50 protein-coding genes and 3 tRNA genes are annotated in these 57,671 nt (G+C 58.9%); 21 read left to right on the forward strand and 32 right to left on the reverse strand.

Annotated features, from left to right (window positions below):
• The 3 genes from AC2A6O_RS11400 to AC2A6O_RS11410 form a co-directional block, all read right to left on the reverse strand.
• A partial coding sequence (locus AC2A6O_RS11400; RefSeq protein ID WP_498927975.1) for a GTP-binding protein occupies positions 1 to 118 on the reverse strand: 118 nt, incomplete at its 3' end.
• A 170-nt stretch (positions 119 to 288) separates the two neighbouring features.
• Positions 289 to 362 (reverse strand) — tRNA-Gly (locus AC2A6O_RS11405).
• A 22-nt stretch (positions 363 to 384) separates the two neighbouring features.
• Positions 385 to 469: transfer RNA gene (locus AC2A6O_RS11410), tRNA-Tyr, on the reverse strand.
• 453 nt (positions 470 to 922) lie between these two features.
• Here AC2A6O_RS11410 and AC2A6O_RS11415 point away from each other — a divergent pair.
• The 4 genes from AC2A6O_RS11415 (at position 923) to AC2A6O_RS11430 (ending at position 3,276) form a co-directional block, all read left to right on the forward strand.
• Positions 923 to 1,390 (forward strand): MarR family winged helix-turn-helix transcriptional regulator, encoded by a 468-nt coding sequence (locus tag AC2A6O_RS11415; protein WP_498927107.1) that lies wholly within the window; start codon positions 923 to 925, stop codon positions 1,388 to 1,390.
• 22 nt (positions 1,391 to 1,412) lie between these two features.
• Positions 1,413 to 1,916 carry a PaaI family thioesterase gene (locus AC2A6O_RS11420; protein WP_498927109.1) on the forward strand — a complete coding sequence of 168 codons (504 nt, stop codon included), beginning with the start codon at positions 1,413 to 1,415 and terminating at the stop codon, positions 1,914 to 1,916.
• Between the two features lie 154 nt (positions 1,917 to 2,070).
• The gene (locus AC2A6O_RS11425; RefSeq protein WP_498927111.1) at positions 2,071 to 2,355 is read left to right on the forward strand and encodes a hypothetical protein; all 285 of its coding nucleotides are present in this window, start codon (positions 2,071 to 2,073) and stop codon (positions 2,353 to 2,355) included.
• Between the two features lie 105 nt (positions 2,356 to 2,460).
• Positions 2,461 to 3,276, forward strand: a complete 816-nt coding sequence (locus tag AC2A6O_RS11430; RefSeq protein ID WP_498927113.1) for a TrmH family RNA methyltransferase — start codon at positions 2,461 to 2,463, stop codon at positions 3,274 to 3,276.
• A gap of 278 nt (positions 3,277 to 3,554) precedes the next feature.
• Here the strand turns inward: AC2A6O_RS11430 and AC2A6O_RS11435 are convergent, their stop codons facing one another.
• Entirely contained in the window at positions 3,555 to 3,872 is a 318-nt protein-coding gene (locus AC2A6O_RS11435; RefSeq protein WP_498927115.1) for a hypothetical protein, read from the reverse strand.
• On the opposite strand from AC2A6O_RS11435, the gene AC2A6O_RS11440 reads away from it, so the two are divergent.
• Positions 3,846 to 3,921, forward strand: a tRNA-Thr gene (locus tag AC2A6O_RS11440). The two genes, AC2A6O_RS11435 and AC2A6O_RS11440, sit on opposite strands and share 27 nt — an antisense overlap.
• Positions 3,922 to 4,034: 113 nt before the next feature.
• On the opposite strand, the gene AC2A6O_RS11445 is transcribed toward AC2A6O_RS11440, so the two are convergent.
• From AC2A6O_RS11445 to AC2A6O_RS11475, 7 genes are all read right to left on the reverse strand, one after another.
• Positions 4,035 to 4,523 carry a hypothetical protein gene (locus tag AC2A6O_RS11445; protein ID WP_498927117.1) on the reverse strand — a complete coding sequence of 163 codons (489 nt, stop codon included), beginning with the start codon at positions 4,521 to 4,523 and terminating at the stop codon, positions 4,035 to 4,037.
• A 105-nt stretch (positions 4,524 to 4,628) separates the two neighbouring features.
• Entirely contained in the window at positions 4,629 to 4,898 is a 270-nt protein-coding gene (locus AC2A6O_RS11450) for a hypothetical protein (protein WP_498927119.1), read from the reverse strand.
• A 63-nt stretch (positions 4,899 to 4,961) separates the two neighbouring features.
• Positions 4,962 to 5,267 (reverse strand): cytochrome o ubiquinol oxidase subunit IV, encoded by a 306-nt coding sequence (cyoD, locus tag AC2A6O_RS11455; RefSeq protein ID WP_148586587.1) that lies wholly within the window; start codon positions 5,265 to 5,267, stop codon positions 4,962 to 4,964.
• Between the two features lie 9 nt (positions 5,268 to 5,276).
• Complete coding sequence (cyoC, locus tag AC2A6O_RS11460) at positions 5,277 to 5,870, reverse strand: cytochrome o ubiquinol oxidase subunit III (protein ID WP_498927121.1); 594 nt, start codon at positions 5,868 to 5,870, stop codon at positions 5,277 to 5,279.
• Between the two features lie 11 nt (positions 5,871 to 5,881).
• The gene (gene cyoB, locus AC2A6O_RS11465; RefSeq protein WP_498927123.1) at positions 5,882 to 7,921 is read right to left on the reverse strand and encodes a cytochrome o ubiquinol oxidase subunit I; all 2,040 of its coding nucleotides are present in this window, start codon (positions 7,919 to 7,921) and stop codon (positions 5,882 to 5,884) included.
• Positions 7,921 to 8,772: a ubiquinol oxidase subunit II gene (gene cyoA, locus AC2A6O_RS11470; protein ID WP_498927125.1), complete on the reverse strand. Its 852-nt coding sequence runs from the start codon at positions 8,770 to 8,772 to the stop codon at positions 7,921 to 7,923. The genes cyoB and cyoA overlap by 1 nt, the downstream gene beginning before the upstream one ends.
• Positions 8,773 to 9,009: 237 nt before the next feature.
• The gene (locus tag AC2A6O_RS11475) at positions 9,010 to 10,251 is read right to left on the reverse strand and encodes a Zn-dependent hydrolase (RefSeq protein ID WP_498927127.1); all 1,242 of its coding nucleotides are present in this window, start codon (positions 10,249 to 10,251) and stop codon (positions 9,010 to 9,012) included.
• 146 nt (positions 10,252 to 10,397) lie between these two features.
• On the opposite strand from AC2A6O_RS11475, the gene AC2A6O_RS11480 reads away from it, so the two are divergent.
• The 5 genes from AC2A6O_RS11480 to AC2A6O_RS11500 all read left to right on the forward strand — a co-directional run bounded on the left by AC2A6O_RS11480 (position 10,398) and on the right by AC2A6O_RS11500 (position 16,956).
• Positions 10,398 to 11,957: an ABC transporter substrate-binding protein gene (locus AC2A6O_RS11480; RefSeq protein ID WP_498927129.1), complete on the forward strand. Its 1,560-nt coding sequence runs from the start codon at positions 10,398 to 10,400 to the stop codon at positions 11,955 to 11,957.
• Between the two features lie 281 nt (positions 11,958 to 12,238).
• Entirely contained in the window at positions 12,239 to 13,183 is a 945-nt protein-coding gene (locus tag AC2A6O_RS11485; RefSeq protein ID WP_498927131.1) for an ABC transporter permease, read from the forward strand.
• Positions 13,183 to 15,120, forward strand: coding sequence for a dipeptide/oligopeptide/nickel ABC transporter permease/ATP-binding protein (locus AC2A6O_RS11490; protein ID WP_498927133.1), 1,938 nt, complete (start codon positions 13,183 to 13,185; stop codon positions 15,118 to 15,120). The genes AC2A6O_RS11485 and AC2A6O_RS11490 overlap by 1 nt, the downstream gene beginning before the upstream one ends.
• On the forward strand, positions 15,117 to 16,124 hold the full coding sequence (locus AC2A6O_RS11495; protein WP_498927135.1) for an ABC transporter ATP-binding protein: 1,008 nt from the start codon (positions 15,117 to 15,119) through the stop codon (positions 16,122 to 16,124). The genes AC2A6O_RS11490 and AC2A6O_RS11495 overlap by 4 nt, the downstream gene beginning before the upstream one ends.
• A gap of 37 nt (positions 16,125 to 16,161) precedes the next feature.
• Positions 16,162 to 16,956 carry a FadR/GntR family transcriptional regulator gene (locus AC2A6O_RS11500; RefSeq protein WP_498927137.1) on the forward strand — a complete coding sequence of 265 codons (795 nt, stop codon included), beginning with the start codon at positions 16,162 to 16,164 and terminating at the stop codon, positions 16,954 to 16,956.
• Here AC2A6O_RS11500 and AC2A6O_RS11505 read toward each other — a convergent pair.
• From AC2A6O_RS11505 to AC2A6O_RS11565, 13 genes are all read right to left on the reverse strand, one after another.
• Positions 16,953 to 18,221, reverse strand: coding sequence for an amidohydrolase family protein (locus tag AC2A6O_RS11505; RefSeq protein WP_498927139.1), 1,269 nt, complete (start codon positions 18,219 to 18,221; stop codon positions 16,953 to 16,955). The two genes, AC2A6O_RS11500 and AC2A6O_RS11505, sit on opposite strands and share 4 nt — an antisense overlap.
• A gap of 102 nt (positions 18,222 to 18,323) precedes the next feature.
• A complete protein-coding gene (cysG, locus tag AC2A6O_RS11510; protein WP_498927141.1) occupies positions 18,324 to 19,871 on the reverse strand; it encodes a siroheme synthase CysG in 1,548 nt (515 codons plus the stop codon).
• Positions 19,843 to 22,524, reverse strand: coding sequence for a nitrate reductase (locus AC2A6O_RS11515; RefSeq protein WP_498927143.1), 2,682 nt, complete (start codon positions 22,522 to 22,524; stop codon positions 19,843 to 19,845). The genes cysG and AC2A6O_RS11515 overlap by 29 nt, the downstream gene beginning before the upstream one ends.
• A gap of 22 nt (positions 22,525 to 22,546) precedes the next feature.
• The gene (cynS, locus tag AC2A6O_RS11520; protein WP_498927145.1) at positions 22,547 to 22,996 is read right to left on the reverse strand and encodes a cyanase; all 450 of its coding nucleotides are present in this window, start codon (positions 22,994 to 22,996) and stop codon (positions 22,547 to 22,549) included.
• Positions 22,997 to 23,005: 9 nt separating this feature from the next.
• Positions 23,006 to 24,739: a bifunctional protein-serine/threonine kinase/phosphatase gene (locus tag AC2A6O_RS11525; RefSeq protein WP_498927977.1), complete on the reverse strand. Its 1,734-nt coding sequence runs from the start codon at positions 24,737 to 24,739 to the stop codon at positions 23,006 to 23,008.
• A 63-nt stretch (positions 24,740 to 24,802) separates the two neighbouring features.
• Entirely contained in the window at positions 24,803 to 25,648 is an 846-nt protein-coding gene (locus AC2A6O_RS11530) for a formate/nitrite transporter family protein (protein ID WP_148586573.1), read from the reverse strand.
• Positions 25,649 to 25,679: 31 nt separating this feature from the next.
• Entirely contained in the window at positions 25,680 to 26,021 is a 342-nt protein-coding gene (gene nirD / locus AC2A6O_RS11535; protein ID WP_205514258.1) for a nitrite reductase small subunit NirD, read from the reverse strand.
• On the reverse strand, positions 26,018 to 28,471 hold the full coding sequence (gene nirB / locus AC2A6O_RS11540) for a nitrite reductase large subunit NirB (RefSeq protein WP_498927148.1): 2,454 nt from the start codon (positions 28,469 to 28,471) through the stop codon (positions 26,018 to 26,020). The genes nirD and nirB overlap by 4 nt, the downstream gene beginning before the upstream one ends.
• Positions 28,472 to 28,488: 17 nt before the next feature.
• Positions 28,489 to 30,249 (reverse strand): ABC transporter ATP-binding protein, encoded by a 1,761-nt coding sequence (locus tag AC2A6O_RS11545; protein ID WP_498927150.1) that lies wholly within the window; start codon positions 30,247 to 30,249, stop codon positions 28,489 to 28,491.
• 10 nt (positions 30,250 to 30,259) lie between these two features.
• Positions 30,260 to 31,342: an ABC transporter permease gene (locus AC2A6O_RS11550; protein ID WP_148586570.1), complete on the reverse strand. Its 1,083-nt coding sequence runs from the start codon at positions 31,340 to 31,342 to the stop codon at positions 30,260 to 30,262.
• Positions 31,343 to 31,438: 96 nt separating this feature from the next.
• The gene (locus AC2A6O_RS11555) at positions 31,439 to 32,839 is read right to left on the reverse strand and encodes a CmpA/NrtA family ABC transporter substrate-binding protein (RefSeq protein WP_148586569.1); all 1,401 of its coding nucleotides are present in this window, start codon (positions 32,837 to 32,839) and stop codon (positions 31,439 to 31,441) included.
• Positions 32,840 to 33,203: 364 nt separating this feature from the next.
• Positions 33,204 to 34,313 carry a CmpA/NrtA family ABC transporter substrate-binding protein gene (locus tag AC2A6O_RS11560; protein WP_498927152.1) on the reverse strand — a complete coding sequence of 370 codons (1,110 nt, stop codon included), beginning with the start codon at positions 34,311 to 34,313 and terminating at the stop codon, positions 33,204 to 33,206.
• A gap of 60 nt (positions 34,314 to 34,373) precedes the next feature.
• On the reverse strand, positions 34,374 to 34,961 hold the full coding sequence (locus AC2A6O_RS11565; protein WP_148586567.1) for an ANTAR domain-containing response regulator: 588 nt from the start codon (positions 34,959 to 34,961) through the stop codon (positions 34,374 to 34,376).
• A 457-nt stretch (positions 34,962 to 35,418) separates the two neighbouring features.
• Between AC2A6O_RS11565 and AC2A6O_RS11570 the strand changes: the two genes are divergently transcribed.
• From AC2A6O_RS11570 to AC2A6O_RS11615, 10 genes are all read left to right on the forward strand, one after another.
• A complete protein-coding gene (locus AC2A6O_RS11570) occupies positions 35,419 to 35,604 on the forward strand; it encodes a DUF4089 domain-containing protein (protein WP_205514256.1) in 186 nt (61 codons plus the stop codon).
• Complete coding sequence (locus AC2A6O_RS11575; protein ID WP_498927155.1) at positions 35,601 to 37,013, forward strand: AtzE family amidohydrolase; 1,413 nt, start codon at positions 35,601 to 35,603, stop codon at positions 37,011 to 37,013. The genes AC2A6O_RS11570 and AC2A6O_RS11575 overlap by 4 nt, the downstream gene beginning before the upstream one ends.
• Positions 37,014 to 37,019: 6 nt before the next feature.
• On the forward strand, positions 37,020 to 37,913 hold the full coding sequence (locus AC2A6O_RS11580; RefSeq protein WP_498927157.1) for a LysR family transcriptional regulator: 894 nt from the start codon (positions 37,020 to 37,022) through the stop codon (positions 37,911 to 37,913).
• A 190-nt stretch (positions 37,914 to 38,103) separates the two neighbouring features.
• Positions 38,104 to 39,231 (forward strand): TIGR03364 family FAD-dependent oxidoreductase, encoded by a 1,128-nt coding sequence (locus AC2A6O_RS11585; protein ID WP_498927159.1) that lies wholly within the window; start codon positions 38,104 to 38,106, stop codon positions 39,229 to 39,231.
• A gap of 9 nt (positions 39,232 to 39,240) precedes the next feature.
• On the forward strand, positions 39,241 to 40,023 hold the full coding sequence (phnX, locus tag AC2A6O_RS11590) for a phosphonoacetaldehyde hydrolase (RefSeq protein ID WP_498927161.1): 783 nt from the start codon (positions 39,241 to 39,243) through the stop codon (positions 40,021 to 40,023).
• On the forward strand, positions 40,020 to 41,516 hold the full coding sequence (locus AC2A6O_RS11595; protein WP_498927163.1) for a sulfatase-like hydrolase/transferase: 1,497 nt from the start codon (positions 40,020 to 40,022) through the stop codon (positions 41,514 to 41,516). Before phnX ends, AC2A6O_RS11595 begins: the two co-directional genes overlap by 4 nt.
• A gap of 90 nt (positions 41,517 to 41,606) precedes the next feature.
• A complete protein-coding gene (locus AC2A6O_RS11600) occupies positions 41,607 to 42,422 on the forward strand; it encodes a trypsin-like serine peptidase (protein ID WP_498927165.1) in 816 nt (271 codons plus the stop codon).
• A 167-nt stretch (positions 42,423 to 42,589) separates the two neighbouring features.
• Positions 42,590 to 43,399: an NAD kinase gene (locus tag AC2A6O_RS11605; protein ID WP_498927167.1), complete on the forward strand. Its 810-nt coding sequence runs from the start codon at positions 42,590 to 42,592 to the stop codon at positions 43,397 to 43,399.
• A 143-nt stretch (positions 43,400 to 43,542) separates the two neighbouring features.
• Positions 43,543 to 44,067, forward strand: coding sequence for an Hpt domain-containing protein (locus tag AC2A6O_RS11610; protein WP_148586559.1), 525 nt, complete (start codon positions 43,543 to 43,545; stop codon positions 44,065 to 44,067).
• Positions 44,068 to 44,175: 108 nt separating this feature from the next.
• Entirely contained in the window at positions 44,176 to 45,933 is a 1,758-nt protein-coding gene (locus AC2A6O_RS11615) for a caspase family protein (protein ID WP_498927169.1), read from the forward strand.
• A 256-nt stretch (positions 45,934 to 46,189) separates the two neighbouring features.
• Here the strand turns inward: AC2A6O_RS11615 and AC2A6O_RS11620 are convergent, their stop codons facing one another.
• The 4 genes from AC2A6O_RS11620 to AC2A6O_RS11635 form a co-directional block, all read right to left on the reverse strand.
• On the reverse strand, positions 46,190 to 47,257 hold the full coding sequence (locus AC2A6O_RS11620) for a DUF2336 domain-containing protein (RefSeq protein WP_209001284.1): 1,068 nt from the start codon (positions 47,255 to 47,257) through the stop codon (positions 46,190 to 46,192).
• A 179-nt stretch (positions 47,258 to 47,436) separates the two neighbouring features.
• On the reverse strand, positions 47,437 to 48,744 hold the full coding sequence (locus AC2A6O_RS11625) for a transglycosylase SLT domain-containing protein (protein ID WP_148586557.1): 1,308 nt from the start codon (positions 48,742 to 48,744) through the stop codon (positions 47,437 to 47,439).
• 335 nt (positions 48,745 to 49,079) lie between these two features.
• A complete protein-coding gene (locus tag AC2A6O_RS11630) occupies positions 49,080 to 49,682 on the reverse strand; it encodes a flavin reductase family protein (RefSeq protein ID WP_148586556.1) in 603 nt (200 codons plus the stop codon).
• 3 nt (positions 49,683 to 49,685) lie between these two features.
• Positions 49,686 to 50,207 carry a nitroreductase family protein gene (locus tag AC2A6O_RS11635; RefSeq protein WP_498927979.1) on the reverse strand — a complete coding sequence of 174 codons (522 nt, stop codon included), beginning with the start codon at positions 50,205 to 50,207 and terminating at the stop codon, positions 49,686 to 49,688.
• Positions 50,208 to 50,695: 488 nt separating this feature from the next.
• Between AC2A6O_RS11635 and AC2A6O_RS11640 the strand changes: the two genes are divergently transcribed.
• Positions 50,696 to 51,724 carry an RgsD C-terminal domain-containing protein gene (locus AC2A6O_RS11640; protein WP_148586554.1) on the forward strand — a complete coding sequence of 343 codons (1,029 nt, stop codon included), beginning with the start codon at positions 50,696 to 50,698 and terminating at the stop codon, positions 51,722 to 51,724.
• Positions 51,725 to 51,778: 54 nt separating this feature from the next.
• On the opposite strand, the gene AC2A6O_RS11645 is transcribed toward AC2A6O_RS11640, so the two are convergent.
• From AC2A6O_RS11645 to AC2A6O_RS11660, 4 genes are all read right to left on the reverse strand, one after another.
• Positions 51,779 to 52,627: a lysophospholipid acyltransferase family protein gene (locus AC2A6O_RS11645; protein ID WP_148586553.1), complete on the reverse strand. Its 849-nt coding sequence runs from the start codon at positions 52,625 to 52,627 to the stop codon at positions 51,779 to 51,781.
• Between the two features lie 143 nt (positions 52,628 to 52,770).
• Entirely contained in the window at positions 52,771 to 54,741 is a 1,971-nt protein-coding gene (gene thrS, locus AC2A6O_RS11650) for a threonine--tRNA ligase (protein WP_498927173.1), read from the reverse strand.
• A 137-nt stretch (positions 54,742 to 54,878) separates the two neighbouring features.
• Positions 54,879 to 56,345, reverse strand: coding sequence for a RimK family ATP-grasp domain-containing protein (locus AC2A6O_RS11655; RefSeq protein WP_148586551.1), 1,467 nt, complete (start codon positions 56,343 to 56,345; stop codon positions 54,879 to 54,881).
• A 4-nt stretch (positions 56,346 to 56,349) separates the two neighbouring features.
• Complete coding sequence (locus AC2A6O_RS11660) at positions 56,350 to 57,480, reverse strand: peptidase C39 family protein (protein ID WP_498927175.1); 1,131 nt, start codon at positions 57,478 to 57,480, stop codon at positions 56,350 to 56,352.
• Positions 57,481 to 57,671: the final 191 nt, after the last annotated feature.

Here is a 57,671-nt window from a genome sequence, read left to right on the forward strand (position 1 = left end):
CGGTTTCAGCCAGCGTCATGGTGATTGCTGCGGTCAGCGTCGTCTTGCCGTGGTCAACGTGGCCAATCGTGCCAATGTTAACGTGCGGCTTGTTGCGCTCAAATTTTTCCTTCGCCATCGGCGTCGCTCTCTGTCCAATACTCGGTTCGGTCGAATTAGGTCGAGGCGGGACGCTTTCCGGCGCCATGGACAGATCCGCGAGCGACGAATTGCTTCCCGTTGAACTTCTTGTCAGGATTTCCGGGCGAAAGAGCCTTCCGTTCCGGACACTCCGATCAGCACCCATGATGGAGCGGGTGAAGGGAATCGAACCCTCGTCGTCAGCTTGGAAGGCTGCTGCTCTACCATTGAGCTACACCCGCACAACGAGAGAACCAGGAACGATGGTGGAGGAGGTTGGATTCGAACCAACGTAGGCATAGCCAACGGATTTACAGTCCGTCCCCTTTAGCCACTCGGGCACTCCTCCATCTCGTCCTGCTTCACGCCGAAGCGATCAGGATGGCTTACCGAAGAGCCCGCCCGGAAGGGGCGAGCAATCCCGTGGCGCGTGTTATGCAGATAGGGCCCCGCCCTGTCAACGCCGATTTTACAAAGAAATGAACAAAATCAGCAGGACGCGCGAAACTGATGCTTCGAACGTGAGCGATTGCCAAGGCTGACAGCTTTCCCAGATTGCCGCAGCATGGCTGTGATGTCACGGTTCCCCTGCGTTTTGCCCAAATTCCGCGATAAGCGCTCGTCTGCCTGTGGACAACTTTCATCATCGGGCAAGATCCGTCCGAGCCCTCTTTCGCAATGCCCACTGCGCCCGGCAGCTCCCTGAAAACCTGTGCGACGCACGCCATAGCTTGAGCAGATTCTCAATTTGTTGTATCTACAACAAATGTCCTCTTCGCTCCAAGATATCGATTTTCAGCATATGGGTCGAACCTGCCTCGGTCACGCAGCCCGGCGCACCGCCAATCTTCTGACCCGTCATTATAACAGGCACCTGGCAGCGCTCGGTCTGGAACTCACACAGGCACAGCTTCTGGCGGCCATCGCGGACGGATCAGCAGCTTCGGCAGCTGAGATCGCACGCTTTCTCGGAATCGACCGGTCGACACTGGCACGCAACCTCAAACCACTCGAAGCCGCCGGCCTGATAGGCCGGCAGGAAACAGGCGGTAAGAAGGTGCTTCCGGTTCTGACACCGCTCGGCGAAGCAAAGGTGATCGAAATTCACAGCACCTGGCTCAAGGCTCAAAAAGAGCTCAGCGACCTGCTGGGCCCGGACGGGGCCGATGCCGTGCGTGCGCAGATGTCCACATTGCGTAAAGCGGTCCACATTCTCGAAAGTCAGGATAAGGCATCGCCTGACACCGTCCCCTCATCTAAACCCGGCTAAACCTCCTACTCAGGACACTCTCATGAGCGACACCTCCACGCTGACCGAAAACGGCAAGTCCCACACTCCTGGCGCTTTGCCCAAAGCGGCCTTCGCCACCATGTCCGGCTTGGACATCTTCGAACGCATGATGGCAGGTGACTTGCCCGCGCCGCCGATCATGAGTCACTCCAATATAAGAATGAAGGAATTTTCCGAAGGCCGGGCGGTCTTCACCGGCCTGCCCGCACGCGAGTTCCTGAACCCGCTCGGGACTGTACATGGTGGCTGGATATCGACACTGATCGACACGGCGCTGAGCTGCGCGGTCCATACCACTCTGCAACCGGGCGAATATTACACCACCACAACACTCAACGTGAACATGGTTCGCCCGCTGCTTGAGACGAGTGGCGAAGTGATCTGCGAAGGCAGGATCGTCCACCGCGGTTCCCGTCTGGCGACCTCCGAAGGCGATCTGCGCGATGCTGCAGGCAAGCTGATCGCCCACGGCACCGTCAGCTGCATGATCCTTAAGCCTTCATGAAGTTCCCACGTCAGAAATTTCAAAATAGTACTAAGAATGACAGCAACTGTGCACCGCTTCGCCAACCTTGATGTCAGGCTGTGACGATTTCTGATATCAAACCGACGAAATTAGTTCTTCAAAGGATTACATGCGAAAAAAATTAGGAACCTTGTTGGAAAACCTTGGCGCCTGGTTGAATGTTATCGCCGCGGTCAGCTTTGTTTTGTTTGGGTTTCTCTATTTATTATTAGGCGGTGATGCGCTGGATGGCACTATTGAGGACGACAGCTACTTTGTTTGCGGTCGACACGATTGCAACGAAGTTTGGCCAATATTTTACTATCTTTCATTGTCACTAGGCGTATCCCTGTTCTCAACAGGAATTACCGGAGCTTTATTCACATTGCTCGGCCAATGTCTTTCGAAGGATAAAGAACAGCACTCAAAAGACACCTAAACAACAGAAGACAACATTTCCAGAATGAAGACCGATTGGAAAGCGTGAAAGATTGCAACTGAGCTCCCTCTTCCCCTACTTAGAATTTGCCAGTAGAGCTGCGCCATGAGTGACGACAAGAAACCTTCGCGCCCAGGCGGCAAGCCGGGCTTTCGCGGCAACAAGAAATTCGGTGGCAAACCGGCACCACGCCGTCCGGGTCTGCCGCCGGAAGGCCCTGTGCTGCTTTATGGCCTGCATACGGTGGAAGCTGCCTTTGCCAACAAGGATCGCAAACGCCTGAAGCTGTTTGCAACGGACAACGCCATTCGCCGCCTCGAAGAGCGCGGTGTGAAGATCGATGTGCCCGTTGAATCCATGATGCCGCGCGCTCTGGACCGGATGGTGACGAAGGATGCGGTTCATCAGGGCATGATTCTGGAAGCCGATCCCCTGCCCGCCTATGGCGCGGAACATCTGAAGGGTGCCCGGCTGGTGCTGGCGCTTGACCAGGTGACCGACCCGCACAATGTCGGGGCAATCCTGCGTTCCGCCGTCGCGCTGGATGCCGATGCTGTGGTGACCACAGAACGCCATGCACCGGAGGAAGGCTCCGTTCTGGCGAAATCTGCTTCCGGGGCGCTCGACATGATCAAACATGTCCGGGTGAAAAACATGGCCCGCTTCGTCGCCGAGATGAAAGAAGAGGGATTTTCCTGCATTGCCCTCGACAGCGACGGCCCGGCAAGTCTTGAAGAAACGCCGTTCGGCGACAGAACCGTTCTGGTGCTCGGCTCGGAAGGCAAAGGCGTGCGACAGGGTGTGCGCGAAGCCTGCGGCCTGACGGCCCGCCTCGACATGCCAGGCGAGATTCGCTCGCTCAATGTTTCCAATGCTGCTGTTCTGTCGCTCTATGTAGCGCGGATGAAGATGGGGCTGTAAGTCCCCCTTCCCTTTCTAGATGTCTTTCGCTTGAGGTTACCCCGCACAGCGTTCGCATGGCACTTGGCTGTCTTGCTCGCAAGCCTTGCCTCGAACCGGATCAGGCGTGTCACCAGACCAAGGCGGTTCCATCCACGCTCGCATGGTGAATCAACACACCTCTCGAAAGCCCGCTGTCTCTGCCACCGGCAACGGCAATTTGCCTGTCTGTCCCTGGTCCGCTGGCAAAATTATATGTTCAGCTCCTAAAGTGCAGCACCAGCGCTTTCCCCGAAGATTCAGAAAAGACTCAAACCTTCACGATTCTCGACCAATGCCGCCCCGACGGAGGCGAAGCGTTTGTCTTTTGCATCTCGGCTTCTGGAAAAAGCAGAATGTTTTGTGGAATCGGGCCTTCGCGGTGCCATTGCAGCAGAAGGCAAATCACGGACAAGAACCACTCTATCCACAGCGGCTACCGGGTTTTCGAAATAATTTGAGGGGTTTAGGGGATTTTCTGGAATCAGAATCGAAAAATGCAGATCAGGGCATGGACAAGCGCGCCCAATCTGGTAGAAGCCTTTCCCGGCGCCGGTATAGCTCAGCTGGTAGAGCACGTGATTTGTAATCTCGGGGTCGCGGGTTCGAATCCTGCTGCCGGCACCATTTTTCCTCCCACGGCTCATTCTTGTCACATGGCTTTCTCTAGCCACAAGCTTGCCGTTTGCTTCAGGCAAACCACGCATGTTTTGCAGCGCGCAACTTCACTTGGCCTCAGATTATTTAAACTGAGGGCCTGTTTTGCGGTCTGCACCAGGCAACGTTTGATCCATTTTTAGATATGGCTCCAGCAAGGCGCGCATGTTCTCACTCGCTTCTGCGATGAACGTGACTGCATCAAACATCTCCTGCGCAACGTCTCTACCTCTTGGGTTTCCTTGGTCATAGAAATCGCTCGCCAGCTTCGACTGTATGGCCGCAGATTTCAGCTGCTTGATATACTCAGCGACCTCTTGTCCGAACAAAAAGTGTGCGGTGTCCTTCGCCTCCTGAAGCAAAATGATCACTTCGTAATTCTTGGCACGCCCTTCAGCCAAAAAAATCATGGCGGCCTTCTCGACGGTGGTTAGAACACCTAATCGCTTCTCGAAAAGATCCAACATCAGCTTCTGCCTAGCCGTCTCCCATTGCCGCCACGCTATGATTGCGACGGCAATGGCAATGCAAGGTGTTGCCACGATTGAAAGGATTTGAAGCAAGGCCATCACGGTCAATTCTCAGCACGGTATCAGCGTCAGAGCACCAACTTAACGGCCGCAGTGACTGCGTCTCAAGAAGCTATTCATCATCAATACAAGGCTGGACAGCGCACGTCATTCCACATCGCCGATGTATTTTGCCTGGTCGATAAGCTCCTGGCATTTGGCCTCATTGCCCGCCTGCCGTTCCTTGTTTGCTTCTTCGAGCAGTGCGCGCATCTTCTCGGCAACGGTGATGTCGATACCCTCGCGCTCGGAGTGGACAACTGCGTTTTCGACCTTGTCGATGTCGGCCTGGCAGTCAGCCGATGCGTTAGACGAGCCCGTCAGCAGGAGCCCGGCGGCAAGAAAGCTTCCAGCCAATAAGGAGCGATTGCCTGTCATGTCAGTCTCCTTCCAGTCTGATGGGGGCCGACAGCCCTAGGCTGGCGGCTACACCTTTGACATTCACTGCATCCGGTGATGGAGGTCCATCATGATCCAGAGGCTGCCGCCCACCATGATGAAGATGAGAACTGCAGCAAAGACCAGGAAAAACAGGTTTTCAACCGGGGTCGATTTCAAATCGATATGCAGGAAAAACACCAGATGCACGATCACCTGCAGCACCGCAGCAACGGCGATGACCGCGTAAACCGCAGGGCCGACAAGCAGTCCACCCCAGACAAGAGCGAAGGGAATGGCGGTCAACAGGACAGCAAGAACAAAACCGGTCAGATAAGTAGACTGGCTGCGATCAGCGGAATGGTTCATGAGTGCCCCCTATAGAACGCCCGGCAGATAGACCACCGAAAAGATTCCGATCCAGACGATGTCGAGAAAATGCCAGAAGAGCCCGAGCCGCGTAAGCCGGGAGCGCACCGGCGCCGTCAATCCCTTGGTCAGCACCTGAGCGATCATCACCACGATGCCGAGTGAGCCAAGGGCAACATGCAGGCCGTGGGTTCCGACCAGCGTAAAGAAGGCGGACAGAAAGCCGCTGACCTCCGGTCCGGCACCCTTGTCTATCATGCCCGAAAATTCGCTCAGCTCCATCCCCAGAAAGGCAAGACCGAGCAGCAAGGTGACGACAAGCCATTGGACCACACGGCCCTTCTGATCGTGCATCAGGGCAATGCTCGCCATCCCGAAGGTCAGGCTAGAGACGAGCAGCAAACCGGTTTCAACCGAAGTCCTGCCCAGATCGAAAAGCTCCTTCGAGGTCGGCCCCGCGGCGGAGTTCTTTGCAAGGACCGCATAGGAGGCAAACAGCAGTGCGAAGATGACTGCGTCGGTCATCAGATAGATCCAGAAACCGAACTCCCGCGAATGAAGGGCGTGCTTCTGTTCTTCTTCCAGAATGGTTGCAGCAGACATTGGCCTCTCCCCTAAACCGTTCCGGTCAACGGTGCGCCGGAGGCAACACCGCGTGGCACAAAATCGCGCATGTCATGCATGTCGGCCGGAGAAATCTCCGCCAGTCGCTCGCGCTCGATCCGCGCAACCTCTGCAGCGGGCAGTACGAAATCGCTGTTGTCATCCGAAGCGCGGATGGCGACACACACGAGAGAGAGCACGAAGCACAGGGCCACCAGCCACCAGATATGCCAGACGAACGCAAAGCCGAGACCGAAGGCCAGCGCGCCAAGCACCAGGCCGACCCAGGTGTTTTTCGGCATGACGATGTCTTCGTAATGCTGCGGTGTCTGATAGGCCTGCCCCAGGATCTTCATGTCGTGGAAGGCGTCGATGTCGGTCACCTCTGGCAGAACCGCGAAATTATAGGCTGCCGGCGGGGACGACGTGGCCCACTCCAGGGTACGTCCATTCCACGGGTCACCCGTAATATCCCGGGCGGACCCCCATGTCTTGGCCGACACATAAAGCTGGATGGCAATGCAGGCGATGCCGCAAAGGACAAACAAGGCCCCAATCCCCGCGACAATCAGATAAGGCTGCCAGCTCGGATCGGCATAATGCTCCATCCGCCGGCTCATGCCTTTGAATCCGAGCACATAGAGCGGCATGAACGCGAGATAGAAACCGATGATCCAGCACCAGAAGGACCTGATGCCCCACTTGGTATCGAGCTTGAAGCCCAGAGCTTTCGGGAACCAGTAGTTCAGCCCGGCAAAATAGCCGAACAAGGCCCCGGGGATCAGCATGTTGTGAAAATGCGCCACCAGGAAGGTGGAATTGTGCATCAGGTAATCGGCCGGCGGTATCGCCAGAAGAACCCCGGTCACACCGCCGATGACGAAGGTCACCATGAAGCCGATCGTGTAGACCATGGACGGGTGAAACTCGATCCGGCCCTTGTACATGGTGAACAGCCAGTCGAAGATCTTAACGCCTGTCGGCACCGCAATGATCATGGTCGCAATACCGAAGATCGCGTTGACGTCGGCCGACGACCCCATCGTGAAGAAGTGGTGCAGCCAGACCGTGAAGGACAGGAGTGCGATACAGGCGGTCGCATAGACCAGCGATGTGTAACCGAACAGCCGCTTGCGCGAGAATGTGGCCACCACTTCGGAAAAGATGCCGAAGGCCGGCAGGACAAGGATGTAAACCTCCGGATGGCCCCAGATCCACAGCAGGTTGGCAAACATCATCATGTTGCCGCCATCGCCGTTGGTGAAGAAATGGAACCCAAGCGTCCGGTCGAGCGTCAACTGCCCTGCGACCACCGTCAATGCCGGAAAGGCAAAGGCAATCAGGATGGAAGCGCACAGGCTCGTCCACGTGAACATCGGCATGCGCATGAAGGTCATGCCCGGACAGCGGTTCTTCACGATTGTGACGATGAAGTTGATGCCTGAAAGCGTACTGCCCACCCCACTGGTGATCAGTGCCCACAACCAGTAATCGACCCCGACACCCGGGCTGTACTCAACACCGGAATAAGGCGGATACCCGGTCCAGCCAGCTTGAGAGAACTTGCCGACCACAAGCGATATCAGCACCAGTCCCGCGCCGGCCGCCGTCATCCAAAGACTGACGGAATTAAGGAACGGAAAGGCCACATCCCGCGCGCCGATCTGTTGCGGCACGATGATGTTGATCAGCCCGGTCAGGAACGGCATGGCCACGAAAAAGATCATGATGGTGCCGTGGGAGGAAAAGATCTGCTCGAAATGTTCCGGCGGCAGATAGCCTTCGGTATTCAGCGAGAAAGCCTGTTGCGCCCGCATCATCAAGGCATCCACAAAGCCGCGCACCAGCATCACCAACGCCAGCACCACGTACATGATGCCGATTTTCTTGTGGTCGACGCTGGTCAGCCAGTCAGTCCAGAGCACTTTCCAGGCCCGTAGCCACGTGATCAGCAGGAAGACGGCAATCCCGCCCCCGACGGTGACTGCCGCCCCGCCCATGGCCACCCAGGAATAGAACGGCAGGGCCTCGATAGTCAGACGTCCAAGCATCAGGCAGCCCCCCGGCAGATAAGTTCGGCGGCCTTGCTTTCGTAAGGGCCGACAATCGGCGCGTATTTGCGCAGGATGATTGAAAAGAGATCCGTCTCGAAAGACGAATAGTATCGCACCGGATCGGCAACGCTCTTTTTGTGCAGGTCCACGTAGGCCTTGGCATCCAGGACATCTGCGGCGCCTGCCACCTTTTCTTTCCAGGTGGCGAAATCCGCTTCATTCATGGCATATGCCTTGAAATGCTGGTCGGAAAATCCGTCACCGGAATACATGGTATTGCGGCCGGTGAAAGTGCCCGGACCATCGGCAAGCAGGTTCATTTCGGATCTCATGCCCGCCATGGCGTAGATCTGGCCGCCGAGAGCGGGAATCATGAGCGAATTCATGACAGTGTCGGAGGTGATCTCGATGGTCAGCGGCCGGTCTGCGGGAAACGCGAGTTCATTGACGCTTGCCGTTCCGAGTTCCGGATAGAGGAACAGCCATTTCCAGTCGAGCGCCACCGCCTGCACCTTGAAGGCCGGCTTGTCGGACGTCAGAGGCTTGTACGGATCGAGCTCATGGGTTGCGTCCCAGACGATGGTCCCGATGACCACCACAATCGCAGCGGGAACCAGCCAGACAACGGCCTCGATGCCCCAGGAGCCATCCCAATCAGGTGCATAATCGGCTGTGTTCCGAGTGCGCTTGCGGTACCGCCAGGCAAACAGGAACGTCAGGAGGATAGCGGGTATCGCCACGATCATCATGATGCCGAATGCCGTGAAAAGCAGATCCCGCTCCGCCAGTGCAACAGGCCCCTTGGGGAAGAGCACCGGTGCATCGGACAGCGCACATCCTTGCAACATCGGAAGACTGCATATCAGTCCGGCCGTCGCGGCGAACCTGAAGGCAGCACGGACCTTTTGTCCGGCAATCCGAGCTCCCATGGCACCCCCTTAGCGAATGGACGGGATCGTCTGTTTCCACGACTTTCAGCGGCCTGCCACCGCGAACGATACGCTTTACATTTGAAAAGCCTAGCCGAGCCCGCGTGGCAATGAAAGGGCGAAAGTCGCAGATGCCGGCAGGCACCCGCGAACGGCTCAGCCGGACAGGTCGATCAAGGCCTGCAACATGAGGTTGGCCCCCTTCTCGATATCGGACCACTCGCTGTGCTCTTCCGGGGCATGACTGATGCCGGCCCGGCTGGGAACGAAAATAAGTCCGGAAGGGCAGAATGACTGCATTGTCTGGGCATCGTGCCCGGCCCCCGACGGCATGCGCCGCGCTGGCAGACCGTCCCGCTCGGCAAGGCTGACCAGCGTGCCTGCAAGATCCGCATCAAGAGCGACCGGTGACAACCAGCTGCGCTCGCTCTTGCGCAAGGTCAGACGATGCCGGTTGGCGACGATATCGGCACTTTCCAGGAACCGCGATTTCAGACCAACCATAATCTCTTCGGAAGTATCCCGCAGAATCACCGAAAAGACCGCACGGCCCGGTATGGTGTGCGGATGGTTCGGGGAAAGTTCGACATGGCCGATGGTAAACCGGGTCTGGTCGGTTCCATGCATGTGAATGAGATCCGGAATCGTTCCGGCAAGCTCTGAAAGACCGGCAAAGGCATCAGACCGCAAATGCATGGGCGTGGTGCCCGAATGATTGGCTATGCCGGTGAGCTCCAGCTCCATGTAGCAGACACCGGAAACTTCCTCGGCAATCCCGATCGGCAAACCCTCGTCTTCCAGGACGGGGCCCTGCTCGATGTGAAGTTCCAGAAAGGCCTTTATCGATCCGGCCGGCCGCGCGGCTTTCAGGATATCCATCGGCTCGAGGCCAAGACCGGTCATCGCATCGCGCAGCTGGATACCGTCGGCATCGACGGCCTGTTCGATCCACGCCGGCGTAATGGCGCCAGCAATGGCCTGAGAGCCCAGCATGCCGCCGAAACGCCCCTCCTCTTCGGACGTGGCCGCAACTTCAATCGCCGTTTGGGGCGTGATGCCGGCATACTTCATCGCACGCACGCATTCCAGTGCCACGCAGGCACCGAGTGAGCCGTCGAAGGCGCCCCCATTGACCACGGTGTCGAGATGCGAACCGGCCATGACACAGGGTCCGGTTTCAGGTCCATACCGCCCGAACAGATTGAGCGCTCCGTCTCGCCAGACCTGCAACCCGTCGGCCTTCATCTGGGTTTCGAACCACTCCCTGCACTCCAGGTCGACACCGGAGAAACCCGGCCGCGTATAACCACCTGTTTCGGGAACAAAGCCGAAGCGATTCACTCCGTTGAGAAGCGTTTTCAGGCGCTCTGGATCGATACGGATGTCATGCTGCGGCATTCTTGTTTTCCTCTATTTATCAGCACTTAAGCGCTTGTTTATTGTCGAAGGTACAACCCTCGACCGAAAATAAATATGAAATAATTATTGCAGCATTGCAATTTATCATGATTAATTATTCTTCAGAAACAACGAGGGGAATGGTCATGAAAAAATTCCTAGCCGCGGCATTTGCCTCGGCCTTCCTCGCCTTTGCACCCCAGGTGCAGGCGCAAACTCCACCGAATATTCTGGTCGTCGGTCAGATCGCGGAACCCAAGTCACTCGACCCGCATGCTGTCACGGCGGTCAACGACTTCCGCATCCTGATGAACCTCTATGACGGACTTGTCCGCTACAAGGACGGCACGCTGGAAGTCGAGCCTTCCCTGGCCGAAAGCTGGACAATTTCGGACGATGGCAAGAGCTACACTTTCAAGCTGCGTGAAGGCATCAAGTTTCACGACGGCTCGCCGTTTAACGCCGAAGCCGTGAAGTTCAACTTCGATCGCATGTTGAACGAGGACAGCCCCTATCACGACACGGGCCCCTTCCCGCTGGCGTTCTTCTTCTCCACGGTTGAACAAGTCGTTGTCGATGATGAGTACACCGTCACCTTCAACCTCAGCGCCCCTTATGCGCCGTTCCTGTCGAACCTTGCCTATCCGACGGGGTTGATCGTCTCGCCCGAAGCCGTCAAGCAATACGGCAAGGATTTCGGTCGTCACCCCTCCGGTACGGGCGCCTACAAGTTTGCAGAGTGGGAAGCCAACTCCAAGGTGGTTGCCGTGCGCAACGAGGACTATTGGGATGGTGCGCCTGAGCTGGAAGCCGTGATCTTCCGTCCCATCACCGACGCCAACACCCGCATCGCCGAAATGCTGTCCGGCGGACTGGATGTGATGGTTGAGGTGCCGCCCGACAGCCTTCAGCAGTTCAAGGACGATGCGACCTTCAAGGTGCTGGAACAGGCCGGTCCTCACGTCTGGTTCCTGATCCTGAACTCCCGCGAAGCACCGTTTGATGTCAAGGCTGCGCGTCAGGCCGCCAACTATGCCATCAACAAGAAGGCGCTGGTAGAAAACATCCTTCAAGGCACTGCAGACGTTGCCGCTGGCCCGACACCACCGGCGTTCGCCTGGGCCTACAACGAAAGCCTGGAGCCCTATCCGTATGATCCGGAAAAGGCCAAGGAACTTTTGAAGGAAGCAGAATACAACGGCGAAGAGATCACCTTCTACGTCACCGAAGGCGGTTCCGGCATGCTCGATCCGATTGCAATGGGCACGGCCATCCAGGCTGATCTTCAGGCCGTCGGCATGAAGGTGAAGATCGAAACCTACGAATGGAACACCTTCCTCGGCAAGGTGAACCCGGGCCTTCAGGGCAAGGCTGCCATGGCGGAAATGGCCTGGATGACAAACGATCCGGACACGCTGCCGTTCCTGGCCCTGCGCACCGACGCCATGCCGGAACAGGGTGGCTTCAACTCCGGCTATTATTCCAATGCCAAGGTGGATGAACTCCTGGAGAAAGCCCGTGAGGAAACCGATCAGGCTGAACGCGCCAAGCTCTACAAGGAAATGCAGGACATCGTCCACGACGACGCGCCCTGGGTCTTTGTCGCCAACTGGAAACAGAATGCCGTCACCAAGGCATCGGTCGAAGACTTCAAACTGCAGCCGTCCTTCTTCCTGATGCTTCAGAAGGTGAAGAAACCTCTGTAAGACGAAGCCTTTCCCGGCGGACCATGAAACGGTCTGCCGGGATTTTCGTATCCGGTCCGGCATGCAGCAAGTGTCGGAGAAAACGGAAAAATGCACCCGAGGCAACAACATTGCCTCATCCTGAGGAAGCGCAAAGCGCTGTCTCGAAGGATGGGCCGCTTGCTCCGGCGTGTGCCGCCCATCCTTCGAGACGCGCACAAATGCGCTCCTCAGGATGAGGTCGCGGTAGCGGTAGAGGCTTCAGGAAACGGCCGACCGCACTCAGAAAGAGGGAGAGACCATTGGCTGCCTATATCGCCAAACGTCTGCTGGCTGCCATCCCCGTCCTGTTCGGATTGACGATCATCGTCTTTCTGATCATGGCCATGATCCCCGGCGATCCGGCCACGGCCATTCTGGGCTCCTATGCGACGCCGGAAAACGTTGCCAAGCTCAACCGCGATCTGGGCCTCGACAAGACGTTGTTCGAACAATACGTCATCTGGATCGGCAATCTGTTTCATGGCGATCTCGGCCGGTCATACACGCTCAACCGCCCGGTGCTGGATGAAGTGATGGAGCGTTTTTCGGCAACGCTCATCCTTGCCGGCACATCACTGGTCCTGTGCTCGATCTTCGGCCTTCTCGCCGGCATCGTTTCCGCTGTCCGCCAATACGGCTGGGCAGACAAGATCATCACGCTGTTGGTACTTATCGGCATTTCCACGCCCTCCTTCTGGCTCGGCCTGCTGCTGATCCTGGTGTTTGCCGTCAAGCTGCGCCTGTTCCCCGCGTCCGGCATGTACGCCATCTATGGTGGCGGTGACCTTGCGGACCTGATCCATCACCTCACCCTGCCCGCGCTGACACTTTCAGTCGTCGCAACCGGCGTCATCGCCCGTCTGACACGAACCGCCATGCTGGAAGTTCTCAGACAGGACTATATCCGCACGGCCCGCGCCAAAGGCCTGTCGGAACGCAAGGTCATCTACAAGCACGCCTTCAAGTCCGCTCTGGTCGGCGTGGTGCCGGTCATCGGCATCCAGGCGGGCTTTGTCATCGGCGGCGCGGTCTATATCGAAACCGTGTTCCAGTGGCCCGGCATCGGCTCCATGCTGGTGACCGCGATTTCCACCCGTGACCTGTTGCTGGTTCAGGGCGGCGTTCTGGTAGTGGCCGCGGCCTATGTGTTTTTCAATCTGCTCGCGGACGTGGTGCAGACCATTCTGGATCCGAGGTTGCGCTGATGACTGACACGACCATGAGCGCTCCTTCGAAAACGAAGTCCAAATCCTCGCGCCCGGGGACACTCGCGCTCCTCCTCAACAACACGCTGGCAACCAGCGGTCTTGTCGTCCTGGTGCTGATCTGCCTCATCGCGCTGGCTGCACCGATCCTGCCGCTGGCGGACCCGGATGTCACAGCCCCGGCTGACCGCCTTTTGCCGATCTTTGCCGAAGGTCACCTGCTTGGCACCGATCATCTGGGACGGGATATTCTCTCACGGCTTATCTGGGGCACGCGCGTGTCCCTCGCCGTCGGATTGTCGGCAACAATCATCGCTGCCTTCTTCGGCTCGCTCCTGGGGCTCGTTGCCGGGTACGCGGGCGGCCGAACCGATACGCTGATCATGCGCGGCATCGATATGGTGATGGCATTTCCCTATATCCTGCTGGCACTGGCCATCGTCGCGGTCCTTGGCCCGGGCCTGCTCAACGCGCTTTACGCCATTGCTCTCGTCAACATTCCGTTCTTCGCCCGGAACATCCGTGGCATCACGCTAGGTCTGTCCCGGCGGGAGTTCGTTGATGCGGCAAGGCTGTCCGGCAAATCGCCGGTGCAGATCCTGTTTCTGGAAATTCTGCCCAACGTGCTGCCGGTCATCGTCATCACCATGTCGACAACAGTGGGCTGGATGATCCTGGAAACCGCCGGTCTCTCCTTCCTCGGCCTCGGTGCTCAGCCGCCCCAGGCCGACCTCGGCTCCATGCTGGGCGAAGGCCGCAAGATCCTTTTCACAGCCCCACATGTGTCGATCATCCCCGGCCTCATGATTTTCGCACTGGTCATGAGCATCAACCTCTTCGGCGATGGCGTGCGCGATATTCTCGACCCGCGCCTGCGCGCCGGGTCGCTGACACGGCCGGTCTCGCGCACGGCCGTTCACAGGAAGACCGACGATATTCCCGCCCCTTCCCAAAAGGGCGGCGTACTCGATGTCCGGCAAATGCGCACAGAATTCGAGATCGGCAGTTCCGTCTACAAGGCAGTCGGCGGGGTCGATCTGAACCTGAAAGAGGGCGAATGCCTGGGGATCGTCGGTGAATCCGGTTCCGGAAAATCGGTCACCGCCATGTCGATCATGGGTCTCGTGCCGACCCCTCCCGGCCGGATTGCCGGAGGGGCTGCCTATCTCGACGGAGAGGATCTCTTTGCCGCAAGTAACCGGCGCATCCGGGATTTGCGAGGCGGATCGGTCGCCTATGTCTTCCAGGACCCTTTGTCGACGCTTCACCCGCTTTTCACCGTTGGCGACCAGCTGACTGAAGCCATCACGACACATCAGCCGATGTCCGGTTCAAAGGCGCGCGAGAAGGCAATCGAATTGCTGTCGCTCGTCCGCATTCCAAACGCAAAGGAACGGCTGTCCGCCTACCCGCATGAACTCTCCGGCGGCATGCGGCAGCGGGTCTGTATCGCCATGGCGCTGGCCAATGACGCCAAGGTGCTGATTGCCGACGAACCGACCACTGCGCTTGATGTAACAGTACAGTCGCAGATCCTGACTCTGATGAACGGTCTGCGCCGGGAGCGCAACGCCGCGATCCTGTTCATCACGCACGATTTCGGTGTCGTCTCGGCTCTGTGTGACCGGGTCGCCGTCATGTACGCGGGACGGATCGTCGAAACGGGAACGACGGAAGAAGTACTGGCCAATCCGCGCCATCCTTACACCGCCAAACTGATCGAGTGCGTACCGGTTCTGGGCGAACCCGAGCGGCGTCTGGATGCAATCGAAGGCCGTCCGCCCGTCGTCAACAATCTGCCGGAAGGCTGTGCCTTTGCAGCCCGGTGTCCGCACGCACAGGCTGCCTGCCGCGCTGGAGAAATTGACCTTGAAATGTCATCGGACACTCGAGGTGTCCGGTGTCTCTTTCCGTTGAACTCCGGAGCGGCCGCATGAACCAGATCAGCCAGAAGCCGATGGACAGCGAAGCTCTTTTGACCATCCGGGATGTCGAACGCATATTCGGCGGTGGCCGGAAGCTCTTTGGTGGACAGCTGCCAGCCGTCCATGCGGTCCAGGGCCTCAGCCTCGACGTGAAGAAAGGCGAAACCCTTGGGGTTGTCGGCGAATCCGGCTGCGGCAAGTCCACCCTTGCTCGTCTGGTCGTCGGTCTCGACCTGCCAACCTCCGGCTCGATCACTTTCAACGGCGAGGATCTGGCCGCGCTGGCACGGAAGGACCGCAATGCGCTGGCCCGCAAGGTTCAATATGTCTTTCAGGACCCGGTTGCCTCGCTCAACCCGCGCAAGACAATCCGCACCATCCTGGAAGCACCGCTCAAGCACCTGACCGACCTGAAGGCAGACCGCCGCGAAGCGCGTCTTGCCGAACTGCTGCAGGCGGTCAATCTTGCACCGGAGTTCCTGGAGCGCTATCCGCATGAATTCTCCGGCGGCCAGGCACAACGGATCGGCATCGCCCGTGCGCTTGCGGCGGGACCGGAACTGATCGTGCTCGACGAGCCGGTGTCCGCCCTGGATGTGTCCGTGCAGGCCCAGGTTTTGAACCTTTTGGACAAGTTGAAGGACGACTTCGGCCTCACCTACATCTTCATCAGCCACGATCTCTCGGTGGTGGAAAGCGTCAGCGACCGGGTGGCAGTGATGTACTTCGGCCGGATGGCCGAGCTTGGCCCTGCCAAAGAGATCTTTCGCCATCCGCTCCACCCCTATACGGATCTCCTGATGCGCTCCGCACCTGCACCAGGGCGGCACGATCTGATGTCCGAGGATGCCTCGGCCGAACTGCCGGATCCCTACAATCCGCCCAAAGGCTGCGCCTTTGCCGCCCGCTGCGGCCATCGAACCGAGACTTGCATTGCCGGCAAACCGTCACCGGATGAGGCCAAGGCCGGGAACAACCACATTGCAGCTTGCTATCACCCCCTCGGGAAGGCATAGGCATCCCGAAAAACAAGGCATGGTAGACTGACCAGCTATGAGAATTCCCGAAGGAGCGACAGATCCGAAGACACGGAAACGCCTGCGGCGACCCGATATGGTTGCCCAGCAGATCCGTGAACAGATCGTCGAGGCTGGAATGCGGCCCGGTGACCGGGTCCCTGCCGACTGGCTCCTGCCGGAAACGGTAAAGGTGTCCCGGGGGTCTTTGCGCGAAGCGCTGAAGGTTCTGGAATTCCAGGGCCTTATCTCAACCCGCAGCGGACCGGGTGGCGGTGTCTTCGTCGCCTCCGTTGAACCGGGCGAAGCCATTCGCATGCTGGACAACCTGTTCCTGTTCGACCAGCCGTCGATTGCCGATATCTACACGCTCAGAAAGCACCTCGAACCGGAGCTTGCGGCCTCGGTTGCCGGAACGCTGACCGACGAAGCCTTCCAGGCGTTGCAGGGCTGCATCCGGCTTTACGAGGACGAGCCCAAAACCGCTGAAGAAGAATACAACCAGCGGCTGGCGGAACTCGATTTTCACGAAGAGCTGGCACGCCACTGCAGAAACCCGATTCTAGCTTTCACCTGTTCGTTCCTGCTCAGTCTCCTGCGCGACATGACGGTCTGCCGCTCAATCTACAAGGAACCAAATCCCGCCCTTCGCGAAACCGGCCTGCACTATCAGGTCAAGTTGCTGCGGGCGATGAAATCGGGCGACGGCGAGCTCTGCCGGATGATCATGCGCGGCCATATGATCGAAGCGGAAAAATACATGCAGGAGCGTGCTGAATTGCGCACGCGCGGCAGCAGTACGGCGAAAGCCGCCACGACCAACGGCAGCTAGGGATCCCGAACCGCTTCCAGTTGCTCCGAACTGTCCAGCGACCCGGAGGCCTGCAGCAACTTCGCCGGCGCTTGTTCGAACGTGAACTTGCCGTTCTTCATGCCCCAGACCGGACGAATGATCTCCGAAACGACCTGATTGCCACTCAAGGCCGGCAAAGCGACAAAGGTGGCCTCTGCCCCCACCTCTATCCTGCGCGCCTTGTTGATCAGCCGCCGCGGTGCGGCGGTCACCATGTCGAAACAGGTTTCCAGATCTTCCGCTGACCCGAGTTGGTGGACATTGGCGTATAGATTGGCCATGCGCGGCAACGAGCAATCGCCATAAGGCGTAAACGGATTGAGCACGTTGTTTGTTGCGACAGTGCAGCAGACCCCATGTTCGTGAAAAATATGCGCCGGTGCGACCCCGCGCGGCACCAGGCTTTCAGCGTCACGTCCCATCAGAAACAGATCCGTCGACGGCAGCACGGTAAGCGCGATTTCGGCTTTCTTCAGAATGTGAACCGCTTCCAGAAGATCCTTCCGGCAAAGGGCCGACAACTTGGTGACGTGGCCGATGGCAACCCTGCCCCGCCAGCCGAAGGCCTCTGTCTGACGCGCGATTTCATCGAGATGGCGCCAGGAGGGGTCGAGATCGAAATCCAGATGAAAATCGAGATCGACATCGTGCCGCCGGGCCATTTCAAACAGGCAGGCGATCTGACCGTTGGGATCGCTGTCCGTATAGGGACAACCTCCCAGCAAGTCAGCGCCCTCGGCAAGCGCCTGCTCCAGCAGCTCGGCAGTGCCCGGATTGTTGAGAAGCCCTTCTTGCGGAAACACGCAAATCTGCAGGTCCAGCGCCCAGGCGAAATCCTGCTTCAGCCGCTGAATGGCATGAAACCCCTTCAGGCCGATCCCCGGATCTATCTCCACATGTGTGCGGATGGCATTGGTGCCCTGGACAATGGCCTTTTCCAGAACCTTCCGGCCCCGATCGTAGACATCATCTTCCGAAAACCCCTTTTTTGCCTCGGCAACAGAGGAAATCGCTCCTTCCAGCGTGCCGGTCTCGTTCCGGCACCGGTCGAGAATGCAGGCCTTGTCGAGGTGAAGATGGCTTTCGACAAAACCGGGCACCAGCAGAACGCTTTTGCCATCCACCTCTTCCGAGGCCTGCGGAAGGGCCACGCCGATCGCCGAAATCGTTCCGCTCTCTATCGCAACATCGACAGCCGTTTTGCCGCCGTCGATGAGTACATTCCGGATCACAAGCCCGCTCAAACCTTCGCCTCCGTGGGAGAGCCCTGCGCAGTTCCGGCACCGAGACAGGTCGCCGTCACTCGCAGGCCGGAGGACTGCTCCGCTGCCAGTCGCTTGAACAAATCAAATGGCAGCAGTTTTGCCAAGTCTCAGAGTGCCCGGATTTTCAGCACGTATTGTTTCCAACGCCGCCGCAAAGTGCTGGTGGAGTTCAGATCCTTCCATCTGCCCAGTCTGACGGTTCGCCGCCTGGAAAACCTCCCCAACTCCAATCAGCATCGGCCCCTCCAGCCCCAACGACGTGACACCGCTTTCAAGTTCGCTGAGAGACCCTGACCAGCGTTGTTCATCGTTGCGGGATATCCCCGAAACGGCAACGACGGGTGTGGTGGCCGAAAGACCTTCGGCAACCAGCCGATCCCTGATCCTACCGGCCGTTCTGGCCCCCATATAGAAGACGGTGGTTGTTGAGGTATCGGTCAGCCCGTGCCAGTCAACCGTTTCCGGCAACTCGCCGTGGCGGGAATGGCCGGTGACGAACCGAACCGACTGGGCGTGATCACGATGCGTCAGCGAAATGCCCAGGCGTGCCGCCATCGCGGAAGCTGCCGTGATCCCAGGTACGACGGTTGCGGGAATGCCTTCCGCCGCAAGCCTGTCGAGTTCCTCGCCGCCCCGGCCGAAGATCATCGGGTCTCCGCACTTGAGCCGCACCACATGTTTGCCCTGTTGGGCGAGCGACACCATCATGTCGTTGATGTCTTCCTGGCGGCAGCTTTCCCGCCCGCCCCGCTTGCCGACAAGCATCCGTTTGGCTTCGCGGCGGGCCAACTCCAGAACCGCATCATCCACCAGATCGTCAAAGAGAATGACATCGGCCGATTGCAGCGCCCGCACCGCCTTCAGTGTCAGATATTCGGCATCGCCCGGCCCGGCACCGACCAGGGTGACTTTGCCAGCCGCAGATGATCTTGCGTCATCCAGAAGCGCTTCTGCGAGATCTTCTTCCTCGACAGGTGCGCACTTCCCGGAAAAGGCAAGATCGGAGATCCGCTCCCAGAAGCGGCGCCGCTGCGCCCCTGCCTCCAGCAGCGACAGCGTCTTCTCGCGCAGCCTGCTTGCCAGTTGCGCCCATCCTTGCAGACTTTCCGGCAGCAGGGTTTCAATACGCCGGCGGATCGCCTGCCCAAGGATCGGCGCAACGCCATTGGTCGAGATGCCAATGACGACGGGCGACCGGTTGACGATGGAGCCGAATTGAAAGTCGCAAAAGGCCGGTTTGTCGATGACGTTTACCGGAAGCCCCTTTCCGCGAGCCGCACAGGCAAATGCCTGCGCCTCCCCTTCGCTGACAGCATCTGCGACGGCCAGAACAGCGCCTTCAAAACTGTCGACCGACCAGCACCTCGCATGATGGACAAACCGGCCCTTGGTCGTTTCGCAGGCAATAACCCCTTCGAACGCGGTTTCCAGGTCCTCGGCATAAACGTGAACTTCAGCACCGGCAGCCGCCAGCAACTCCGCTTTCCAGGCGGCCGCATCGGAACCGCCCGCAAGCACCACTTTTCGGCCCTCCAGCGGGAAGAACAATGGCAGACTTGCAAGAGCTCCAACGCGCGCCGGGCGCCTACGGCTCTTGACCTCAGCTGGCTTTCGCAATGTTGGCGTCATCGAGGCTTTCCTTTGCAATATCATCCAGTAGCGTCTGGATTTCGGAGCGGCACGAGCCGCAATTCGTGCCGGCTTTCAGCGTTTCCCCAATCGCGTTGACACTTTCCGCGCCGCAGCGCGCGGCTTCGGCGATCTGATTGCAGCCGACCTGGAAACAGGAACAGACGAGCGCGCCCGGGTCGGGCCTGTCCGCAGGCACACGTCCGGCAAGAACGCTGGCACGATCTCTCGGCGCCAGGGCGTCTTCGCTCAGCAGACTGCACGCCCACTGGCGGGAAACTTCTACCGGAGATGCGGAGAAATAGAAGACTGTCTGCAGGTGGTCCTCTTTCCATTGAGCTTGCCGGAACCAGCCACCGGCAACGTCGGAAATCTCGACAGTTTCGCAGTCTGCCAGACCAAGCGACGTTGCAAGTTCGGCAAAATCGGCTTCGTTGCGCCCCGCGCATTCCAGTCTGTACCCTCCCGGTACAGGCGCCAGAGCCCAGTAGTCTGACGCAATTTTTGCCGGCCGTTGGCGCAAGACGGCAAAACCAAACCAGGCCATCGGAGCCTTTGTGACCGCCACCGGAGTGAATTTCGACCCCGGCTGACCCGAGTGCGGATCGGTAACCGGGGCAACCACTGCGTCGACCCTTGCATTGGACGCAAGCTGATCAGTCCAGTGCATCGGCACGAACACTTGCCCCTCACCGCCCCTGTCCGTAATCAGCGCCCTCACCAGCACCGATCCGTGAGGGCTTTGCACTTTGACGAGATCTGCCGGCGCGATCTTGAGGCGTTCGGCATCCAGCGGGTGAATTTCGGCAAAAGGCTCTGCGAAATGGGCGGTCAGGCGCGGCGTTTTGCCGGTCCGTGTCATCGTATGCCACTGGTCGCGGATCCGGCCCGTGTTCAGCACGAAAGGATACCGCCGTTCGGTCTGACGAGGTGCCTTGAAAACCACAGGGACAAACTGTCCCTGACCGGTTTCCGTATAGAAACCACCCTCGGCGAAGAACCTCGTTTCGGCAGCTTGCGTGTCAGCACGCTGCGGCCACTGGAAAGGCTCCAGAGCATCGAACCCGGCATCCGCCACATCCTCATAGGCGCCGATATCGAAATCCCGGCTGCCCTCGTTGCGATATCCGGAGAGCCCTGCATGTTCACGAAAAATTGCTGCGGGGCCCGGATATGAAAATGCCTCGGCGTAGCCCATGCGCGATCCGACTTCGCTCAACTGCCACCAGTCGGGACGGACGTCTCCTGGAAGATCCAGAAAGGCACGCTGTCTTGAGATCCGGCGCTCGGAATTGGTGACCGTGCCATCCTTTTCGCCCCAGGCAGCAGCCGGCAGCAGGACGTTCGCATAAGGCACCGTGTCAGCCGCCCGCGTCACCTCTGAAACGACCACGAAGGGACATGCTTTCAGCGCTTCCGCCACGCCGTCGGCGTCCGGCAGACTGTCCACCGGACTGGTCGCCATGATCCAGAGAGCCTTGATCCTGCCATCGCGTACGGCATTGAAAAGCTCGACCGTCTTCAACCCGGGCTTGTCAGCGATTGCCGGGCTTTTCCAGAAGTCCTGAACGATCCGCCGGTGCTCGGCGTTTTCCAGAACCATGTGGCTTGCCAGCATGTTGGCCAGCCCGCCAACTTCCCGCCCGCCCATGGCATTCGGCTGTCCCGTGACCGAGAACGGACCCATGCCCGGTTTCCCGATCCGGCCGGTCGCCAGATGCGTGTTGACGATGGCATTGACCTTGTCTGTGCCGACAACCGATTGATTGACCCCCTGACTGTAGACGGTGACCGTCTTTTCCGTGCGGGCAACCATCTCGTAAAACAGCGCGATGTCCTGGCGCTTCAGCCCGGTCGTCTCGGCAATCTGGCCGATTTCACACGGTCCCGCGGCCCTAACTGCGGCCGCAAAACCTTCCGTGAACCGTTTGACGTAACCATCATTAACGAGATCCGCCTCCGCCAGAAAGGACAGCAAGCCATTGAACAGGGCAACGTCCGTATCGGGCTTCAATTGCAAATGAAGATCCGCGATGGCGCAGGTCGCTGTCTTGCGGGGATCGATAACGACGACACGCATGGCAGGGTTCGCTGCCTTGGCCGCTTCAAGGCGCTGAAACAGCACCGGATGGCACCACGCCAGATTGGAACCGACCAGAACGACAAGATCCGCCAATTCCAGGTCTTCATAGGTGCCCGGAACCGTGTCCGCTCCGAACGCCCTGCGGTGACCGGCAACGGAAGACGCCATGCAAAGGCGGGAGTTTGTGTCGATGTTCGCCGAGCCGATGAAGCCTTTCATCAGCTTGTTTGCAACGTAATAGTCCTCCGTCAGGATCTGCCCGGACACATAGAACGCAACGCTTTCTGGACCATGAGCAAGAACAGCTTCCTGAAAGGTGCGCGCGACAAGATCGAGCGCGTCATTCCAGGTGGCGCGCTTGCCGGAAATTTCCGGATAGAGCAGCCTGTCTTCAAGCGACAGCGTTTCGCCGAGCGCGGAGCCCTTGGAACACAGCCGGCCGTAGTTCGATGGGTGGTCGGGGTCACCTGCAACGCTCACAGTCTCATCCGGGTGCCGGGTGGCGAGGACGCCGCAGCCGACACCGCAATAGGGACAGGTGGTCCGGGTCGTTTTGTTGTTGTTGGTCATTCCATCTTTCCCGGTTCCTGAATTACCAGGCGTTGTACCCAAGGTATTTTCCGGACATCTCGATTTTCACCCGGTCTCCCTTGGGGTTTTCCACGCGGGTGACCGACATGTCGAAATCGATGGCGGACATGATGCCGTCGCCGAATTTCTCGTGGATCAGCGCCTTGATTGTCGGTCCGTAGACACCGACAATTTCATAAAGACGGTAGATGCAGGGGTCCGTCGGCACTGTCTGCGACCAGATCTTGGTCGGGCTTTCCTGCAGAACCAGAGACGCTTCCTGCGGCAGACCCAGCGTTGACGTGATGGCCTCAGCCTTGTCTTCCGGCATGGCGTTCATGCCCATGGCCGCCGAATGGGTCCAGACCGGCGACATACCGATAGCCTCGGCAATGCCTTCCCAGGTGAGGCCGGCCTGCCGCTTGGCGGACAGGATCATGCTGGTAACGTCTTCACGGGTGAGAGCAGACATTTGGATCTCCTATGGATTGCCGAAAAGTTGGAAGAAGAGGATGGCGCAAAGCACCGCGAGAGCAGCAGAGACGATCTGCCAGAAACGGACTGGATCGCGTTCCGCCAGAGGCACAAAACGGTCGGACGTGAAGGCCGGGTTCGGGCGACGCAGATCTTCAAGAAATGCGCTCAGGGCGTCGTAACGTTTGCCAGGAACCGGATGAACGGCTCGGCAAAGCGCACCGTCGACCCAGTCCGGAACCCGCTCTGTCACAGCCGACGCACTGCGGTAGCGAAGGGCTGCCTGAGCGCGCTCACTCGTTGCTCTGGCAACGGCGGCGCCATAAGGCAGACGGCCGGTCAGCATTTCATAGGCGATGACGCCGAGCGAAAACTGGTCGCTGTATTCTGTGCCGAGATAACCGAGGAACACTTCCGGGGCGGTGTATTGGTGGGTGCCGAGGATCTCGCCCTTGTCGAGAGATGGCGCCGCTTCCATGACACCGGCAATGCGTACAGATCCGAAATCGATGATCTTTACCGTGCCCGAGGCGTCGATCATGATGTTTTCCGGACGCAGGTCCTGATGAACCATCTCCTTGCGGTGAAAGGCCATCAGTCCTCTGGCGACCTGCTCAAGGATGCCACGTACTGTTTCAAGGCTCGGGTGCGGGTTGTCCGTCATCCACTGACGTAGCGTTTGTCCGTTGACGAATTCCGTCGCCAAAAACAGCGTCTGCCGAGCCTGCGGATAGGAGGCAGCCTTCAGCACATGCGGAGAGGCCATCCGGCGGGCAACCCATTCCTCAAGAGCGAAGCGGCGCAGATAATCTTCCTCGCCGCGCAAATCGAGCGAGGGAAACTTGAGGGCGACCGGTTCGCCCGTCTCCTCGTTTTCCGCCAGATAGATATGGCTGCGGCTGGTAGCATGCAGGCCCCGCAGCAGCCTGAACCCTTCATGCTCGCCAGGCACTTTCGGCAGTGGCGCCGGGGGCAAGGTGCCCTCTCCGCTCAGCAGATCTTCAGCGCCCGGGTCCGCGATACCAGTCACCCGGACGATCTGAACAGTCAGATTGTCGTCGCTGCCCGCTTTCAGCGCCTGATCGGCGAGCTCCCTGGCTGTCGTTTCAAGATCCTCACCCGCCAGGAGGGCTTCGGCCATATCCTTTGTGCGCAAGGAACCGTGGACACCATCGGTCGTCAGAAGAAATACATCGCCCGAGTGAATATCGAACGCGGCATAATCGAGATCGATGGTTTGTCCGAGACCAAGAGCCCGACCGAGATAGCTTTCCGTTTCGCTGATACGAACCGTGTGGTCTTCGGTCAGTTGCTCCAGGCTCTGGCCGGAAAGACGCCAGATGCGGCTGTCACCGACATGAAAGAGATGCGCCTTGCGACCTTTCAGGATCAAGGCGGAAAAGGTGCAGACGTGGCCCCGGTCCGGTTCGGCAGCCTGTTTTGTCTGGCTGAAAAGCCACGAATTGGCGGCTGAAATCACCCGGCTCGCCGACGTCTTCACCGACCAGGCTTCCGAGGTGCAATAATAGTCCGTGAGGAAGGATTTGACGGCTGTCTCCGCAGCGATGTGCGCAACCGGACTGGAGGAAATGCCGTCCGCGACTGCAAGCGCAATGCCCTTGTGCACCAGCACCGGGCCCTCCGGCACCACGGCGCCGTGAAAGTCCTGGTTCAGGGCTTTCCGTCCGGCGCAAGAATACTGGCCGGTCTCGACGCTCAGGGCGCTATGTCGGACTTGCATCAGCACGGGAAAAGGGTCCTCCGGAAGAAGCGCTCCGCCGCCAGCGGCGGCGGAGCCTCACACTTATTCGGCAGGCGTTGCGACCGGCGCTTTTTCGTAGCCGGCCTTACGCGAAGGCGAGGTCTTGTAGTGGGTGGCGTAGATCATGCCGCCAACGAAGGTGAGCCCGCCGACCAGGTTGCCGAACACGACCGGAATTTCGTTGTAGGCAAGATAATCGAACCAGGTGAAGTTGCCGCCAAGCATGATGCCGGACGGGAACAGGAACATGTTCACGATGGAATGCTCGAAGCCGAGATAGAAGAACACGAGGATCGGCATCCACATGGCCATGATCTTGCCGGAGACCGAGCTGGACATCATCGCGGCCACGACACCGGTCGACACCATCCAGTTGCACATCACGGCGCGAATGAAGACGGTCAGAAGGCCAGCCCAGCCTGCAGCGGCATAGCCAAGGGTTCGCGCTTCACCGATCTTGCCGATTTTCTGGCCGACAGCGTTCGGCTCCTGGCTGAAGGCCATGGTGAAAATGATCGCCATGAAAACCGCGGTCGTCAGGGCACCGGCAAAGTTACCGGTGAAAACCAGACCCCAGTTGCGGAAGACACCGCCCCAGGTGCAGCCCGGACGTTTTGCGATTACGGCCAGTGGTGCCAGCGTGAACACACCGGTCAGCAGATCGAAGCCCAGCAGGTAGAGCATGCAGAAGCCGACCGGAAACAGCACCGAAGCCGCCAGGAAGTTGCCGGTATTGACGGCAATGGTCACGGAGAAGGCCGCTGCAAGTGCCAGAATGGCACCTGCCATATAGGCACGGATAAGCGTGTCCTTTGTGGACATGAAAATTTTCGATTCGCCCGCATCGATCATTTTCGAGGCAAATTCCTGTGGCGTTACGTATGACATCTGAATTCCTTTCGCGAGAGAGCTCAGCCGGTCAGACGGCTTCGTGTGAGTAGGAAAGATCAATGAGGATTTGGCCGTCTTCCAGACGGACGGGAAAAGCCGCCGTATGGCCTTCGTCGGCCCCTTGCGCAGCTCCGGTCTCCAGGGAAATGACCCAATTGTGCAACGGGCAGGTCACACAGCCGTCATGCACGATCCCCTGACTGAGAGGCCCGTTCTTGTGCGGGCACTTGTCTTCCAGGGCGAAGACATCGTCCTTTGCGGTGCGGAAGACGGCGATGGTCATATCGCCGTTCTTCACGCACCGTGCTCCCTCCCTAGGAACATCTTCGAGGGTACCGATATGAACCCATTTACGAATATCGGCGGTCATTCGGCAGCCTCCTTTGTCAGAACAGCCATCGGCTTGAACTCATGTTTGTCCTTGCCGGAGACACGCTCCGACCACGGATCGACCTGTGCGAATTTCTGGGAGAAGACGAAACGGTCGAAATACGCTTTGCGCATCGCCGCATCGTCCATGATCTGGCGCCGGATCTCGTCCAGCCCGATGCGCTTGGCCCACTTGTAGATCCGCTCCAGGTAATGGCCCTGTTCGCGGTACATCTGTGCAAGCGCGGCAACATGCTCGATTGCCTCATCCTCGGTCTTCACCATGCCGAGAACTTCCGTACCCTTGATGTCGAGACCGGCAGCCCCCGCGAAATGGATCTCGTAACCGCTATCAACGCAGATGATGCCGATGTCTTTGCACGTCGCTTCCGCGCAGTTCCGCGGGCAGCCGGAGACCGCCATCTTCAGCTTCGCGGGCGTCCAGGAGCCCCACATGAATTTTTCCAGCTTGATGCCGAGACCGGTGGAATCCTGCGTACCGAAGCGGCACCAATCCGTACCGACGCAGGTCTTCACAGTCCTGAGGCCCTTGGCATAGGCCTGCCCGGAAACGAACCCGGCCTTGCCAAGGTCTGCCCAGACCGCAGGAAGGTCTTCCTTCTTGATGCCCAGCATGTCGATGCGCTGGCCACCGGTGCATTTCACCGCCGGAATGTTGAACTTGTCGACGACATCGGCAATTGCCCTCAGTTCCTTTGAAGACGTCATGCCGCCCCACATGCGCGGAACGACTGAATAGGTGCCGTCTTTCTGGATGTTGGCGTGGACACGTTCGTTGATGAAACGGGACTGGTAGTCGTCCGCATATTCATCCGGCCAGTCGGAGACCAAATAGTAGTTGAGCGCTGGCCGGCACTTGGCGCAGCCGCCGGACGTGGTCCATTCCAGTTCCTGCATCACGGCCGGAATGGATTTCAATTCCTTGGACTTGATCAGACGGCGAACCTCGTCGTGGCCGAGGTGGGTGCAGCCACACATCGGTGTGACAGCTGCCGGATTATAGGCGTCGCCCAGGGTCACCTGCATCAACTGCTCAACCAGCCCCGTACAGGTGCCGCAGGAGTTGGATGCCTTCGTGTGCGCCCGCACACCGTCCAGGCTCGTCAGGCCCTTTTCCTTGATCGTGGCAACGATCTTTCCCTTGCAAACGCCGTTGCAGCCGCAGATTTCCGCATCATCCGGCAAGGCTGCAACGGCCGCCGTAGGGTCCAGTGGGGTCCCTCCCTGGTAGGCCTGACCAAAGATAAGCGTCTCGCGCATTTCGGAGACGTCGGTCCCTTTCTTCAAAAGGTCGAAGAACCACGGACCGTCGGAGGTTTCGCCGTACAGCACGGCACCGACAATCTTGTTGTCTTTCAGGACAATCCGCTTGTAGACACCGGCCGACGCATCCCGCAGGACGATCTCTTCCCGGTCGTCACCTTCGGAAAAATCACCTGCAGAATAGAGGTCGACACCGGTTACCTTCAGCTTCGTCGCGGTAACGGACCCCTTATACTCGGAAGAACCGCCAAGCAGGTTGTCGGCAATCACCCCCGCCATTTCGTATAGCGGCGCAACAAGGCCGTAGCACATGCCCTGGTGTTCGACGCATTCGCCGAGCGAGAAGATGTCAGCATCGCTTGTGCGCATGTCGTCGCCGACCAGAACACCGCGATTGACGTCCAGCCCGACTGCCCTGGCAAGGTCAGCCGACGGGCGAATGCCAACGGCCATGACAATGATCGAAGCCTCGATCTCGGTTCCATCGTCAAGGCGGATGCCCCTCACCTTGCCGGCATCATCGCCCATAATTTCATGGCTGTTTGCCTTGGTGCGTACATCAATGCCGCGGCGCCTGAATTCCTCCTCGAGCAGAAACCCGGCAGCCGGGTCAAGCTGGCGTTCCATGAGGGTCGGCATCAGGTGCAGAACCGTAACATCCATGCCCTGCATCTTGAGGCCGGCGGCCGCTTCCAGGCCAAGTAACCCACCACCAATGACGACAGCACGGCCGCCGCGCTTGGCGGCATTCAGCATCTTTTCCACGTCATCCAGATCGCGATAGGTCAGAACACCGTCGAGATCCTTCCCCGGAAGCGGGATGATGAAGGGAGACGATCCCGTGGCGATCACCAGCTTGTCGTATGTGACGGTGATGCCCGTGTCCGATGTGACGGTCTTGGCTTGCCGGTCGATCTCGGAAACACGAGCCCCCTTGTGCAGGGTCACACCATGTTCCCCGTACCATTCGTCGCCGTGGGTGATGATATCTTCATAGGTCTTTTCACCCGACAGCACCGGCGACAGCATCAACCGGTTGTAGTTGACCCGCGGCTCCGCATTGAAAATGGTGACCTCAAAGGCGTCCCGGTCTTTTTCAAACAGGTTTTCGAGCATCCGCCCGGGCGCCATGCCGTTACCGACAATGACAAGTTTCTGTTTTGTCATGGCTTTTCTCCAGACTTTCATTCGGCTGCTTCGGCCGCCGCAGATTGACGGGCCATCCGTTTGGCCCGTTTTTCCTGAATGGATTTCAATTGGTCTTCACTGGGATCCGCACCGCCCTCATAGGCTTCCAGGAAGTCCAGAAGCTCCTCGCGGTAGGCGTAGTAATCCGCATGGGCGAGCAGCTCCTTGCGCGAGCGTGGTCGCGGCAGATCCACTTCCATGATGTTGCCGATACGGGCGTTCGGCCCGTTTGACATCATCACCACACGGTCGGCCAGCAGGATGGCCTCATCGACATCGTGCGTGACGCAGACGGCCGTCACCTGGGTGCGTTTCCAGACGTCCATCAGCACGTCCTGCAGCTCCCAGCGGGTCAGGCTGTCGAGCATGCCGAACGGCTCATCCAGAAGCAGAAGCTTTGGTGACAGGGCAAAGGCCCGTGCGATACCAACACGCTGCTTCATGCCGTTGGAAAGCTCGGACGCAGCCTTGTGCATTGCGTCCGACAGGCCGACCTTGGCGAGGTAATATTCGATCACGTCGCGCTTTTCGGACTTGGACGCATCCGGATAGACCTTGTCGACACCCAGTTCGACATTCTCGTAGGCCGTCAGCCAGGGCATCAGGCTTGGCGCCTGGAAGACGACTGCCCGGTCTGGACCGGCCTGGGTGACATGGGTGCCATCAAGAACGATGGCGCCTTCGGTGATCTTGTTGAGCCCGGCCACCATCGACAGGACCGTCGACTTGCCGCACCCCGAGTGGCCGATCAGGGTGATGAACTCGCCCTTCTTCATCTTCAGGTCGAAGCCGTCGACAACCGTCAGCGGCCCCTTTGGGGTCGGATAGACCTTCTTCAACTGCGAGAAGTCGAGATACCGGTCCTGAACCGCGGATTCCGATGCCCGTTCATAGGCCGCCGGAAGCTTGTCCGCAGGCTTGGGCCGCTGGGTGATCGGAACGATGTTCGGCAGGACGATTTCCCGCTCCAGATCCGCCCCGCGCTCAGACCCTGCTTCCATCAGGTATGCGGTGACCTCGGCCCGCAGGCGAATGAAGTCGTCGTCGTGATTGAGTTCGCCTCTGTCTCGCGGCCGCTGAAACGACACCTTGAACTCCGGACCAAGCGTTGCCGGTGTGCCGGGCTTCAACGGAATGATCCGGTCCGCCAGAAGGATCGCTTCATCGACGTCATTGGTGATGAGAACGATGGTCTTCTTTTCCTCGTCGCAGATCGCGGCGAATTCGTCCTGAAGTTTTGCGCGCGTCAGGGCATCTAGCGCCGACAGCGGCTCGTCCAGCAGCAGCAGCTCGGGCTGCATGGCAAGGGCCCGCGCCACGGCCACCCGTTGGCGCATGCCGCCGGAAAGCTCCGACGGCTTGCGGTCCCTGGCATGCCCCAGGCCGACCATCTCGATGTATTTGTCGCAGATCGCCTTGCGCTCGGCCGAGCTCTTCTTCCTGAAAACGCTGTCGACGGCCAGTGCCACATTGCCGAACACCGTTAGCCAGGGCATCAGCGAATAGGACTGGAACACCACGCCGCGATCCGGATGCGGGCCGTCGATTTCCTTGTTCTTGAAGATGATGCCGCCCTTGTCCGGCTCGATCAGACCCGCCAGCAGAGAGATCAGCGTGGTCTTGCCCGTGCCGGAAAAGCCGACAATGGCAATGAACTCACCTTCTTCCACCTTCAGGTTGATGTCATCCAGCACCTGGGTGCGGTCAGCGCCTTCGCCGTAGCTTTTGGAGACGCCGGAGATTTCCAGAAAGGACATATCCGTCTCCTTAGCGATTGGCCGAGAATGTGAAGGCGCGCTGCAAAGCGAACATCAGCCGGTCCAGCATGAAGCCGATGATGCCGATGGTCAGAACCGCGACCATGATCTTGGCGAGTGACTGGGAGGAGCCATTCTGGAATTCGTCCCAGACGAATTTTCCAAGACCCGGGTTCTGGGCCAGCATTTCCGCGGCAATCAGAACCATCCAGCCCACGCCCAGCGACAGGCGCAACCCGGTGAAGATCAGCGGCAGAGACGACGGCAGAACCAGCTTGGTAACGGTCTTCCAGGTCGGCAGTTGCAGAACACGGCCAACATTCATCAGGTCCTTGTCGACCGAGGCGACACCCAGCGCGGTGTTGATCAGTGTCGGCCACATGGAGCAAAGGGTCACGGTGACGGCGGAAATCAGGAGGGATTTCGACAGCCAGTCGACCGGGTTGGCATATGTCGCCGACACGATCATCGTGACGATCGGCAACCAGGCCAGCGGCGACACCGGCTTGAAGATCTGGATCAGCGGGTTGATCGCCCCGTTGAAGGAGCGCGACAGGCCCGACGCAATGCCGAGCGGTACGGAGATCAGCGTTGCGATCAGGAAGCCGAGGCCGACAGTCTTCAGCGACGTGCCGATCTGGTCGAGGTAGGTTGGCTTGCCGGTGTAGTCACGAAACTTGATCTTGTCGGTCTTGCCTTCGGCTTCGTATTTGGCGTTACGCTTATCCTGGCGCTCGTAGAAAGCGGCCGCCTTTTCACGCTCGCGCACATGATCGTCCCAGAGGTTGACCGCCTGGGACCAGACCGCTGCAGGTCCGGGAACGGCGCCAAGCGACGTCTGCACCTGCGGCGCCAACGCCCCCCAGAGGACGAGAAAGGCAATGATGCCCAGCAGCGGGATCACGAGGACACGTTTGAGCTCTCCCAACTGTTCCTTGGGGTTGTCGCCCGCGGCAATCTTCAGGAGAGGCACGGTCCAGGACAGGCCCAGTGCATCCAGCCAGCCGGCGGCCTTGTTGATCCGTGTGAAGAGTTTTTCCCGTCGCGCGGCGCGGGCAAGATCCTGACTGCCTGCGGTATCGGCATTGGCCATGATGGCGATCCTTGTTCGAAGTCTGTCGGTTCGTTCCGAATGAGAAAGAGGGAGCGGCGGGGCTGCTCGACCGCCGCTCCAGTTGGGGGGGAGTTATCAGCCGCCAACAACCTGATTGCCGTCGACCACCTGCTTGCCCTTCAGGCCAATCGGAAGGCTGTCGATGTAGGCGTTCGGCTGTTTGCCGTCGTAGGGAATGCCGTCGATGATGTCCGCCGCGGGGGTCGGAGCACGGTAACCGTCCGTTTCCCAGGGGAAGTCTTCCTTGGCCACATACCCTTCCTCGACCAGCATTTCCGCGGCTTTCAGATAGATGTCCGGGCGATAGACAGACCGCGCAACTTCGTCGTACCAGCTGTCAGGCTTGTACTCGGCAATCTGGCCCCAGCGGCGCATCTGGGTCAGGTACCAGACGGCATCGGAATAGAAGGGATAGGTGGCGTAGTAGCGGTAGAAGACATTGAAGTCAGGAACGTCGCGCTTGTCGCCCTTCTCATATTCGAAGGTGCCGGTCATGGAGTTGGCGATCACTTCCGCGTCCGCACCGACATATTCCGAACGAGACAGGATCTCGACGGCTTCCATGCGGTTTGCATTGTCGTTCTCGTCAAGCCACTTGGCCGCGCGGATCAGCGCCTTGGTGAGAGCAAGCGTTGTGTTCGGATATTCTTCAGTAAATTCCTGCGTCAGACCGAACACCTTTTCCGGATTGTTCTTCCAGATCTCGTAATCGGTGATGACCGGGACGCCGATGCCCTTGAAGACAGCCTGCTGGTTCCAGGGCTCGCCGACGCAATAGCCATAGATGGTGCCTGCTTCCAGCGTTGACGGCATCTGCGGAGGCGGCGTCACGGACAAGAGCGCATCGGCCTGAATCTGGCCGGAAATATCGGACTTGGAATAAAAGCCCGGATTGATATCGCCCGACGCCAGCCAGTAGCGCAGCTCGTAGTTATGGGTGGAAACCGGGAAGACCATGCCCATGTTGAACGGCTTGCCCTCGGACTTGAACTGGTCGACAACCGGCTTCAGTGCCGAAGCCTTGATCGGGTGAACCGGCTTGCCGTCTTCCTGCATTTCCAGGTGCGGCTTCATCATCTCGAAGATTTCGTTGGAAACGGTGATGCCGTTGCCGTTCAGATCCATGGAGAACGGCGTCACGATATGTGCCTTGGTGCCGAAGCCGATGGTGGCAGCCAGCGGCTGGCCAGCCAGCATGTGTGCACCGTCAAGTTCGCCGGTGATCACCCTGTCGAGCAGAACCTTCCAGTTAGCCTGCGGCTCCAGCGTGACAAAGAGGCCTTCGTCCTCGAAGTAGCCAAGCTCATAGGCAACGGCGAGCGGCGCCATGTCTGTCAGTTTGATGAAGCCGAACGTGAGCTCATCCTTTTCGACATCCAGCATCTCGGCATAAGCACTGGAAGCGGACACCAGAGCCGTCGCAGCCATCAGGGCACCAAGTGCGGTCCGGCGGGTGATAGTAAGGGTCTTCTTCATTGTCGCGTCCTGTCCCTCGTTCGTCCTGCGCCATCTTCAGCCGGGCACAGGAGCAAAAAAAAGCCGCCGACCGAACCGCACGAGGGGAGGAGGTCCCATGCGATTCAGATCGGCGGCTTTGCCTGTGCACCCGGCAGTGGGTGCGATATTTGGTGGGCCAACGTCGGCCCTACCCCCTTAAAAGCACGATCTGTGCCAGTTTCAGAAAAATATCTTCTTCCTTTATTTTCAAGGACTTATGATATCAGGAAAATTTGACCACCTGCACAAGGTGCATATTTGGTCAGCGAAGCATGCAGGCAACTGAGTGTTTTTTGTGCATCGCAACCTCACCTGGATTGCTCCAGCCCGTCTGCTTCGACGTTCAGGAACGAGCGTCGTCAAACATCTCTATGGTCGCGTCCGTCGCCACCCCGGTCAGACCCAGCGCTTCCAGATAGACGGTCGGCGAAAACACCTTTTCAACTTCCTTTTCCGCCTGCTCCGACGGCTCCACCTGCCCCCAACGCACCATCTGCTCGTAGAACCATTTGCCATAAACCGGCATAGGCGCTGCCTTGACGCCGCCGGAGAAGGTGAGAAAGTCCGGAACATCCTTGACTGACTGCGGATCCAGCCTGATCCGGCCAGACAGAGCCGCAAGGCAGATTTCAGTGGGACAGGCCAGAAGATCGGGCCTGGCCAGCACCTCTGCCAGCTCCACATTGTTCTTTGGATCCGCGCACCAGTCAGCTGCTGCCGAAAAGGCCCGCATCAGCGCGGCCAGCGTTTCCGGATTGGCTTCGGCCCATTTGCGTGTGACACCAAGTACTTTTTCCGGACTGTCCGGCCAGATCGCCTGTTTGTAAGTGGCAATTCGCCCCGTGCCCGCCACGACAGCCGCCGTGTTCCAGGGCTCACCGACGCAATAGCCGTCAAGCTGGCCTTCAGCCAAGGCGTCCGCCATGACCTGTGGCGCAAGCACCGTGATCTCCGCATCCCGGTCCGGATCGATCCCGGCGGCGGCAAGCCAATAGCGCAATTCATAGGCATGACCTGAAAACGGGTGCACGACACCAAAATGAAGCGGCGGCGCACCAGCCTTCTGCTTTCCGGCGATCACGCGCGCAAGCGCAGCGCCCGTGGATGCAGGATCGCCTTCGGGATCGGCGCCCGCAGCCGCCATATCGGCCCAAAGGACGTTGGACACGGTAATCGCGTTGCCCCCGAGCCCCAGAAGCATGGGGGCAAGCATGGGCACGGCAAGACTGGTCAGGTTGAGGCTGGAGGCAATCGGCATCGGCGCGAGCATATGGGCAACATCGAAATGGCCAACGGAAATCCGGTCGCGGATGTTGGCCCAGGATGTCTCCCGGATCAGCTTGAGTGCAATGCCTTCCTGTTCTGCAAAGCCGAACTCGGCAGCTGCCACGATGACGGCACTATCCAGAAGCGGAATAAATCCTGCGATGACAGGCTTGAGGTTCGTATTCATGATCCTGCAGTCCTCTGGTTGGCCGTTTCTCCCCGTCCGGTCGCTGTTGTTGTCATCGCGTCAGTCTCCCAGCAATCCGCTGGCGATCACAAGGCTCTGTGCCACATCGATGATTTTACGACTCTGGTTCATCGCCGTTCGGCGCAGAAGGTCATAGGCCTCCTGTTCGCTGAGCCCCTTGGATTTCATGAGAATGCCTTTGGCACGGTCGATGGTCTTCCGGTCAGCAAGTTCAGAGCGCACTTCCTCCAGCTCCTCTGTCAGCCTGGAAAACGCGCGGAACCGGCTGATCGCCATGTCCAGGATCGATTTGACCCGTTCCCGCTTCAGTCCGTCGACGATGTAAGCCGATACGCCTGCATCGACGGCCGCCTCGATGGAATTACTGTCCGACTTGTCCACGAACATCGCAATCGGTCGCCGCACCGCCCGCGATACCTGGAACATGTGCTCAAGCTGATCTCGATTCGGGTTCTCCAGATCGATCACAATCACATCCGGATTGATGTCTGAAATCTGGCGAACCAGTCCTTCCATCTGGTGCACGACTATGACTTTGTCGTGCCCGGCATCGCGCAATCCCTGCTCGATGATCGAGGCACGGATCTTGTTGTCATCAATAACCAGAATGGAAAGCCCGCCGCTCATGGCGCCATTATGCGCAGGGCTAGTTTTTATGCAACACAAATGCCGCACTGCAACAACAGCAAAATATGCTTTCAAACCGATCCACGTCCTTGTGAAACAAGCCCAAGGGTTTGGACACATAAATGAAGACGAAATGCATGAGACATAGCGAAACCGCGTCAGGGGGTGTGCGCGGAGCGGGCTTTCTGCCCGGGCAAGCAGGCTGACGACACGCGACGAAGACTTTTTCAGGTCCCCCGAATTGGTCCTTCTCAGGATTGCAGAAGCTTGAAAATGAGCCACATTTCCCACCGTTCCGCGCCTTTACGAAGACCAATCCGCCTAAAACCATTTCATCTTCATTTAAGAGTCCACACCCCGGGGAAGCTCAAATGACAAAAGGCAAAATCTTCTCTGGACAGCGCCCTGCAGCCTTTGAAAGATGCGTTCAGCAAAAATTGGGATGGAGGACAGCGGGATGGCGGACACGTTTGAGCCCAAGGCACATGTAGCCCACATGGAAAAGATGCTGGGTCTGGCGATCGAGGAAGACTGGCGTCCTGTCGTGGAAATGCATATTGCCGCAATCGAAAAAGCTGCCGAAGCGGTACTGGATTTCCCGCTGGAGGATCATGCCGAAGCCGCACCGGTCTTTGTCCCATGAGCCATGAAACCAAGGAATTGAACAGCCTCACCGCGGCTCAGACAGCCGCTGCCGTCAACAGTGGCGACATGAAGGCTCTGGAAGCTGCCTACGCGTCGCTCGAGGCGATAGAAAGCCTCAACCCAAGGGTCAATGCCTTTACCGACGTTCTGGGCGAACGTGCCCTTCTTGAAGCGCGCGCCGTCGATGACGCAGTCGCGGAGGGCCGCAGCCTGCCGCTGGCTGGCGTGCCCTATGCAGTCAAGAACCTGTACGATGTCGAAGGCCTGACCACGCGCGCCGGTGCGAAGATCAACCGCGAAAACCCGCCCGCCACCACCGACGCAACACTGGTGCGCAAACTGAAGGAGGCTGGAGCGATCCTGGTCGGCGCAACGCACATGGGCGAATATGCCTATGATTTCACCGGCGAAAACGCGCACGACGGCATCTGCCGCAACCCTCACGATACAGGCTACATGACTGGTGGCTCGTCCTCCGGTTCTGCGGCGGCAACCGCCGCCGGCATGGTGCCGCTTGCCATGGGATCCGACACCAACGGCTCCATTCGCGTACCGGCCTCGTTCTGCGGCCTGTTCGGCCTGAAGCCGACTTACGGACGCCTTAGCCGCGCGGGAACCTATCCTTTTGTTGGCAGCCTGGACCATCTCGGTCCGCTGACCCGCTCAGCCGAGGACCTGGCCCTGATCTTTGACGTCCTTCAGGGCCATGACCCGGCTGATCCGGCCCAGACGGACCATCCGGAAATTGAAACCCATGCCCGGCTTGCAGAGGACATCGGGCCGCTGCGCATTGCGGTCGCCGGCGGATACTTTCGCGAGAAAGCCCTTCCCGATGCCCTTAATGCCGTTGATCTTGTTGCGCGGGCGCTTGGCGCAAGCCTCGAGATCGACATTCCGGAAGCCGCCCGCGCTCGGGCTGCCGCCTATGTCATCACGGCTGCCGAAGGCTCCACCTTGCATCTCAACCGCATCCTGGAACGGCCCCGGGATTTCGACCCGGAAACGCGTGACCGCTTTCTGGCGGGCACGATGGTGCCGGCCATCTGGGTCCAGCAGGCCCAGCGCTTCCGCAGCTGGTTCCGCGACCTCTTCCGCAAGATCTTCGAAAACGTGGACGTCCTTCTGGCACCCGCAACACCCTTCCCTGCCCTTGCCTCCGGCACCAAGACCTTCACCATCGGTGGTGAAACAATGCCGGCCCGGCCCAACATCGGTCTGTTCACCCAGCCAATCTCCTTTATCGGCCTTCCCGCAGTAACGGTTCCCATCTGGCTGGAAGGTGCAAAATTACCCATCGGCGTTCAGGTCATCGCCCCTGCCTGGCGCGAGGACCTCGCGCTTCGTGTTGCTCACCACCTGGAACAGACGGGGGTCTGCCGCGCACCTGTCGCCAAGATCACGGCCTGAAGCCTGGTGAAGAAGGAACCGGCGCGCACCGTAGGTAACCTGAGTCTGGCGCAGCTGCGTGCGTTGGAAGCTGTGGTGCGCACCGGGAGCTTCACGGAAGCGGCGAAGGAACTCGGCGTTTCACAGCCGTCTATCTCCAATCACATTCAGGGTCTGGAAAGCCGCTTCAAGACAAAGTTGCTGGTAAAAAGCGGCTATTCCGTCTCCGCAACCCCGGCTCTTGCAGCTCTCTTGCCACGTATCAGGGCCTTGCTGGCATTGGCCGGCGATCTGGAAACAGAGCTCTCTCTCCACCGTGCCCTTGCCGCCGGTGAACTCAGGATCGGCTATTCCACATATCAGCTCGCCATCCCGATCATCTCGTCCTTCATGGCAAACCACCCGACAATCGCGATCGAAGCCCGCGCCCTCGCAAGCCAGGACATCGTTGACCTGATCGAAACAGGCTCTCTCGATATCGGCTTCATCACCGGCCGCGAAATTCCGGCAGGCCTCAAAGGGGAATTGATCCTGAAGACGCGCGTTGTTCTGGCAGTTCCTCCAGAGCACCCGTTGACGAAGCGGGAGAATGCTTCCTGGAAAGATGTCGCCGAGCTTCCCCTCCTTCAACGCGAAGGAAGTTCCGGAACCCGCAGACTTTTCGAAGCCGCGGCCACGCTTGCCGGGATAAGGCCAATGACCACACTTGCTCTCGGCTCCTGGGGATCAATAGCAACACTGGTCAGATCCGGCTCGGGTATCGGCGTCGCGCTGGATGCGGAAATCAGTGAGCGAGACGGCTGTGTCGGTGTACCCATTGAAGATGCGAACCTCGACGCGAACCATTTTGCGGTCTGGCAAAAGAACATGGACAAGGTGGCAGCCATAGAGGCCTTTCGCGACGGTTTGCCCACTTCATGACAAGTTGAAGTCACCCATCAATTTATAACTAAAAGCTATATAATCACGCCTTCGATAGATCTCTAACAGCTCCCGTGGTTACTTGCCCCGACACTTTCAAAACCTGGCGCCGGAGTCGTTTCCATCGCCCGCGATGAAAGCGTGGCGCGGACTTTCAAACGTCTCCAACACAATTCCAGAGACCTTCTGCATGAAACAGAGATCCTATGACCTTGCGATCGTTGGCGCCGGAATCGTCGGACTCGCACACGCACTCGCAGCGGTCAGGCGCGGCAAGAAAGTGGTTGTCATTGATCGTGACAAACAGGCCAACGGCGCATCCATCCGCAATTTCGGCTTCGTGACCGTGACAGGCCAACAGGCGGGCGATTGCTGGCAGAAAGCGGCCCGCAGTCGTCAAGTGTGGGCGGAAGTTGCAGAAGCTGCTCGCATTCCGCTGTTGCATGAAGGCCTGACGATGACCGCAAGGCTTCCGGAATCCGAAGCCGTCATCGACGCGTTTCTGAAGACCGAAATGGGAGCGGACTGCCAGCGCCTGACTGCGACCGAAGCTGCGCTCAAGGTTCCACGGTTGCGACAGGACAAGATCACCTGCGCCCTCTATTCCCCTCTGGAAGTGAGGGTGGAATCCAAGGATGCCCTGCCCCGGATTGCCAACTGGTTGGAAGAGGCACATGCGGTCGACTTTCTTTGGCAGACAAGCGTCAATTCCGTCGAAACGCCTAAACTGGAAACCTCCCGCGGAACCGTGCACGCGGAGGCCGTGATAGTCTGCCCCGGCGACGATGGCACGACGCTCTTTTCGGACCGGATTGCCGCCTATGAAGTCACGCGCTGCAAACTCCAGATGTTGCGCGTTGCTCCGCACAAACGCATCAACCTTGGCACCGCCGTCATGTCCGACCTCGGCCTTGCCCGGTACCTTGGCTATGCTGAACTCCCCGAGGCAACTCACTTGAAAACCAGGCTGGACCGGGAGATGGCCGACCATCGAGAGAACGGGATTCATCTGATTGTCGTCCAGTCCGAAGACGGCAGCCTCGTCGTCGGTGACAGCCATCACTACAGCGCCACGCCTGACCCGTTCACCGATAAGATCGTGAACGATTTAATCCTGCATGAGATGGAAACTGTCCTGGATCTCGGACCCTATGACATTTCGGAAACCTGGATCGGCACCTATGCCTCCGCCTCCGACCGTTGGCGCTTTACCGATGCGCCGGACAGCGCCACCCGCATTGTCGTCGTGACGGCCGGTTGCGGCGCTTCAACCGCCTTCGCCATTGGCGAGGAAACAATTGCCGATCTCTATTCGTAAGGAACCAAGATGAGCAAATTCAAAGCCGTGGTCTTCGACTGGGCCGGCACCATGATCGATTTCGGCTCCTTTGCCCCCATGGGTGTCTTCGTAAAAGCGTTCGAGACATTCGGCATCAAGGCAACCATAGACCAGGCACGCGGCCCCATGGGTAAACCCAAATGGGACCATATCCGCTCCATGATGGACGATCCGGACATCAGCGCGCAATGGACCGCCAAATACGGCCATGCGCCAACGGATGCCGATGTCGACAAGGTCTACAAGATCTTCGTGCCGATGAATGAGGACGTCGTTGCCGATTTCGCCGATCTTGTGCCGGGAGCTGCCGATGTGGTCAGGTCGCTTCGCGCCAAGGGCATGAAAATCGGTTCGACCACAGGCTACACACGCTCGATCATGGAACGCGTGCTGCCGAAAGCTGCCCAACAGGGCTATGAACCGGACAACCTCGTTTGTGCCGACGACCTGCCGGAAGGCCGCCCCGGCCCTCTCGGCATGTATAAATGCTTTGTCGATCTGGTCGCCTATCCGCCAAGCGCGGTGATCAAGGTGGATGACACCGAACCCGGCATCGCCGAAGGCGTCGCAGCAGGCTGCCTGACTGTCGGACTTGCCTTGTCCGGCAATTATGCCGGCAAGACACCGGAAGACCTTGCTGCCCTTTCAGAAGATGAGGTTGACGCACTGCGCCAGCATGCCACGGTACAGCTCAGGAAAGCCGGTGCGGATTATGTGATCGATACGGTCGCAGATCTGCCCGCTCTGATCGAGAAACTGGAAGCTGCATGACGCGTCCGAACATCCTGTTGATCACCGCGGACCAATGGCGGGGCGATTGCCTTGGAACCGTTGGTCATCCGGTTGTGCAGACGCCGAACCTGGATGCCTTCGCCGCAACCGCAACCGTCTTCGAGCAGCACTACGCGGCAACGGCCCCCTGCTCGCCTGCGCGGGCATCTCTCTACACTGGGCTTTATCAGATGAACCACCGGGTCGTCTGGAATGGCGCGCCGCTGGATGACCGGTTCGACAATATCGCCCGCGCGGCCCGCCGGGCCGGGTATTCGCCGACACTGTTTGGCTACACCGACACCGCGCCGGATCCGCGCCAGCATCATCCGAACGATCCTGTCCTGTCGACCTACGAAGGCATTCTGCCCGGCTTCCAGGTTCATCAGCCTCTTGCCGAGGATGAAAAGCAATGGCTTTCCTGGATGGCGGCACGCGGCCACGATCCAGCCGGTTTCCCCACCATCCATCATGTGGAACCAGAGGACGGGGAAAAGGTCAGCCTCCGGCCGGCCAGATACTCCAGGGATGAAACCCAGACCGCTTTCCTGACGAATGCTTTCCTCACGTGGCTCGGTGAACAGGAGGAAGACAGGCCGTGGATGGCGCATGTCTCTTACCTGCGCCCGCATCCGCCTATCGCGGTTCCTGCCCCCTATCACACCCTGCATGATCCGGAGGACGGTCCCGGCTTTTCAGGTGCTCCGACCGCAGCCGAAGAAGCCGCATTTCACCCCCTGGTGGCGGCCTTGCAGGATTATCAGCAGCTCGCCTCCCATCTGCCCGGCAGCAAAGATGTCGTACACGATTTGACACCGCGCGATCTGAAACGGCTTCGTGCGCTTTATTACGGCATGATTACCGAAGTGGATGCTCAGCTTGGCCGGATCTTTCAGGCGCTGGAAGCCCTCGACAACACGCTGATCATCTTCACGTCCGATCATGCGGAAATGATGGGCGACCACTGGATGCTTGGCAAAGGCGGATTTTACCGCGAGAGCTATCACATCCCCCTGATGATCCGCCTACCGGGAAAGACCAGCGCGACCCGGGTCACTGCTTTCACATCCTCCACCGACATCTTTCCCACCCTGCTGGATCTGCTGGACGTTGCCCCTGAACACGCCACCGACGGCGCAAGCTTGATGCCATATCTTTCCGGCCAAACGCCTCTCTCCTGGCGCGATGCCGCCTTGTGGGAATTCGACTACCGGCAGCTTCTGAAGAAATGGCCCGGCAAGTTCCCGGCATCTGCCCATGAGGGTTCACCCGCAGCGCTGTGCCGCCTTGGCCGGGACTGGCAATTCGTGCATTTTTCCGGATTGCCGAATATTCTGATGAAGGCGGCCTCCACGCAGGGTGCTCCGGTCAACGAGGCCGCGCAATATCCGGAACAGGTTATTGCCAACCTCAATGCGCTGCTGGGAGCCAGAATGTGCCACAACGACGAAACGTTGGCCCGCTCCCCGGTCTGGGACTACTACCGGGAATAGCCCGGCCTTTCGCCAGTCCGCTTAGGTCCGCATTAAGCTCCGAGCGCCAAGATGAGCCCTTGAGGAGGGGGTTGGAGCATGCAAGCGGCGATGCAAAACAATCGACCTTTTAGATTTGCGGGACGGATAGCACTGCGCGCTATCGCCCTCACCGCACTCGCCCTGCTTTGTTTCAAGCCTGCATCCGCGACGGCAGCCGAACTAAAGGTCATCGACTCGGCGGAGGCTCCCTGGACATCCATCGGCCGTGTCAACTTCGCCGGGTTCAAGTCGACAACCATGTGCACCGGTACGCTGATCGCGCCCGATCTCGTGCTCACCGCCGCCCATTGCCTTTACAACAAATCGACAGGCAGACCGTTGCCGGTTGACGACCTCCTGTTCATCGCCGGTGTTCGCCGGGACGAATACTCTGCCCGCCTGGTTCCTGCTTGCGTGCTCATCGCACAGGGCTACGAACCAGCTCAAAAACCCAAGCTGCAGGACATTCACAAGGACGTCGCCGTCATCGTACTGAAAGAACCAAGCACCTTGCAGCCCGTTTCGGTTCTCGCTCCGGAAGAAGCGGCGATCCTGACCAGGGAGACAAGATTTCAATCCGCCGGCTATCGCCGGAGCCGCCGTTTCCTGCCCACTGTTGTGCCTGCCTGTCGCGTGCTGGGCACCACGGAGGAAAGTTGGGTGACGGATTGCGCTTCGGAAGCAGGCGCGTCTGGCGGGCCCCTTCTGGTCGAAACCCCGAACGGGCTCCGGGTGGCTGGTATCATGTCTGCCAGGATCGATGATCTCCGCTCAGCCATCGTGCCTTTCTACGGATGGCAGGACCTTCTGGCCAATCCGCATTGTCCAGCACAAAGCCCACCTGAAGCCCCGCCCCTCAGACCATCTGTAGATGCGCACGACTGATGCCCGCCCGCCGTGCGAACACTATCCGGACGGAAAAAACAAATTTTCTCTGCACCTCAGCCGGTCGCCCGGTTATGGTGCTACTTCCGTAAGTTCGGTCGGATGCCTTTTCGCAATGCCAGCAGGTTCCGGCCGGCAGACTGTCAGACGCAAAGACTCCCCGGCTCATGTACCAATCCGTGCCTCCTTCCAGTGCCGAACACTTCCGTCCGGTTTCCACCGAGAAGCTTGCCTTTGTAGCCAGCGACACGGAGGAAGCGCTCAAGGCACGCGAAGACCTGTCCGCCCGATACGGCAATGTTCCGGTGGCCGAGGCTGATGTCATTGTGGCGCTTGGTGGCGATGGCCTGATGCTGCAAACGCTTCACAGGCATATGGGCAGCGGCAAGCCGATCTACGGCATGAACCGCGGCTCCGTCGGCTTCCTGATGAACGAATACAAGGAATTCGACCTGAAGGACCGGCTTGCCCTGGCTGACATCACGACCATCCGTCCGTTGGAAATGACGGCGACAACCGCAAACGACATTCATCATGCGCTGGCCATCAATGAGGTTTCATTGCTGCGCCAGACATCGCAGGCCGCCCGGCTGCGCGTATCCGTCGACGGCCGCGTCCGGCTGGAAGAGCTTGTTTGCGACGGCATCATTGTCGCCACTCCCGCCGGAAGCACCGCCTACAATCTTTCTGCACACGGGCCCATCCTGCCGATTACCGCCCAGCTGCTCGCGCTCACCCCGATCAGCGCTTTCCGGCCACGGCGCTGGCGCGGCGCGATCCTGCCCAACGGCGCAAAGGTCGACATCGAGATTCTCGATCCCTTCAAGCGCCCTGTCAGCGCATCGGCGGACCACACAGAAATCCGCAATGTCACCCATGTCGCCGTGCGTGAGGCGCCGGAGGCGGAAGGCGTGATCATGTTTGATTCCGATCACGGCTGGGACGAGCGCATCCTCACAGAAATGTTCCGCTATTAGGGTCAGGGCATCCTTACGGAAACATACTGTTAAGCATGATTGCCGATACTGCGGGGCGCAGGCTCTGGCAAACGGTGCTCAAGACATGCTCTTGGGCGCACTCGATGCCAGACCAAGCCAGGATATAGAGGACATTTGCCGTCATGGCCGACACTGCCAAGGACCAGGAATATGAAATCTTGTCCCCGCCATCGGACTTGCGCAGCAAGGTTCGGGAATTGACGCCCCGCGAGGCGAAGAAGTTCGACCCGGTCAAGGCTGCTGAAGCGGCGCTGGCACGCTTGTCATCCCACTTCGGAACATGGATGGACAACGAAAGCGCCACCCTGCTCCGCGCCTGGGAAGCCGTTCGGACCGAAGGATTGAACGACGAAACCTTGGCTAGCCTGTTTCAGGCCGCGCATAACATCAAGGGCCAGGCCCTGACACTCGGCTTTCCGCTGGTCGGTCAGGCAGCTGCCAGTTTCTGCCACCTGATCGAAACCGTGCCCTCCCCCGACAAGCTGCCCCTGTCTCTTGTCGAACGCTACGTTGAGGCCATTCGTGCCATGGTGGCCGAAGGCGCAAAGGACGAAGCCAACAAGACCGGTGTCGAACTGCTGAAAACCCTGCAAGGGGTAACGGAAGAATATCTTGCACAGTTCCCGCCGCAACCGGACGAAACCTGACGTCTCGCAAGACCGGTTCTCAAACGGCGTTCCTGCAGCAACGTCAAACAGTTGATTGACACAGAATTCAGCCAGACATAGCATTCCGGTTATTCTTGGAGATTGGCCGTGAAACATTTTTTCTGTGTCTTTTTTCTTTTATTGCTGTCTTTGAATTCCGCACAAGCCGAACGAAGAGTAGCCCTCGTGATTGGCAACTCGGGTTACGCCAACGTCGCGGAGTTGAAGAACCCCTATAACGATGCACAGGGCATGTCGGAAAAGCTCAAGGATCTTGGGTTCGATGTGGTGACAGGCCTTGACCTCAGCCTCAGGGACATGCGCCAGACCGTGCGCACCTTCATCAAGAAGCTCGACAAGGCTGATCTTGCCCTGTTCTTCTATGCAGGTCATGGCATTCAGGTAAATGGCGAGAACTATCTTGTCCCAGTCGACGCCCAGCTCGATACCCATCTCGACCTGGATTTCGAAACGCTGCCAGCAAACCTCGTGTTGAATGCCATGGAGCAGAGCACGAAGGTGAACCTGGTCTTTCTGGATGCGTGCCGGAACAATCCCTTCACAGAGAACCTTGCCCGGTCCATGGGAACGCGATCAAGCGCTGTTGGCAGAGGCCTTGCGAAGATCGGATCCGGGGTCGGCTCCCTCATTTCCTTTGCCACGCAGCCGGGAAATGTCGCGCTTGACGGCGACGGTAAAAACAGCCCGTTCACGTCTGCCCTGATCAAGCACCTTGGCACGCCCGGGCAGGACGTCACCCGCGACCTTGTGATGGTGCGTCGGGACGTCCTGGAAGCCACCAAGGGACAGCAGGTCCCCTGGGACAATTCCTCGCTGACAGGTGAAGTCATCCTGAAAGCCGTGGAAGTTGTCGAACCGCCGGAAGAAAAGAAACCGACGATCAACCCGCAGATTGAGCTGACCTATTGGGACAGCATCAAGTCCGGTCAGAATGCCGCTTATTTCGAGACCTATCTGTCTCGCTACCCGGAAGGTCAGTTCGCTGATATCGCGCGGATCCGGATCGACGAAATCAATGCGAAAGCGGAGCGTGACAAGGCCCAGCAGGCCAAGCCGGATACAACGGCCGAGATCACCTACTGGCAGACGATCCAGAACTCGAACAGGCCGGAGATGTTTGAAAGCTACATCACCCGGTATCCCAAGGGGATCTATGCCGACCTTGCCCGGCTGAAAATCGAGTCGATCAAACGCCAGGCCGAAGCCGAAGAGCGCCGAAAGGCCCAAGCCAAGGCACAGGCAGAAGCCCAGACCATCGCTTCGGCGGCGAACACCTCACCTGAAAGAACGGCAACCAAGCCGGCTGACGAAATCACCGTTGCCGCGCTGACACCTGACGAAACACCGGCAAGCGTCTCGCCAGCGCCAGTAACACCGCTCTCGCCTGAGGAACTGGCAACGGCTCTGCAGACCGAGCTCAATCGGGTCGGCTGTTCCGTTGGCCGTGTTGACGGAGACTGGGGTAACAAAAGCCGTCGGGCGCTGAGGACCTACGGGCGGGAAGCGGGCATTGATCTCGCCTCACTCGACCCGAGCCCCGCCATTCTGGATCAACTCAAGAAATCAACCGGACGCGTTTGCCCGCTGACCTGTGGACGGAACCAGGAACTGAAGAACGGCCGCTGTGTTGCAACCAGAAAGCCTGACCCTTCTGGCAACAGCAAGAAGTCGAGCGCACAGACGAAGACCACGGATAACTGTCCGAAGAACCCGTCTGCATACGGCAACAAGGTAATAGGAAAATCTCACGGCCTGGCACGCCAGACCCTTACACACCCCTGCGGCAGAAAGCTCGCTTGCAGAGGTTCCAAGGCAAGTTGGATAAAAACCTGCACCTGGCTATAACCGCGCGGCTGAAGCTTGGTTTTTGAGACACTCTAAGCTGCGTTTTTCCGGCGAGTCCGCGATCTGAAAAAAACCAGGTGCGGCGTGGAGCGTTTTGTGGACAGGCAGGTCCCCGGCTGCGTCTTTTTAGACGGCCTCGAACGGTTGGGGGTGTCAGCTTACATGCAGCCTAACACCTGTCCGTGGTCGCTGCCCGAAAACAAGTGCGCCTCCGAACAGCGACAGACATTGGCTGTTGCCGGATCGCAAAAGCGGCTCAAGCGGCCGCAGTCACCCGTAACCCGCTGTTCTTGACGAGTAGCCGTGCTTCCAGGCGGGCAACGTCGATGGCGAAGCGGCGCAGGAACGCGGCAACGTCTTCGTCCGCCCCCAAGGCACCGTCCTGCATTTCGGACAGCAGCGTTTCCGTCAGCATCCGGGCTTCGTCCAGCGCCAGATCGTAGGTGAAATCGGCATCCGCCTGCCGGGCGATGTCGATCGCCAGCAGGAAGGCCTGGTGCGCGCGCAGAGGCAGACCAGCCTTGCGGAGCATGGCTTGCAGCGCCGACCGGCGAACCGTCACCAGAAGCTTGCACAGCCTCGGCAGCGGCACCTGGCCCAGGTTGGCAAGCGCTGCAGCGAAAAACCGTAACCGGCCACAGCAGACGGCGCGCAGCAACAACCTTGTGGTCAGCTTTCCGTTGAGACGCAGATGCTCGACGAACTCCGGCAGATCATCCGCACCGGCTTCCAGAGCGAGCCGCAGAACGACCTTGTCTTCCGCATCGCTCAGGAAGGTGTGGCGCTGGTTTTCAGGAACCCGCTCCAGCACGATCGGATGATCGTCAAGGTTCTGCGCAAGCCGCATCAACAACTGGTAACGGGTGGTCAGCGGCAGGTCCCGGGTTTTCAGAAGCTGGTCGCATAGATCCGGCCGGTCTTCGAACCTTTGCGCGATACGCAGAAGCGAAGACTGTAGAATACGCGCACTCCTGTTCTCCAGAAGCTGCCTGCAGGCCTGCTCGCAGCCAACCTCACAAATCGCGGCGCACACCGAAGCCGGCAGTCCCTCGCGCGAGGCAATGGCGCATTGAACAGCATCGCTGCCTTCGGCAAGAAGGTCGACCAGCTCAACGTCTGTCAGAATGGGGGAGTTTTTCAGAACCGGCAAAGCCACTTCGTCTACATCGCTTGCAAGGCAACGCACCACATGACCGGGAGCATAGCTACACGACGCGAGCATGTTCGCTATCGCCTTGCGGACGCCGCGGCTGGGATCGTCGAGAAGGATGGTCAGGGCTGCTGCCATGCTGATCTGTTCCTGGCTGCCCGGTTCGGCTGCCAAATAACGGTCCGCGAATTCTTGCGCGGCCCGTATATCCAAGGATCGCTCGTCAACTTCGTTCAGAGGGTGAAAGTCGTATGCATTCATGGCGGTAAAACAATCTTCCCAAGTGTCGAGTGTTAGTCTGACACCAAAGGCTTAACGATCGGTTCACCATAATTTTGCCAGGTTCTCCGGCCTCAGGCCGGAGGTAACAGGTCCTTTTGCTCTTCTTCGGCTTTCTGGCGGAGGAAACGTGTCAGATCCAGCGGTCCACCCTGATTCACCAACGCCAGTTCCTGCGCCTGAACCTGGTTGGAAGCTCCGGACAGGGCGCTGTAACGGGCAGCCTCTTCCACCGCCGCAAAGGCGGATGCGAATCGCGGATTGACGCCAGCCTGGTTCGAAGCCTCATCATTGCGGAAAAGAGCTTCAAAGGGACTGGCCGTTTCCGTCGCCTGGAAAGCGGACAGAACTCTGTCGCCCGCGTCGAAATTCTTGCCGTCGCCAGCAGTCTCACGCGTGTTTTGCGGAACCGGACGATTCGACGTTACCGCCCCGGTGGTCTCTTCCAGAAAGGCGGCGCTCGCCGTTGAGGTTACACTCTCGTTCACGGCCCGCTCTGGCAACGGCACATCGGCCTTCGCCAGTTGAAACAGCTCTTCCTGTGGCAACTGGGGCCCGGCCGAGTCGGCCCTGGCAATCTGCCCCGGCCCCGCGGGCTTGGATCGCATGGCAAAGGCCGCAGCCGGGTCTCCTGCCAGATGATCGAAGGATCTCTGATTGATTGTCGCGGCACCTTCCGCAGGCTTTGCATTGGGAAGGGTCGCAACCTGTCTAAGCTCGCCGGAGGTCCGCAGGTTCTTGTTGGTGCTGGCCTGCGCAATCATCGTCACGGCGTCATGTTTGGAAACGATGACCTCGTAGACTTCCTGCATCGACCGGGCTTTGCCATTGGAATGATAGAAGATCGGCTTGTTGGCGCGGGCTTGAGAGGAAAAAATCTTGTCGGCACGCATGTCAGGGTTGGCATCGGCGGCCCCAATCAGTCTGCTGGCCCCATTTGCCCCGAGAAAATGAGCCATATAGAGCTCGCCATCGGTTGGAGCGCGCCCGATTCTGCGCTCCAGATACTGGGCGTTTTTCTGTGTAAGCGCCCCTGCCATCATCGAGGAGATTTCCGGGTCCTTGCGCAGCTCGAGAATTTCCCGCCGCATTTGCGGGTCGCTCACATAGAACTTTCCGTTTCTGGATCGTTGAATCTGATCAGAGTATTTATCAAGACCGTGTTTCGGACCAGCTTCCTTCATTGTTTCCAGCCAGGTGGATTCAATGAATTGGAACAACCCGGTGGCGCTGGATGTCCTGGCCTTTGCCGTGGGGTTGAATGACGATTCTCGCGCAGCTGTCTTGACCAGATAGTCGAATGACGTACCCGTTGATGTACTGGCAGACTGAAACGCAAGCTCGATCCTAGACGCGATCGAGGCGGTGTCAGCAACTCGCATGACCCTGTCTCCTCGACGGAACCAAATTATCACTTCGTTAACCTTCAGCGTTAACTTTCACGCTCAAAAGGTTAACAAAACCTTAACAACACACAGGCAGTGATCTAGGCAACTACAGGCGGGTCTTTTTTCTTTTGGGCCTGGATAGATCTACTTATGCCGAAAGCCGGTAATGTGGACAGCCAAGCAGCGACCGGCCATTTCCTTTGGAAAAACACGTCAGGAAAAATTCGACTACTTTATTCGAATAACGCCGAATTCCGTGAGTCGGCAAGTCAGAAAAAAGGCGCCGACACAGCGGGCGCCTCTAATAGCTGCAATCATCTGAACCGGCGTCAGGCCTTGGGCCGCCCCATCTGGAACACCTCGTTCACCGACGCATAGTCCATGTAGCCCAGACGGGACAACGGCTTGTAAAGCGTCACATCCACCATTCCGTCAACGAGAATGCTGTCGTCAATGTGGACACCCACAACCTGGCCGAAAACAACGTAATTGTCCGTTTCGCTGCCGGTCAGCGTCTTCAGCCGCAGCGTCTGAAGGTGCTTGCACTCCAGTGCAGTGACGGCCTTTGCCACCCGTGGGGCCTTCACCAGGTGCGAGGCTGCGGTCTCCAGGCCCGCCAGATCGAACTCGGACACACCGTGTTCAACGCCCGCGGAAGACTGGTTCATCTCATCCTTCAGGCCGAGGTTGGCCATATTGCAGACGAACTCGCCGGTCGCATCGATATTGGAAACGCTGTCCTTGTATCCGCTCGAGGAGAACATGACGATTGGCGGGGTATCGCACACAGCATTGAAGAAGCTGTAGGGCGCCAGGTTGGCTTTTCCGTCCGCATCCAGGCTGGAAATCCAGCCGATCGGGCGCGGGGCGACAATCGCCTTGAACGGATTATGCGGCAGGCCGTGGTCGTTTTTTTCCGTTTCGTAAAACATGGGTCAGTCGGTCTCTGTCCAGGTGGAAACAATGTCGGCAAGGTTGGGGCGTGGGCGCTCGAAAGGAGGCTGTGTCGAGGTCCCGATATGAATGAACCCGGCAAACCGCTCGCCGTCGCGCGCGCCCAGATAACGGGCGGCTTCTTCGTCAAAGGCAAACCATTCTGACAGCCACTGCGAGGCAAAGCCCGAAGCTGCCGCAGCCGTGAGCAAATTCATGCAAACCGCTCCGGCGGAAAGCTCCTGTTCCCAGACCGGAATTTTCGGGTGCTGAGCGGCCTGGCTCAGAACACCGATGACCAGCGGACCACGGGTAAACCGGGTCAATTCCTTTTGCCGCTGCTCGCTGTCAAGCGGGCCGTTGAGAGCTTCGTAACGATCCGCCAGCCAGACCCCGATCTTTTCTCCCTGGTCCGGCCGGTAAAGCACAAAACGCCAAGGTGCCAGCTTGCCGTGGTCGGGCACGCGCGCTGCAATGGTCAGAATATCGTTGATCTGTTCCTCGGTTGGTCCAGGCACCGTCATGGTAACGCACGGGTGCGAGCGCCGATGCCTTAGGAACTCCAGAGTTGCCGACGATCCGGCGCTGTTACTTGGCATGAATAGATCCTGTCCGCCTGTTGCAGTCGTACGATCCACGTAATTCATTGAACGTAATTGTCAACTTTGATCGCGGGGTCTTGAATTTGCCCAATTTTCGGGCGCAATAAGGGACAACATTGTAATGCGGTGAATCTCGGGTATGTCATCTTGGTTTCTCGGATGGCCTTTCTGCGATGGAAATGCGAAAATCGCAGTGCAAACAGAAACATAGTCATTTCCCTGTGCCCGGTCGAAGCGCACAAGGCAAACCGGGCCGGATCTCAAGGGTCGGTTTCAGGTGACGAATGCCTCAAAAGGCTGGTAAAAGTCTGCGAGTCAAAAATGATAACGAAGTGGGCATGGTGAATTCAGATCCCCTTTCTGGCCGGTCGGTTTGGAAGCGTGCTGTCAAAAGCAGCGCTGTCTCCTTGATGCTGAGTGCCGTCATCGCTATGGGCGCAGCACCTGCCTCGCTGGCACAGACATCGGACGTTCCGCCGGTTCCGCTGGCAAAACCGGATCCCAACGCCCCCTCCACGCAGCCTGAAGAACCCATCATCAATCTGCTCGACCGCGAACCGGAACCCCTCTTTTCCGACACGCTTGTTCCCTATGCCCCCGCCCGAGCCTCCTCCCCCGGTGTCAAAGGTGGTCTGCGGCAAGGTGCACTTTACCTGATGGCGAAGCTGACCCCAGACAGCCCGCCGCTGAATGACGGTCTTATCTGGCGGATCTATTCGGAAACAACCAATGCGGACGGTCGTCTGCAGCTGGTTGCAACGTCCAAGGGCGGCGATGCGGAATTTCGTCTCGACCCGGGCACCTATCTGATCCACACCGCCTATGGCTACGCCCAGGCAACCAACCGCATCGTCATCGGCAAGGAAGTCCAGTCGAAAATGGTGACGCTCAATGCGGGCGGTATCAAGTTCGGCGCGGCCCTCAAGGACGGTGAAGACCTCGATGATCGGGCTGTTGCCTTCGATCTCTATGGCATGGAATTCAACCAGCGCGGCGAGCGGAACCTCATCGCCAGCAATATCAAACCGGGCACCATTCTCCGTCTCGGCGCCAATATGTATCACATCGTCAGCAAGTACGGAGATGTGAACGCGGTCGTCCGCGCAGACATCCAGGTGCTGCCGGGCAAGCTCACCGAAGCAACGATCTTCCACAAGGCCGCAGGTATCACACTCAAACTGGTCAACGAACGCGGTGGTGAAGCCATCGCCAACACGACCTGGTCCGTTCTGAGCCCTGGCGGCGATGTCGTCGTGGAAGCAACAGGCGCTTTCCCTGACTTCGTGCTGGCTGAGGGTGAATACGAAGCGCTCGCCCGCAACAACGGGCGCACCTACCTGCACACCTTCCAGGTGGAGCCGGGAGAAGACCGGGAAGTGGAAGTGGTCACTTCCGTCAGCGAACTGGCAAGCCAACAGCAGTCCAGCATCAGCAACTGAGTTGCCGTGGGCGCTCAGCCTGCCGTCAATTCAGTATTGAGTGCGTGAGTGTGATTACTGCCGCCGGCCCAACAAGCGCCGGCTCCGTGTGGCTGGCGCCATCTCCAAGACCTTCGTTTGCAGGAAATCCATGATTTCCTTCTGATCCCCAAACCCGGCCAACGTTTCAAACGGAATTGCCCTGCCTGCGCGCGCCGTCATCACGGAACCGAGGATACGGCGGAATTCGCGCACGAGCAGTGCCAGGCGAAGGGTCAGAGAATATTTGCTCACCAGTTGGAACAGCCAGGAGTTCTGCCCATCAAAATACAGTGGCAGAACGGTCGCCCTTGATGAGCGGATCATCTTCGCGGTGAAGGTCTTCCACGGCAGCTCTTCGGCCTTTCCGAAAGGCTTTGCCGCCGTTGCAACACCGCCGCCCGGAAACACGATGATGGTCGTGCCTTCCTGCAGGAGACGCAGAGCCTCCTTGCGGGTGGCCATATTGGTCTTGAGGGCTTCCTTGGTTTCCTCGAAATCGACCGGCAGCGAGAACGGCCGGACCTCGGGCACCTTCAGCAACTCGTTGTTGATCAGGATCTTGAACGGGCGGCCGAGCTTTTCAGCAAGCGCCAGGATCGCAAGACCATCGCCAATGCCATAGGGATGGTTGGCGATAAGCACCAGCGGGCCTTCCGGAAGGTCCTTTGGCGGCCATTCACCATCGGCAACCGAAACGTTGAGATTGATAAGGCCAAGAAGGTCATTCCAGATGTAATCGGATGTCCCGACCATCGTCTCCTTCCACACCTCATAGATGTTGAGCAGCTTCCGGCGGCCGGAGAGCCCTTCGATGGTGCGGATGGTCCAGCGCTTCAGCGGCGGATGTTCCGGATTGGCATAACTGAATTCAGCGTAGTTCACGGCAGTCGTTTTGACCCTGATGAAACGGTGACTAATCCGGAACCCAATACCAGACTTCCTGTTTCATGATTGTGACAGCACATTGCCCTGATGTCAGGGCAATGTGCAAGCTGTCAGATTTTCCCTTAATGCCAGGGAAAACCTTACTTCAGGTCCGGCGGCGTCGCTTCTTCGACAAACGCTGCAATCGCCTCGTCCAGCCCCATCGGGGTCTGGTCCTTGGAGCCAAGCCGGCGAACGTTCACGGTCCGCTCCTCGGCTTCACGCATACCGCACACGATGATCACCGGAACCTTGGCCAGCGAATGTTCGCGGACCTTGTAGTTGATCTTCTCGTTGCGGAAATCGGTCTCGACCTTGAGACCTTTCGCCTTGAGAAGATCCGCCACTTCCTGGCCGTAGTCATCGGCTTCCGAGGTGATCGTCGCGACCACGATCTGGAGCGGAGCGAACCACAGCGGGAAGTGCCCGGCGAAGTTCTCGATCAATATGCCGAGGAACCGTTCCATGGAACCGCAGATGGCGCGGTGGATCATCACCGGCGTCTTCTTCTCGCCGTCCTTGTCGACATAGAAGGCCCCAAAACGCTCCGGCAGGTTGAAATCGACCTGCGTCGTGCCGCACTGCCACTCACGGCCGATGGCATCCTTCAGGGTGTATTCGAACTTCGGACCGTAGAAAGCGCCCTCGCCCGGCAGAATGTCGGTCTTAACCCGGCCACCTGACTGAGCTTCGATCTGCTTCAGCACATCAGACATGATCGCTTCGGCATGATCCCACGCCTCGTCTGTGCCCACGCGCTTTTCCGGACGGGTGGACAGCTTCACCACGATCTCGTCGAAGCCGAAGTCCTTGTAGACCGACAGAATCAGATCGTTGATCTTCAGGCACTCGTCCGCCATCTGCTCTTCGGTGCAGAAGACATGGGCATCGTCCTGGGTGAACCCGCGCACGCGCATCAGGCCATGCAGAGCACCCGACGGTTCATAGCGGTGCACCATGCCGAACTCGGCAAGGCGCATCGGTAGATCGCGGTAGCTCTTCAGCCCGTGCTTGAAGATCTGCACGTGGCCTGGGCAGTTCATCGGCTTCAGCGCGAAGATGCGCTCGTCCTCGGCTTCCGGATCGGCACACTGCACGGAGAACATGTTCTCCTTGTACCAGGTCCAGTGACCGGAGGTTTCCCAAAGCGACGTGTGCAGCACCTGCGGCGCGTTCACTTCCTTGTAGGTATCCTTCAAAACCCGGCGCTTGTAGGCGATCAGGCTCTGGAACATGTCCCAGCCCTTCGGGTGCCAGAAGACAACGCCCGGGCCTTCTTCCTGGAAGTGGAACAGATCCATTTCCCGGCCCAGCTTGCGGTGGTCGCGCTTTTCGGCCTCTTCCAGCATATGAAGGTAGGCCTTGAGCTCCTTCTCGCTGTGCCAGGCCGTTGCGTAGATGCGCGTCAGCATCTCGTTGTTGCTGTCACCGCGCCAGTAGGCACCGGCCACCTTCATCAGCTTGAAGGCATCGCCGATCTGCCGGGTGGAGACCATATGCGGGCCCCGGCACAGGTCCAGCCACTGGCCCTGCTTGTAGATCTTGAGGTCCTGACCTTCCGGAATCGCGTCGACCAGCTCGACCTTGTAGTCCTCGCCCTTGGCTGCGAAATAACGCTTGGCTTCGTCGCGGCTCCACACTTCCTTGGTGAACTGGGCACCCCGGGCAATGATCTCCCGCATCTTCTTTTCGATGACCGGCAGCTCTTCCGGCGTGAACGGCCAGTCGGCGCCTGTGTCCGGATGGACGCGCTTGAAGTCGTAGTAGAAGCCGTTTTCGATCACCGGACCAATGGTCACCTGGGTACCGGGCCACAGCTCCTGCACGGCTTCAGCCATGACGTGGGCGGCATCGTGACGGATCAGTTCAAGGGCGCGCGGATCGTCGCGGGTGACGATCTCGATCTTGTGATTGCCGCTGATCTGGTCGGTGAGATCTTGCAGTTCCCCGTCGAGGGTCATGGCCACGGCCTTTTTGGCCAGCGACTTGGAAATGCCTTCGGCGACGGCAAGACCAGTGGTGCCTGCCTCGTATTCGCGAACGGAATTGTCGGGGAAAGTAAGTTCAATCATCGGTTTTCTCCTGCTCACTCCTGCAGACAAGGCAGGTAAGCTGTTCAAAGGAAATGGAACGGGCCGGGCATAAGGGATTCAAACTAATCCGGCAACCTTTTCCGAAGCATTTCCTTGAATCTGAGTCCGGTGTTGCTCTAACGCGCCTCCAGTCGGCGGACAAACCAGCGAATGAGCTGATCCCAGACAGCATCCTTTTCGGCAAGATCTTCAACCCCGTGATCGAGATTGGGATTGTCGTTGACCTCGATGACCACCACCCGCTCTCCGATCACCTTCAGGTCGACCCCGTAAAGACCATCCCCAATCAGGCGGGCTGCCCGCACGGCGATATCGATGACCGCCGGTGGCGTTTCGGCCATGGAAACCGTCTTGAACCCGCCTTCGACGGCTTTCTTGCCGGTCTCGTGCCGCACGATCTGCCAGTGTTTCTTGGCCATCAGATACTGGCAGGCAAACAGCGGTTCGCCGTCCAGCACACCGATGCGCCAGTCGAAATCCGTCGGGCAATACTCCTGCGCAAGCAGAATGGCGCTTTCCTGGAAAAGCTCTTTCAGCTTCTCCTTGATGGCGTCGGCACCCGTCACCCGGAAAACACCGCGGCTGAAGGAGCCGTCAGGGATCTTGAGAACGATGGGTGAGCCGAGCCTGGCCTCCAGGTCACCTGCTTCTTTCAGGGAAGACAGGACGATGGTCTTGGGCGTCGCGATGCCGTGGCTTGCCAGAAGCTCGGTCAGATAGACCTTGTTGGTACAGCGGATCATCGACACCGGATCGTCGATCACCGGCATGCCTTCCTGCACGGCGCGCCGGGCAAACCGATAGGTGTGATTGTCGATGTTGGTGGTCTCGCGAATGAACAGGGCGTCATATTGCGCCAGCTTGTCGAGATCGCCCTTCCCGATCGGCACGACTTCAACGCCGTGGCGCGCGGCCACCTTGGCCATGTGCTTCAGCGAGGCGATGGAAGATGGCGGCAATTCTTCCTTGGGGTCGGAAAGAACAGCCATGGAATACTTCATCAAGGCGCGTTGTTTCGGAGCCCGCCAGGGACGTGTCGTATAGCTTTCCACCGCAGCCAGAAAATGCGCACGTTCTTCCGCTTCAAGATCGTTCACCGCCAACACGCGGATCCGCTTGATGCTGCGCCACTCGCCCTCTTCCAGAAGCACTTCCAGCACCGGAGCACGGAACCAGTCGAACAGCAGCCGGGCGAACGGTTCAAGCGCGGGATCACCGACCTGGCCGAGGTAGACCAGCAGTCTTGTAACCGCACCGGCAGCTTCGGGCGCCATCTTGCGCAGGCAGCGGTTCAGCCGGTCTTCAAGCTCCGGCAAGGCATGCTGATAGAGCTGCTTGCGGGACAGTTCGATCATGGTCTCGACAACAGGCACCACCCGGTGCTGGCGCGCTTCGGCCAGCAGAGACGCATAATAGCCCGCGCCCTGATAGGCATAGGACCGGGCGAGGTTGAGAATGGTCGGCTTGGCACCGGCAAACAGTTTTGGATGCGTCAGGTACTCCCGCACGGTCATTACCTTGTGCGGTGTATCCGTGTTGGAGAGATCTTTGAGGTGGTCGACCAGAATGACCCAGGAAGACATTGGATCAGGCGTCCTTTCGTATCAGGATTTGAGCACGGACCGCGGTTCTGCCCCAACGGGCCATGCGGTCGAATTCGGCAAAGGGAATGGGAAGATTGGCAGCATCCGCCGGGCTTTCATGGCGCTCTCGCTCCAGCCACGGATCATGAATGATCAGGTGGCGGTCGTCCGCGTCGTGCACGAGCACCCAATGAGGAACTTTCTGGCCAAACATGCGGTAGCCGGAGATGAGCGCGATCGCCAGCGTTCCGGCTGAAATCTCGGCAGCAAGGGCCGTTGCTTCCAAAGGGTTTTCCGAGCGGACAACGCCAAGCGCCTCGGCCTCCGTGCGATAGCCTTCCTGAACCAATGTCAGCACCTTCCGCTTTTCCGGGTCGCGGACGGAGTTGAGAAACAGAAGATCATCGGGAAACAGCCGAACCTCAACGGCAAGCCCGCGCCGCGCCAAGGCATTGGCAAGTCCAAACGGGCCGCAGCCACCATGCCCCGAGGCGAGATAGATCGTCGTCGCCTCCCGCCAGAGCGTAAGCTCGGTCAAGGGTTCTGCCGGCATGGATCGGTCAAAATGCCGTGCCGCCATCAGCGCACAGGCAGGTCCACAGGTGAATTCGGTGGTCTGGGAATAATAAGGAGCGTTTCCCGTGCCCAATACCGGACCATGCAGCAGCTTTTCCATGCGCAGCGCAGCGCAGCCGTCCTCGTAATAGGCCTCCACCTTGCCAAGCATGCGGTAGCCGCCACGCTGATAAAGCGCGATGGCGGTCTCGTTGTCCGCCCGCACCTCAAGCCGCAGCACAATGCGCTCGCTGTCGAAGGCGGCAGCCTCGGACGCTTTCAAGAGCTTTGCCCCAAGCCCCTGCCCCCGGCAGACAGGATCGACGGCCAGCGAATATAGCCTTGCCAGCGCCGTGCCCTGGCGCAAAAGCAGCAACACGTAACCGACCAGCCCGTTCGGACCGATGGCTACCAGAAGCCGTGCGCGGGGGCTGTCCAGAAAACGCTTGAAGCTTCGCCGGGAAATGCGATCCCCGGTAAAGGCGGCGTTTTCAATGCGGAACAGTTCGGCGAGATCGCCGGGCTCGGCAATGCGAATGAAAGTGTCCCCGGTTTCGGCCTGGGGCAAAGCCTTGTCCATGGTGCCTAGAAAGACCCAGTGTCCGGTGTGCCGCGCCCGGTCTCCATCCAAAATTGGCGACGGTCCTGAGGCAGTGTCAAAGCTGCGCGGACCGGTCGGCGGCCTTTGCGAAATACACCTATTTGCGCCTGCTGTCTTCGAGAATTTTCGCAGCGGCAACACATTTTCCAAAACGCAGGAAACAAAGGAAA

The organism is Labrenzia sp. ATLA3 (genome assembly GCF_057180185.1).

Excerpts from the sequence above, each read along its gene's own strand:
- AC2A6O_RS11415 (WP_498927107.1), top strand. The coding sequence starts at position 923 with ATGGGTCGAACCTGCCTCGGTCACGCAGCCCGGCGCACCGCCAATCTT.
- AC2A6O_RS11420 (WP_498927109.1), top strand. The coding sequence starts at position 1,413 with ATGAGCGACACCTCCACGCTGACCGAAAACGGCAAGTCCCACACTCCT.
- AC2A6O_RS11430 (WP_498927113.1), top strand. The coding sequence starts at position 2,461 with ATGAGTGACGACAAGAAACCTTCGCGCCCAGGCGGCAAGCCGGGCTTT.
- AC2A6O_RS11450 (WP_498927119.1), bottom strand. The coding sequence starts at position 4,898 with ATGACAGGCAATCGCTCCTTATTGGCTGGAAGCTTTCTTGCCGCCGGG.
- cyoD (WP_148586587.1), bottom strand. The coding sequence starts at position 5,267 with ATGAACCATTCCGCTGATCGCAGCCAGTCTACTTATCTGACCGGTTTT.
- cyoC (WP_498927121.1), bottom strand. The coding sequence starts at position 5,870 with ATGTCTGCTGCAACCATTCTGGAAGAAGAACAGAAGCACGCCCTTCAT.
- cyoB (WP_498927123.1), bottom strand. The coding sequence starts at position 7,921 with ATGCTTGGACGTCTGACTATCGAGGCCCTGCCGTTCTATTCCTGGGTG.
- cyoA (WP_498927125.1), bottom strand. The coding sequence starts at position 8,772 with ATGTTGCAAGGATGTGCGCTGTCCGATGCACCGGTGCTCTTCCCCAAG.
- AC2A6O_RS11475 (WP_498927127.1), bottom strand. The coding sequence starts at position 10,251 with ATGCCGCAGCATGACATCCGTATCGATCCAGAGCGCCTGAAAACGCTT.
- AC2A6O_RS11480 (WP_498927129.1), top strand. The coding sequence starts at position 10,398 with ATGAAAAAATTCCTAGCCGCGGCATTTGCCTCGGCCTTCCTCGCCTTT.
- AC2A6O_RS11490 (WP_498927133.1), top strand. The coding sequence starts at position 13,183 with ATGACTGACACGACCATGAGCGCTCCTTCGAAAACGAAGTCCAAATCC.
- AC2A6O_RS11495 (WP_498927135.1), top strand. The coding sequence starts at position 15,117 with ATGAACCAGATCAGCCAGAAGCCGATGGACAGCGAAGCTCTTTTGACC.
- AC2A6O_RS11500 (WP_498927137.1), top strand. The coding sequence starts at position 16,162 with ATGAGAATTCCCGAAGGAGCGACAGATCCGAAGACACGGAAACGCCTG.
- cysG (WP_498927141.1), bottom strand. The coding sequence starts at position 19,871 with ATGACGCCAACATTGCGAAAGCCAGCTGAGGTCAAGAGCCGTAGGCGC.
- AC2A6O_RS11515 (WP_498927143.1), bottom strand. The coding sequence starts at position 22,524 with ATGACCAACAACAACAAAACGACCCGGACCACCTGTCCCTATTGCGGT.
- cynS (WP_498927145.1), bottom strand. The coding sequence starts at position 22,996 with ATGTCTGCTCTCACCCGTGAAGACGTTACCAGCATGATCCTGTCCGCC.
- AC2A6O_RS11525 (WP_498927977.1), bottom strand. The coding sequence starts at position 24,739 with ATGCAAGTCCGACATAGCGCCCTGAGCGTCGAGACCGGCCAGTATTCT.
- AC2A6O_RS11530 (WP_148586573.1), bottom strand. The coding sequence starts at position 25,648 with ATGTCATACGTAACGCCACAGGAATTTGCCTCGAAAATGATCGATGCG.
- nirD (WP_205514258.1), bottom strand. The coding sequence starts at position 26,021 with ATGACCGCCGATATTCGTAAATGGGTTCATATCGGTACCCTCGAAGAT.
- nirB (WP_498927148.1), bottom strand. The coding sequence starts at position 28,471 with ATGACAAAACAGAAACTTGTCATTGTCGGTAACGGCATGGCGCCCGGG.
- AC2A6O_RS11545 (WP_498927150.1), bottom strand. The coding sequence starts at position 30,249 with ATGTCCTTTCTGGAAATCTCCGGCGTCTCCAAAAGCTACGGCGAAGGC.
- AC2A6O_RS11550 (WP_148586570.1), bottom strand. The coding sequence starts at position 31,342 with ATGGCCAATGCCGATACCGCAGGCAGTCAGGATCTTGCCCGCGCCGCG.
- AC2A6O_RS11555 (WP_148586569.1), bottom strand. The coding sequence starts at position 32,839 with ATGAAGAAGACCCTTACTATCACCCGCCGGACCGCACTTGGTGCCCTG.
- AC2A6O_RS11560 (WP_498927152.1), bottom strand. The coding sequence starts at position 34,313 with ATGAATACGAACCTCAAGCCTGTCATCGCAGGATTTATTCCGCTTCTG.
- AC2A6O_RS11565 (WP_148586567.1), bottom strand. The coding sequence starts at position 34,961 with ATGAGCGGCGGGCTTTCCATTCTGGTTATTGATGACAACAAGATCCGT.
- AC2A6O_RS11570 (WP_205514256.1), top strand. The coding sequence starts at position 35,419 with ATGGCGGACACGTTTGAGCCCAAGGCACATGTAGCCCACATGGAAAAG.
- AC2A6O_RS11575 (WP_498927155.1), top strand. The coding sequence starts at position 35,601 with ATGAGCCATGAAACCAAGGAATTGAACAGCCTCACCGCGGCTCAGACA.
- AC2A6O_RS11585 (WP_498927159.1), top strand. The coding sequence starts at position 38,104 with ATGAAACAGAGATCCTATGACCTTGCGATCGTTGGCGCCGGAATCGTC.
- phnX (WP_498927161.1), top strand. The coding sequence starts at position 39,241 with ATGAGCAAATTCAAAGCCGTGGTCTTCGACTGGGCCGGCACCATGATC.
- AC2A6O_RS11595 (WP_498927163.1), top strand. The coding sequence starts at position 40,020 with ATGACGCGTCCGAACATCCTGTTGATCACCGCGGACCAATGGCGGGGC.
- AC2A6O_RS11600 (WP_498927165.1), top strand. The coding sequence starts at position 41,607 with ATGCAAAACAATCGACCTTTTAGATTTGCGGGACGGATAGCACTGCGC.
- AC2A6O_RS11605 (WP_498927167.1), top strand. The coding sequence starts at position 42,590 with ATGTACCAATCCGTGCCTCCTTCCAGTGCCGAACACTTCCGTCCGGTT.
- AC2A6O_RS11610 (WP_148586559.1), top strand. The coding sequence starts at position 43,543 with ATGGCCGACACTGCCAAGGACCAGGAATATGAAATCTTGTCCCCGCCA.
- AC2A6O_RS11625 (WP_148586557.1), bottom strand. The coding sequence starts at position 48,744 with ATGCGAGTTGCTGACACCGCCTCGATCGCGTCTAGGATCGAGCTTGCG.
- AC2A6O_RS11630 (WP_148586556.1), bottom strand. The coding sequence starts at position 49,682 with ATGTTTTACGAAACGGAAAAAAACGACCACGGCCTGCCGCATAATCCG.
- AC2A6O_RS11635 (WP_498927979.1), bottom strand. The coding sequence starts at position 50,207 with ATGACGGTGCCTGGACCAACCGAGGAACAGATCAACGATATTCTGACC.
- AC2A6O_RS11640 (WP_148586554.1), top strand. The coding sequence starts at position 50,696 with ATGCTGAGTGCCGTCATCGCTATGGGCGCAGCACCTGCCTCGCTGGCA.
- thrS (WP_498927173.1), bottom strand. The coding sequence starts at position 54,741 with ATGATTGAACTTACTTTCCCCGACAATTCCGTTCGCGAATACGAGGCA.
- AC2A6O_RS11655 (WP_148586551.1), bottom strand. The coding sequence starts at position 56,345 with ATGTCTTCCTGGGTCATTCTGGTCGACCACCTCAAAGATCTCTCCAAC.
- AC2A6O_RS11660 (WP_498927175.1), bottom strand. The coding sequence starts at position 57,480 with ATGGACAAGGCTTTGCCCCAGGCCGAAACCGGGGACACTTTCATTCGC.